We start from the raw sequence: 56,263 nt of genomic DNA on the forward strand, positions 1-56,263 counted from the left end.
GCTCCGGCGAGATGTTCTGCTCGGCCGCGACGAAATCATACCGCTTAGCCTTGAGGCCCGGAATGAGCGTTCCGAACGGCGTCACGGTCCAGTTGACTTCCTCGATCCCCATCGTCTTCAGCACCTGGTTGGCAACGTCCGGACCGATGCCAGCGGACGTTCCGTCAGGCTGCATGTAGGAATAAGGAACTTCATTCGCGGTTGCGGCGCGGATGAAACCCTGCTGCTTAAGCTCTTCGACCGTAAGTGCGGCGGCAGACGTGACGGTGGCGGCGAGTGCAAGGGCGGAAAGCCCGATAATTTTCGAAAACTGCATCTCTCTTCTCCTCTGGTTGACGGTTCTCCGTGGCCCGTTTTCGAGTCTCACGCGGTTTTGTGGCTAAGGTTGCTCCGTAATCGTGGCGATGACGGAAAGGCAGTCGCCCGCCTTGATAAGGCCGGGGACATGGCGGGCGGCCAGCACACCATCCATGGTGGCCGCGTAGGAAATTGGAGCGATGCCGGTCCTGCCGACGGGATAGACGCGGGCTATAGTGTCACCCCTGCGGACCGGGTCGCCGAGATTGCAGGCGAAGGCGACGAGGCCGTCATCTTCTGCAAAGGTGAAACAGTCGGCGGAGGGCATGTCCAGCCAGCGGGTCGGCTGCAACTCCGGTTCGCCTGATAAGATCCCCGCATGCCGCAGCAGGTTGCGCGTTCCGCGTCGGGCGATGTCGATCGAGCGGGCGCTCGCTGTGCCGGCGCCACCGAGTTCCGTGGTTACGAAGACCTTGCCCATGTCCTCGACGGTGGTGTCGAGCATGCCGACGGCGTCGATTTCCAGCATCTTCATGGAATAGGGGGCCGAGAACGCGGCCACCGCCCTGAAGCAGCGTGCTTCGTGATCCTTGTCTGGCAGGTCGTGGGCCGCCGCGTAGGGAAGGAAATCGAGAGTCTTTCCGCCGGAATGAAAGTCGAGCACGATGTCCGCCAGCGGGATCAGGTGGCGCGTCACGTAGTCGGCGATCTTCTCCGTCACCGAACCGTCGGGCCGGCCGGGGAAGCTGCGGTTCAGGTTTCCGCGATCGATCGGCGAGGTACGTGTCCCGGCACGGAAGGCCGGATAGTTCAGCGCCGGCACGATGACGACGCGGCCCTGCACCTGTGACGGGTCGAGCGTCTGTGCCAGTTCGAAAAGCGCTGCCGGACCTTCATATTCGTCGCCATGATTGGCGCCGGTGAGGAGGGCTGTCGGGCCATCGCCGTTGGCAATGACGCAGATCGGGATCATCACCGAACCCCATGCGCTGTCATCGCGGCTGTACGGCAGCCGCAGGTGACCATGCTGCACCCCCTTGGCGTCGAAATCGACGGTCGGAGTGATCGGGGAAGGTCGGGGCGCCGTCGTCAGCATGGCGTCAGGCCTTCACGAACAACTGGCGGGGTACGTTGGACAGGCATTCGACGCCGGTCTCGGTGATCGCGATGCTTTCGGTGATCTCCAGGCCCATGTCTTCGAGCCAGAGGCCCGTCATGAAGTGGAAGGTCATGCCCGGCTGCAGCTCCGTGCGGTCCCCCGGGCGCAGGCTCATCGTCCGCTCGCCCCAATCCGGCGGATAAGAAAGGCCGATGGGGTAGCCGGTGCGGTTGTCCTTGATGATCCCGTATCTCTTCAAGACAGCAAAGAAAGCGTTGGCTATATCTTCGCATGTATTGCCCGGCTTGGCGGCGGCAAGCCCCGCTTCCATGCCTTCAAGGGTCGCCTTCTCCGCATCGAGGAATGCCTGCGTCGGCTTGCCGAGGAAAACCGTGCGCGACAGCGGGCAGTGGTAGCGCTTGTAGGCGCCGGCAATCTCGAAGAACGTGCCTTCGCCGGTACGCATAGGCTTGTCGTCCCAGGTCAAGTGCGGCGCGGAAGCATCGGCGCCCGACGGTAGAAGTGGGACGATCGCTGGATAATCACCACCGAACTCGGCGGTGCCGCGAATGCCGGCGTCATAGATCTCGGCCACCAGATCGCATTTGCGCATGCCTGGCTCAACGACATCAACAATGCGCTTATGCATCAACTCGACGATCTTGCCGGCCTTGCGCATGTAGTCGAGCTCGGTCGGGCTCTTGACGGCGCGCTGCCAGTTCACCAGGCCCGCCGCATCCGTGAAGCGGGCATTCGGCAGATGTTTCTGGAGCGAAGCAAACGCGGCGGCCGAGAAGTAATAGTTGTCCATCTCGACGCCGACCGTGAGGCCGGACCACTTCCGCTCGTCGATGATCTGCGAGAGCAGGTCCATCGGGTGGCGTTCGGTCGACTGAACATAGTGATCGGGATAGCCGATGATATTCTCATGGGCGAGGTAGGCGGTGCGCTTGGCGCCGTTGGCGTCCTGCTTGCGACCGTACCAGATCGGCTCGCCGGTCGGCGGTACCAGTACGCATTGATGGACATAGAAGGACCAGCCGTCATACCCGGTCAGCCAGTGCATGTTGGACGGATCCGTGACGATCAGGAGATCGATCCCGGCCTGCTCCATCGCGCGACGGGTTTTCGACAGGCGCTCGGCATATTCCTCGCGCGTAAAGTTCAGCGTCACGCTCACGCTTCATCTCCCATGTTCAGCTTGTTTTCGATGATCTGGCCGCGTCCCGCGTCTTTCGCGCGGGTGAGGGCGAGATTGGCAATTGCGGTGTCTTGCACGCCGGTTCCGGTGAGGTCGGCAAAGGTGATGTCACTGGCGTCAGTACGTCCAGATGCCTTCCCGGCAATGACGGCTCCAAGCTCCGCAAACAGCTCATCCGCGGATGCTGCGCCTGCCTCGATCGCGTGGTGCAACTCCCCGAGCACCCGCGTCTGCATGATGCGGTCAGCGACATAGGTTGCCCGGGCAAAGACGGCCGGGTCGATCTCGTTCTTGTGCTCGGAGTCAGATCCCATGGCGGTCAGGTGCTGGCCGGGCTCCAGCCAGTCCGCCATCAGGATGGGTGTTTCCGCCGGTGTGGTCGTGACGATGATGTCGGCGCCGCTAACGGCCTGCCGCGGATCGGGTACCGCGGTGACCTCGATGCCGTGGTCGCGCGAAAACTGCGCGGCAAGCTGCTCGGCCTTGGCATAGTCACGAGCCCAAACGCGCGCCGCCTTGATTGGCCGTACCAGCGTCAGGGCCTGAAGCTGCAGCCGTGCCTGCATGCCGGCGCCGAAGATCGTGGCCACCGAAGCATCCTCGCGTGACAGATGCCGCGCGGCGACTGCGCCGGCGGCGGCCGTACGCACGTCGGTCAGGTAACCATTGTCGAGCAACAGTGCCTCAACCAACCCTGTCCTGGCGCTAAGGAGGATCATCAAGCCGTTGAGGCTTGGCAGGCCGAGCTTCGGATTGTCGAAGAAACCAGGGCTGACCTTGATGGCGAAGCTGTCGAAGCCGGGGACGTAAGCAGTCTTGACATCGACCTCGCCGCGGAACTCGGGAATGTCGAGACGCATGATCGGCGGCATCGCGACGGCTTTGGTCGCGAGCGCGGCGAATGCCTGCTCAACGCAATCGACCGCAGAAGCATCGAGCTTCACGATGGCACGCAGATCACCTTCCGTCAGGATGCTGATGCGGCTCATCCGGCTGCCCCCACGATGTCCCGGTGTTTCTTGGGATCGATGTTGGCGCCGGAGACGATGATGGCCGTCGGACCAGTCGGCTGGATTTTACCTGCCAGGATGGCTGCGATGCCGACCGCGCCGGCACCTTCCACGACTTCGCCTTCCTCGCGCGCCGCATGCCGGATGCCGGCTGCAATCTCCTCCTCGCTAAGCAGGACCACGTCATCGAGAAGCTCGCGGCAGAGCGCGAAGGTCACTCGGTTTTGGAGCCCGATGCCGCCACCGAGTGAATCCGCCAGCGTCTCCTCCTCGCGGATCTGGACCGGCTTGCCGGCAGCAATGGCCGCATGCATGGCCGCGCCGCGCTGCATCGAAATCCCGATGATGCACGCCTGTGGTCTCAGCGCCTTCACCGCCACAGCGCTACCGCCCGCCAGGCCGCCGCCGGACAGAGGGATCAGCACGGTCACGAGATCCGGCAGGTCCTCGATGATCTCGAGCCCAATCGTGCCCTGGCCGGCCACGACATCGACGTTGTCGAAGGGCGGGATAGGGGTGAGGCCGGCGCTTTCAACGAGACGCTCGACTTCTTCCTGTGCGTCATCCTGCGATGTGCCGACGATGCGGATATTGGAACCAAGCGCGCGGATCGCCTCAACTTTGTTGGTCGGAACGAGGGAAGACATGCAGATCGTTGCGGAAACACCAAGTTCGCGGGCCGCATAAGCAACGGCGCGGCCGTGATTGCCAGTCGATGCGGTGGCGAGACCACGCTGACGTGGCGCGTCATCGAGTGCGAGAATGGCGTTTGTTGCCCCGCGAAGCTTGAATGCACCGATCGGCTGGCGTGTCTCGAGCTTGAGATGAACCGGATGGCCGCTGCGGTCTGAGAGGGTGCGGGAAAAGACGAGCGGCGTGCGCGCAACGTGGCCTTTGATCCGAGCCGCAGCCTGTTCCACATCTGCCAGCGTCACCGGCAGGGTAGTATCTTCGCTCAACTTGGACAGGCTCGCGCTCTTCATGATTGTCATGTTGCGAGCGATGCAAAATCATGTCAATTATTATATTGTCATGGTTCAATATTCGTGGAGCGCCTTACCCGATTGAACCGATGTCATAGACCGGCGGCAGTTGTTCGAACGTATTGCGCACGGTGGTGAGGGCGCTGGTCAGCGTAGGATGGCTCATGCGACCGCCAAGACAAATGCGGATGCCGCCGCCGTGACCGGGCCCGGCTATGAAAGGTTCCGACGGCGAGACTGCGACATTCTGGTTGGCAAGCGCACGCACCAATCCATCTTCCGTCCAATGCCCCGGCACCTTCAGCCACGCGCAAAGCGAAAGCGGGTGGCTGGAGGCGACGTGTTCGCCAAGGATACTTGTTGCAATCGACTGGCGCGCCGCCGCTTCCAGGCGCTGTACTTCCACCAGCCGCAGTGCCGTACCATTCTCCACCCAGCGGGTGGCAATCTCGCCGGCCAGATAGGTCCCGCTCCAGCTTGAAACGCGCAGGATCGAGGCGGCGCGGATGGAATAGGACGGCGGGACGACGAGATAACCCACGCGTAGGCCCGTCAGCACCGCCTTCGTGAAGCTGGTGACGAAGAAGCCGAGATCCGGCAGCATCTCGCTGATTGACGGCAGATCCTCATCGATCATCGGACGGCATACTTCGTCTTCAACGACAAAAACGCCGTGACGAGCGGCAATGGCCGCGATTACCCTTCGACGCTCGGCGCCGGAGACGTGACCAGTTGGGTTGTTGAGGGTTGGGATCAACACGAGTGCACGTACGCCGCCGGCTGCACACGCCGCTTCCAGCGCATCAGGCAGGATGCCTTCGTCGTCGGTCGGCAGGCCCTTGAGGCTAAAGCCTAGCACGTTGGAAAGGCCTATGATGCCGTGATCCGTCAGGTTTTCGCATAGCACCACATCGCCTGAACGGACGATGCAACTCAGCGCAAGGAAAATGCCGTGCGCCGCGCCATTGGTGACGAGGATGCGGTCAGCACCTGCCGGCACTCCAAATCGCCGCAGCCAGAGGCTTGCCGTGTCGCGATGACGCTGAAGGCCAGCGATCGGACGGCAGGGGCGCATGAAGCTCGCGATGTCGCTTTCCGCCAACTCATGGAAGATCTCGCGCGAAGCCGTCTCGTGCTCTTCCAGATAAACGCCGCGGATGATCGACAGGTCGAGCACTTCGTTGGGGCTGTGGTCGAGCATCATCCGCCCGGCGCGGTCCGTCACCCGCGCCTTGACGAAGGTGCCGCGGCCGATCTCGCCGCTGAGGAAACCGAGCCGTTCTGCCTCCTTGTAGGAGAGGCTGACGGTCTGGACGGAAAGACCAAGCTCGCGCGCCAGGTCCCGGTGCGTCGGCATCCTGTCCATCGGCTTCAACACGCCGGCGTCAATGTCGGCGATGATCTTCTCGGTAAGAGCCGCGTGCTTCGTCACGCCCTTCTGCTTGGCAAGTACGGGCCGCCACGCCACCGGTTTTGTGGCAGGCACGGGATCCCTGGCGAGTGGATTGGCTTGACGAAACATGAAATTGACTCGTTCTCGGCGAAAGCAATTTCATGACATTATGCACGCTCCTGCGGAAAAGCGGAAGTGCGATGAGGAGAGTCGGGCGGCGAACCACCCGACCTTGAGGTGGATCAGACGGTTTCGCCGGCCCGGACAAGATCATCCATGACAGAGCGCACTGCCGCTTCCGCGATGGATACGATCTCATCGACCTCTGCCTTTGTCGTCACCAGCGGCGGTGCAAAGCCAAGGATGTCGCCATGCGGCATGGCACGAGCAATGAGTCCACGCTCGCGCGCGACCTTCGATACCTTGGCGCCGACGGTGAGGTTTGGCTTGAAGCGGATCTTCTTTTCCCGGTCTGCGACGAACTCGATTGCACCCATCAAGCCGACGCCGCGCACCTCGCCCACAATGGGAAGCTGGGCGAACTTCGCCTTCAACTGCTCCTGGAAGTAGGTCCCGACCTCCCGCACATTTCCTGGCAGGTCTTCCTTTTCCACGATGTCGAGGACGGCATTGGCGGCAGCCGCACCGATTGGGTGGCCTGAATAGGTATAACCGTGCGAGAAGGCGCCGACCCGATCCGCCCCGTCTTCAAGCACCTTGTAGACCTTCTCTCCGACGATCGCGCCAGACAGCGGGAAATAGGCCGATGTCAGCCCCTTGGCGACGGTGATCAGGTCCGGTTCGATGCCATAGTGTTGCGAGCCAAACATGGAGCCGGTGCGCCCGAAGCCGGTGATAACCTCGTCAGCGATCATCAGGATGTCGTACTTCCGGAGAACCTTCTGTACGGCTTCCCAATAGCCCTGCGGCGGCGGCGTAATACCGCCGGTGCCGAGAACCGGTTCGGCGATGAAGGCGCCGATCGTGTCCGGATCCTCGCGCAGGATCATTGCCTCAAGCTCGTCCGCCCGGCGCTTTGAAAATTCCTTCTCCGTTTCGCCAGCTTCCGCGCCCCAGTAGTGATGCGGGGCACCAGTATGCAGGATGCCGGCGCGCGGCAGGTCCATGTGGTCATGGTAGAAGCTCATGCCGGTCATCGAACCTGAGACGACGCTGCACCCGTGATAGCCTCGCTCGCGGGAGATGATCTTCTTCTTGTTCGGCTTCCCGCGCAGGTTGCTGTAGTACCAGACGAGCTTCGCCTGCGTCTCGTTCGCGTCGGAACCGGACATTCCGTAGAACACCTTGCTCATCTTGCCCGGCGCCATCTTCACGAGACGGTCGGATAGGATCGCCAACTCGTCCGTCGTGTGGGCGGCATAAGAATGGTAATAGGCCAGCCGATAGGCCTGGCGCGAGATGGCTTCTGCCACTTCGGTGCGGCCGTACCCGACATTGACGCAGTAGAGGCCTGCAAAGCCGTCGATCAGTTCCTTCCCGTGCGCATCCTGAATGCGGATGCCCTTACCCGTCTCGACGATCGTTGGGTCGCCCATCTTGCCCGAGGCGAAGTCCTTCAACTGCGTGAAGGGGTGCAAGACCGAGTTGCGGTCCATCTCAGCGATCTGGTTGAGGTTGATGGTCATCGGTGTAGGTCCTTTCATGCAGCAAGATTGCCGAAGCAGACGTATTTCGCTTCAAGATATTCCAGAAGGCCGTGGCGGGAGCCTTCGCGGCCAAGACCGGACTGCTTCCAGCCCCCGAACGGGATCGGCGCGCCGGTAAATTTCGGCGTGTTGACGGCAACCATGCCGTATTCCAGCCGCTCTGTAAGGCGCATCGCACGGCCCAGGTCGTTGGTGTAGAGGTAGGCGGCAAGGCCCATTTCCGTGGCATTGGCACGCGCCAGCACTTCCGCCTCGTCATCGAATGGCAGGATCGCGGCCACCGGCCCGAAGGTCTCTTCCTGCGCGATCAGCATGTCGTCAGTAACATCCGCCAGTACGGTGGGCGTGACGAAGTTGCCGCCGAGCGGGCTGTCCTGTCCGCCGCAGACAAGACGTGCGCCCGCTGAAACGGCCTGGGCAACCTGCTGCCGGCATTTTTCAGCCACCGAGGCGCGCGTCATCGGGCCGATATCAGTTCCGGGCTCAAGGCCATGGCCGACCCTGAGTTCCGCGGTTGCCCGGGCGAACTGATCGACAAAACGATCGTAGACGCGGCGCTGGACGTAGATCCGGTTGGCAGCAAGACAATCCTGACCGGAGGTCGCGAACTTCGCAGCGATGCAGTCTTTAACAGACTTGGCGAGGTCGACATCATCGAACAGGATGAATGGCGCATGGCCGCCGAGTTCGAGCGAGGCCTTCTTCACGGTTGCCGCGGACTGGGTGAGCAGAATGCGCCCAACCTCGGTGGAACCGGTGAAGGAGAACGCACGCACCTCGGTATTTTCCAAAAGGCGACGAGCAAGCGGAGCGGCTTCGCCGGTGAGGACCTGGAAGACACCCGGCGGCATGCCTGCCTCTTCGGCCAGTTTCGCCAGCGCGAGTGCCGAGAGTGGTGTTTCCGGCGCGGGCTTGACGATCATTGTGCAACCGGCGGCCAAGGCGGCGCCTGCCTTGCGCGTAATCATCGCGGTGGGGAAGTTCCACGGCGTGATGGCAACGGTGACGCCGAGAGGCTGCATCTGTACCGAAAGTCGGCTGCCGGGCAGGTGGCTTGGAATGGTTTCGCCATAGGCGCGCTCGCCCTCGGCCGCAAACCAATCGAGAAAACTGGCGCCGTAGGAGATCTCCCCAAGCGCTTCGGCGAGCGGCTTGCCCTGCTCGGCCGTCATGATGGTGGCGAGATCACGGGCATTCTCGCGCATCAGTTTGGCCCAGTGGCGCAAGATCACGCCGCGCTCGGCGGGGAGCCTGTCGCGCCAATCGACGAACGCTCGCCTCGCGGCGGCGACGGCATCGTCCGCATCGGCGGGAGAGCAGGCCGCAACATCCGCTAGATGTTCACCCGTTGCGGGGTCGGTCACGCCAATGACGTCGCGGCGGGAGGTCCAGACACCATCCAGGAAGGCACGATCTTCAATCAAGTCCGGTCGCGAGAGCTTTTTGAGGGCCGCAACGGCGATGCCTTTCATACGGGAACTCCATGAGTGTTTACATCAGCCTATCCGCGTCGCATGATCATTCGTCTGCGTTGGTGCTGATATCGATGCAGATTTCCGGAGTTTTGGAGCGCTCGGGCGCAGGAATCCTGCAATGGTGACACTAGACAGGGCGGATCGCGCGCTTCTTTCGGCGGTCCAGAAAAACAACCGCCTGACGTCGGAAGAGCTGGCGCAGATCGTTAACCTCTCGCCCACCGCATGCCAGCGGCGCCTGAAGCGCCTGCGCGAGGAAGGGGTGATCGAGGCGGATGTTTCGATTGTCTCGCCGAAGGCGGTCGGGCGCGGCATCACCATGATCGTCCTCGTTTCGCTGGAACGCGAGCGCGCGGATATTGTCGACCGCTTCAAGGCGGCAATCCGCGCCACCAAGGAAGTAATGATTGGTTACTATGTCACGGGTGATGCTGACTTCATCCTGGTGGTGACTGCCAAGGACATGGAGGACTACGAAAGCTTCACCCGCCGCTTCTTCTACGAGAACCACGACATCAAGGGGTTCAAGACCATGGTGGTAATGGATCGCGTCAAGGCAGGGTTTGCCTTCCCGATCGGCGACTGACGCGCAGCGGTCGCGCCGAGCTTCAGGCAGTACCTTTGGAGGCTTCGAACACCGCGCGCTGTGCCTCAAAAGCGCGTTTGTAGGCTGGCCGGGCTTCGCCACGTCCGACGTAAGCGAGGAGGTTCGGGTAATCCTCCAGGATAGTCGACCCGTGCAGCCTGCGTAGGACCGACACCATCAACAGGTCACCGGCGGTAAACGCGCCGTCAAGCCATTCGGCGTCGCCCAGCCGGGTAGAGAGTCCGTCCAGCCGCTTGCGGATGTTGGCTTCGAGCACTTGCAGGCGCTGCTCGAACCAGGGCTCGTCGCGTTCAAGGATCTGGGCGAGCGTGCGCTCGAAGATCGGAGGCTCGACTGTGTCAAGCGCGGCGAACATCCAGTTGATCGCGCGGGCCCGCGCATCGCGCTCGCTGGGAAGCAGGCTGGCGTGACGCTCGGCGATATGGAAGACGATGGCGCCGGATTCAAACAGCACAAGATCCTCTTCCTCGTAGGTCGGGATCTGTCCGAAGGGGCTGCGTGCCAGATGATCGGGCTGCTTCATCGCTTCGAACGAAACAAGCCTGACATCGTAGGGCCGTCCTACTTCCTCCAGTGCCCAGCGGACGCGCATGTCGCGTGCCAAGCCTTTCCCTCTGTCGGGTGATCGTTCAAAGGCCGTTATGGTAATGGTCATCAGTCGTCTCCATGGCTTGCTCACCTTGAAGACGACTGAATGGCGGAGATCCCGACGTGGCTCTCTTGCGAAATTCAGTTCATTGTGCCGAACTTCCGCAGCAGGCCCGCGATCGCTGAGAATGCTGCAATGAATGCACCATAAACCAAGCTCGTATTGGTCAACCCGAAGGTGCCGATGGCAACGCCCGCGACAAGTGCGGGAAGGCCAAAGGCTAGATAGCTCAGGGTGAAAAGTGCGGCGAAGAGCTCACCGCGTTCGCCGGGCCGTACCAAAGGCACGATTGAACGAAGCACGCCGTAGAAGCAGGTACCAAAGCCGGTGCCGGCGATGGCAAGCGCGACGAGGTAAAACGGGAGGGACTGCATAACAACTGCGACCAGCGTCAGGATCGTCCCAATTGACAAAGCGGACGCACCATAAAGCGTGACCGCTCGGGAGGAGTGGCGGCGGGCGACATAACAGGCCAGGGCGCCTGCGCCGCAGAGCAGGGCAATAACAACCGACTGCGTGACGTGATCCTCAGCGTCAAACGTTTGTCTGACGAGTGGCGCGCCGAGCGAGAGGTAAAGCCCGCCTGTCGCCCAACCCGCGACGACCGCAGGCGAACTGCGCCAGAAGGCCGTCTTTGCAGAGGACGGCACGCCGATACGCGGACGAAGCGAGGCAAGGATCCCCGCATGCCGTGGCGCAGTTTCTGCGACAAACCAGATGGTGACGGCGAGCACGGCGCAGATCGTTGCGAGCGTGCCGAACACATCCGCTTTCGCGAACGTCGCGATGTCCATCATGATGCCCGTAACCAGCGCACCTGCGGCCAATCCCATGAGCGGGATGACCGAGTTCCAGATTGATGCGCTGCCGGGTCTTTCCTTCGGCTCGAAATCCACGACCGCCGCGGAAAGGGCCGAAAGAAGCAACCCGGCTGCCACGCCTTGCAGCACTCTTGCTATAAGCAACGTGCCGACACTACCGGCCTGCCAGAACAGCAGAAGGCTCAAGGCCATTAACGCAAAACCGGCGGAGATGACCGGGCGGCGCCCTAGATGGTCGGAAAGGGATCCCGTGATGAGCAGCGATGCCAGCAAGGAGACGGTGTATATGGCGAAGATGCCGGTGAGGGTGGCAGCGGAAAAACCGATTTCAACCTGAAGTACCGGATAGAAGGGCGAAGGCGCACTTGCCGCTGCCATCAAGACTGCCATGCCAGCAAGCGTGAGGCGGAAGCCAGCATTGGCACGCACGGAAACAGGAATGGTCGTGTCAGTCATGACGTTGTCCATGGTTCGAGTATTTTCGAACCATTTTCTACTACCACTTCCGCAATGGTTCAAGTAAATTCGAACAATGCCACAGGATAACGCCGACCTTCCCCATCCAGAGCGCGATGCGCTGCAATTGACTGAGGTGCTGTTTGCGCTGAGTGATCCGGAGCGCCTGGCGATCGTCCGCCAACTTGCCGAAGGGCCGCTTGAGATGGCGCAGTGCCATCTCTCCGATCCCTCGATGCCCAAATCGACGAAGTCGCATCTCATGAAGGTGCTGCGAGAAGCTGGCATCATCAGGAACCAAGCCTTGGGCCGCGGGCGGCTCCTGACACTGCGGCGCGAGGATCTTGATGCGCGTTTTCCGGGCCTGATCGACTCCGTTTTGAAAAGTCCAGCTTAGTTTTCCGATCATAGTATCTTCAAAAAGCCGCCCATACTGCTGATGGAGATCAATGGGAGGAAGGATCATGATCAAGCGGATCTGGAACGGCTACACGACGCCGGAGAATGCTGATGTCTACGAGCAACTGCTGGATACATTCGTCTTCCCCGGCATCGAGGCAAAGCAGATCCCGGGATATCGCTCGATCGAGCTGCTGCGACGCGACCTTGGCGACGAAGTGCAATTCACGACAGTGATGGGGTTCGACTCCCTCGAAAACGTCATCGCATTTCAAGGCCAAGACTACGAAACGGCCTACGTGCCTGCCGAGGCTCGCAAGGTGCTGAAGCGATGGGACGAGCGATCCACCCATCATGACGTGCGGCAGACACGACGCTATTAGCCATCTTTTGCGGCCGCTTCGACGTCGCAGACAGGCATTTCAGAAAGTCTCAACATTGTTATGGCAGCCTGAATATCACGAGCGGGCCGGCAACCGGTGCGCTCGTTGTGGAATAGATGGAATTTCTTTGCTTGTTTACGCAGCAGCAACTCAACTCGATCCTATCATCCCTGCCTGATCCGGCCTTCATCCTGACCCGTAGCGGCCGATACGCGGCAGTTTTCGGTGGAAAGGATGTCCGACATTACCATGATGGACGTGGTCTCGTGGGTCGCAGCATGTTCGACATGGTGAGGGAGGAGAAGGCCTGCTGGTTTCTCGGCGAGATCGAGAAGGCGCTGGAACACGGCGGGCTCCACATCGTCGAATATGAGCTCAGCGGCGCCGACGTTAAGGGTGCAGGCGAAGGGCCCAACTATTCGATCTGGTTTGAAGGCCGGGTACAGGCGCTCGATTTTCCGGTCGATGGCGAGCAGGCCGTTGTCTGGGTAGCGAGCAACATCACGGAAAAACATCAGACCCAGAAGAAGCTGCTGCAGTTGAGTGAGACGGATGCGCTGACGGGCCTCTTTAACCGTCGCAAGCTGATCGAAACGCTCGACCATCGCCTCGGCATCTTCGCACAGGATAGCGACCAAACCTCGGTGCTGGTCTTCGACCTTGATAATTTCAAGCGCCTGAACGACGAGATGGGCCACGACGCAGGCGACGCGGCTCTCGTGGAAATCGCGCGGATCTGCCGCCAGCAATTGCGCAAGAGCGATGTCGTTGCGCGCTTAGGCGGTGATGAGTTCGTGGTGGTAATGCCCGGCACGCAGCGGAGCGATGCCTTGAATATTGCCGAGCGCCTGCGCCAGGATGTCCCGATCATCCTGAAGGAAAACATCCACTACGAGTCGACGATCAGCGGGGGACTCAGCCAGTTCGACCAGCTTGACCGGTTCTCAAGCGACGTCCTGAAACGCGCCGACGAGGGACTATATCGGTCGAAGAGACGTGGCCGCAACATGGTGTCGGCCGTCTAAGCCTTAAACGCCGCGTGTACCTGGGCCGGGTTGCTCGAAGGTGAACGACGTCAGGAGAGTCGTGACAATATTGGTCGCCTTCTCCTTCACCAGCGTCTCGGTCCATTCGCTGGTACCGCGCAGCCTCAAGTCGCTGTAGATGCTGTCGACCGCGCCTTCTTCGATACGCTTGATGTGCGCCTTGAAGACGGCTTCTCCCTGGCTCTGGTAGAGGTCGCGGATCACCATGCGCAGGATTTCCTGCATTGCGATCTGCCACGCGGTGGTGCTGGCCTGAAGTTCATGATTTTCATTGGGCATCGGATCTCCTGAAGCGTGAGGCATCTGAGTTGGCGAGGGCAGGGTGACGCACCTCGTCAATCCTTGGCGCCTGATGCAGCTTTCGTGCTCTCGTCAGCCTCTTTCGCCAGTCGCGCTGCCCTCAGGCGTGCTGTCTTTGCATCACGGGCCTGTGACGCGAAGTCCCGTTCTTCCACTGCCTGGTCCTTTGCGAAAAACTGGCTTTGGATCTTGCTGAACGCGTTTTCCGCCTGCTGACGGGTTTTGCTGAATGTCTGTGTCATGAGGTTCCCTTTCCGGGTTCGGCCAGTCTTTTGGCCAAAAAAAAGCCGGGCGTCGCGCCCGGCTTTGGTTGGTTCAAACTCTCGACAGTGCCAGTACATCCGTGGTCACAGGAGAGCAGATCCTTTGGTGTCAGACGGCCTGGAGATTGCAGGCCGACATCTTGCCCGACTTGTTGTCGCGCTCCAGCTCGTAGCTGAGCTTCTGGCCTTCAACGATTTCGCGCATGCCTGAACGTTCGACAGCCGAGATGTGAACGAAGGCGTCTGCGCCGCCGTTGTCAGGCTCGATGAAACCGAAACCCTTGGTGGAATTAAACCATTTTACTGTGCCAGTGGTCATGATGAACCCTTTCTATAGCAATAGAGATCGACCGCGATGCCGATGGCATCGTGGATGGTGATAGCGATGTTTTAAAAGGAAGGTTCGTTCAGGGCGCGGTGCCAATCGCGCAATAACCAAAGCTCAGCAAGAAAAAGATCGATAAACTTTAAATAGAGATGCTTGGCCTGAATGTCAACTAAAAGTTTTCGGAACTGGTGCTACGATGTTTTTCCCGGCGAGGTTGCCCCCCGCATCAGTCTCAGGAGACGGTGTACCATTTGAGCGTCGTCGCAACTTGCTCCGCAAGCCTGAGTGCAAGAGCGACGGCCGGAAGTGTGGGGTTCGCGTGGCCACCGGTCGGAAAAACGCCGCTGCCTGCGACATAGAGATTGGCAACCCCATGGAGCTTGCAGTTGCGGTCGACTGGCCCGTCGTTCGGATTATCGGCCATCCGTGACAGCCCGATCTGGTGATAACCGTCGAACGCCTGCGCCATCACCGCCTGTCGGCGTTCCGCCAGTGGGTGGATATACTCGAGCTGTCCGATCCGGTTGCGCCGCAGCCAGGCGTCGAGCAGGTCATGGGATGTGAGGACGGAGTCGATATCCTGATCAACGACCCGATAATCGACAGACAAGGCTGCCTGAGAGCTTCCCGGTGACTGGGGTTTAAGCAAGACGCGGCTCTCCGGGTTTGGTACCTGCTCGGCGTGGTAGCGTAGCAGGTACCGGCCCTTTGGGTTGAACAGTGTCTGGTGCGTTTTCGTTCGCCGCTTCAACAAGTCTCGCGTCGCCTGCCACAATTCCACCGGCCAACGCGCGTTCTGGCGGATGTTGCGCCAGTGCTGTTGCTTGTCGACGTTGCCAAGGCCCCTTGCTGTAGGCGCCAGCCCCTTCGACATGCGACGGTAGAGGCCGGACGTCGCCAGGAACAGATAACACAGCGACAGCGCTCCGGAGCCATGGACGGGATCAGCGATTGAAAGCGCGTCGATCCAGAAGACCGTGTTCAGGAGCTTCTTGTCTGCCTGCAGTTCAGGTGCGATCTGCAGCCGCTGCCGGTAGCTATACCCTTCATCATCGCTGCGAAACGAAAGTGATCGCGCCTTCCGAGGGTCGGCGAACTTCAGAATCGCGATATAACCGGTGAGATGGCCTTGGTAGAAGCGTCCGAGCGAGGTGGAAAACCGGGCAGCCACGTCCGGGCGCGCCGTCTGCAGCGAAAGCAGCAGCCGAGCATTTTCGAGGCCGCCGCCGGCGAGGACGAAGACCTTTGCGGACACCTTCGCCGCTCGTCCCGCATTTTTCAGCGCGAGGCTCTGGACGTGGTCCCCCTGGGCGTCGAGATCAATGGATGTGACCGTGGCCGAGGGTACAACCGTCACGTTTCGGGAACGAGCCAGCCGTTGCGAATAATGCGGTCCAAGTGCCGGATGTTTGCTCCAGCGCTCCATGGCATCAACAACGACAGCTGAATCCGACAGCCCGAGGCTCTCTGAGGGCAACTCCCCGGTACTGCAGGTGAGGAACTTGTAGGCTTCTTTGTAATACGGACGAACCTCGTCGTGCGAGATGGGCCAGCCCGAATACGGGACATGCGCCCGTGGTTGGAAATCGAGGTCATCGAGTTCAACACAACGCCCTCCCCACAGCGCAGAGGTGCCGCCAATGCCGGGGCGGGAGACCGCCTCGGAGAGGGCATGATGGCCGTTGCGAAACTCGGTGTTGGCCGGCACATCGGGGGTCGAGGTCTCACCGCTGCCACGTTCCAGCACGATGACGTTTAGCCCAAGCGTCTCAAGCCTTAGTGCCAACGCCAGGCCGACGGGGCCGGCTCCAACGATGCAGACATCATTTTCGGTGGGAAACGTGTCGCCATCCGCGAGTATCATGAGAGCGTGGAGTTACCTGGAACTTGAGTGGCGACGCAACTGCCATGGGACTAGACCGGCTCAGGCGGTGTCCGTCAACTCCCTTTCTCCGGATGCCGGGTCAGGCGTGCCGCCGGTCAAGCTGGCGCAGGTTGGCAATGAGATCCCCGAAACGGTCACCCTGAACGGCGATATGGCTGCGCAGCCTCACGGTTGCCGCATCCGCGTCCCCCGCAAGAATGGCGTCAACAATGCCTTCATGCTCTGAGAGCGAGGCCGACATCCGGTTGCGCACCCTCAATTGCAGCCGGCGATATGGCCGAAGCCGCCGATGCAGCGCGATGCATTGTTCTTGCAGGAAGCCATTGTGGCTCGCGACATAGATGGCGTGATGGAAGGCTTCGTTTTCATAATAATATCGATCGGTGTCGTTGCTTTCTGCCGCGTCTCGACATTTCGCCAAGGCATCGAGAATGGCGATCTGGTCCTGCTCTTGGTGTCGACGGGCAGCCATCGCACCGGCCATGGCCTCCAGTTCAGCCATAACCTCGAACATCTCGAAGATCCTTTCGGGACCCGGATCCACGACCGTAGCGCCGCGTCGGGGTTTGATTTCCACCAGTCCTATGGCGCTGAGTTGCATGAGAGCTTCCCGCACGGGTGTTCGCGATACCTGGAAGCGGGTGGCAAGCTGGACCTCGTCCAGCCGATCCCCCGGATGGAATTCTCCCGTGAGAATGCAGTTCTCGATCTGGTCCCTTAATTTATGGTGGGCACTGGTTGTCATCGACGCTCTCATCCAAGTCTACATTTCTTGTATACAAGAGGGTTGACATTGTCCACAACCTGCACGCATCATTCGCGGGCTTCAACAGGAGGGTTGAGGCCAAGGGAGGAATTTAGTCATGAACCTGACGAAGGCATTGCAGCTTTCGGCCGCGGTCCTGATCACCGGCATGCTTGCCTCTGGTGCATCGGCGCAGACGGTCCTGAAGGCATCCCACCAGTTCCCTGGCGGCAAAGGCGACATCCGCGATGAGATGGTGCAAGTCATCGCGCGTGAAGTTGCCGCGGCAAATGTGGGCCTGGAGATCCAGGTCTATCCAGGCTCTTCGCTCTACAAGCCCAATGACCAGTGGAATGCCGTCACGCGCGGCATCCTCGACATGACGTCGTTCCCGCTCGATTATGCGTCGGGGCGGCATCCGGAGTTTTCTGCCACTCTCATGCCAGGGCTTGTCGGCAACTTTGATCGGGCCAAACGCCTGAACGAGTCGGAGTTCATGACTGACATCAAGAAGGTCATCGAGGACGCCGGGGCAATGGTGATCGCCGATGCCTGGCTTTCGGGCGCGTTTGCCTCAAAGAAGGGCTGCATTACCTCGCCCGACACGATCAAGGGTCAGGTTATCCGCGCCGCCGGCCCGGCCTTCGAGGAGATGCTGGTGGCAGCAGGCGCCTCGATCTCATCCATGCCGTCGTCCGAAATCTACACGGGCATGCAGACGGGCGTGCTCGATGCAGCAAACACTTCGTCCGCAAGCTTCGTATCCTACCGGCTCTTTGAACACGCCAAGTGCCTCACCGCGCCAGGCGAGAATGCGCTCTGGTTCATGTACGAACCGGTTCTGATGTCGAAGAAGGTCTTCGACCGGCTGACGCCGGAGCAGCAGAAGGCGATCCTTGCGGCCGGCGAGAAGTCGGAAGAGTTCTTCGATGCGGAAGTCCGCAAGGGCGATCAGATCATGATCGACGCCTACAAGAAAGCGGGGGTCGAAATCGTCGAGATGAGCAAGGCGGATTATGATGCTTGGCTCGAACTCGCCAAGCAGTCGTCCTACAAGAACTTCGCAGAAAAGGTTCCTGGCGGCGACAAGCTGATCGAGAAGGCCCTGGCCGTCCAGTGAGCGAAGGCGGCGCTTTTGCGCCGCCACTTCCTCGGAGAACCATTCCATGCTGAGTGCCTATGTCCTGTGGGTGGGCAGGCTGTCGCGCCTGTTTGCGATCATCGCGACCGCACTGATCATCATCGCCATGCTCGTCGTCTGCCAGATGATCCTGATGCGCTACGTTTTCCGGCTGCCGACGATCTGGCAAACGGATTTCGTAGTTTTTTCCGCAACTGCGGCAATCTTTCTCGGCGCGCCTTATGTCCTGCTCAAGGGCGGGCATGTCGGCGTTGACGTCATCGAGATGTTGCTCAGCGAGCGGAATCGCTTGCGGTTGAAGGTCGTCGGGTCCTTCCTCGGCCTCATCTTCTGCATCGTGATGCTCGCCGCGACCTGGGTGCAGTTCGAGGAAGCCTGGACAGGCAACTGGAAGCATTCGAGCGTCTGGGCGCCGCGGCTCTGGATTCCCCTGGCGGCCCTGCCACTCGGCTTCCTTCTGCTTTGCCTGCAATATGTCGCGCAGATCATCGTGCTCCTGCGGCTCGGACGTGAGCCGGCTGCTGTCAGTGACTTGCCATCATCGCATCTCCCGCTTCCCGCCACGCCAGCGGCCGAGCATTCCATGGAAGGACGCCGCTCATGAGTGCGACCGGAGCAGGACTTCTGCTCATCTCACTGCTGTTCATTCTGCTCGCCACAGGAATGCCGATCGCATTCGCACTCGGGCTTGCAGCCTTTGCCGCGCTTTTCCTGCAGGACGGGTTCGACATCTTCTACATCCTCGGCGACACGATGTTCTCCGGCATCGCCAACCTTGCCTATGTCTCTATCCCCATGTTCGTATTGATGGGGGCAGCCGTGGCATCGTCACCGGCAGGCTCGGACTTATATACCTCGCTCGACCGATGGCTGAACCGCGTGCCGGGCGGGCTCGTGCTCTCGAACATTGGCTCCTGTGCTATCTTTTCCGGCATGACCGGCTCGTCGCCCGCAACCTGCGCGGCCATCGGCAAGATGGGCATTCCGGAGATGTTGCGACGCGGTTATCCTAACTCGGTCGCCACCGGATCGATCGCGGCAGGTGGCACCCTCGGCATCCTTATCCCGCCGTCGGTGACACTGATTGTCTACGGCATCTCGACGGAGACCTCGATCGGCCGCCTGTTCATGGCCGGCGTCATCCCAGGCATCATGCTGACGATCATGTTCATGGCTTGGGCCATCATTGACTGCCGGCGCAAAGGTTATGAGTTTGCCGCACGCTCCGTCCGCTACACGTTGAAGGAGCGGCTGGCGGCCATGCCGCGCATCCTGCCATTCCTGCTGATCATCGCCGGCACGCTCTATGTGCTCTACGGCGGCATCGCCACACCTTCTGAAGCGGCAGGCGCAGGCGCACTGCTGACGCTTCTGGTGGTCATCATCGCCTATCGCTTGTTCCGCTTCAGCGCCGTGAACGGGATCTTTGCCTCGGCGATGCGCGAAAGTGTGATGATCATGATGATCATGGCGGCAGCAGAACTCTTCGCCTTCGCCCTGTCCTCGCTCTTCATCACCCAGTCCATCGCCGCCGTGATCGCCGACATGGAGGTCAACCGCTGGGTGCTGCTCGCGGTGATCAACGTCTTCCTGCTCGTTTGCGGCATGTTCCTGCCGCCGGTGGCCGTCATCGTTATGACCGCGCCTATGTTATTCCCAATCGTCACACAGGCCGGCTTCGACCCCTATTGGTTCGCGATCGTGCTGACGATCAACATGGAAGTGGGGTTAATCACGCCACCCATCGGCCTCAACCTCTTTGTCATCAACGCGATCGCGCCCACCGTGCCGACAAAGGACATCCTGTGGGGCTCGCTGCCCTACGTCCTGGTCATGTTCCTAGCGATCATCATCCTGTGCATATTCCCTGATATCGCAACGTGGCTTCCAAACCAGATGCTGGGGGTCGTGCAATGAACAGCGCTCCGTTCCTGCTTTCCGACATGCTTCAGGCGATTGCCGACAAGGGCCGGCGTTTCCTTTCGCTGGCGCCGCGGGAGACGGATGATCCGATAGCCACGGTGTCGGCGCTTTGCGACACGCTGTTGTCGAGCAGGGGCGAGGCGTCCGGAATGGCGCTCGCCCAGGATATCCTTAACCGCTGGCAAGGCTTTTCGCGCGAGCAGCAGCGCGATTTCATGGTGATGCTGCTTGAGCGTTTCGGCCCGGACGTACAGCGTCTGGAGCGCGCCATCAGCGCCTATAAGGCGAATCCCAATCCGGAGATCCTGCTGGAACTGCATCTGGCTGCTGAGCCGCGTCGGCAGGAACTGATCCGGCGCCTCAACCTGGCGCCGCAAGGGATCCGGACGCTGGTGCGCATGCGCGAGGTTTTGCTGGGGCTGAGGGAGGAAGATCCGGATCTTGCCGCGGTTGACGCGGACTTTGCCCACCTTTTCGGCTCCTGGTTCAACCGGGGCTTCCTGCTGCTTCGTCCGATCGACTGGTCGACGCCAGCCAACATCCTGGAAAAGATCATCCGCTACGAGGCGGTGCATGACATCGGCGGCTGGGATGAACTGCGTCGCAGACTCGAGCCGGATGACCGACGGTGCTTTGCGTTTTTCCATCCGCAGTTGTCGGACGACCCTCTTATCTTCGTCGAGGTGGCGCTGACGCGCGAGATACCGTCAAACATTGATGAGCTTTTGCGCGAGGACCGGCCGGTTTTGAGCGCCGAGGATGCGACGACCGCGGTCTTCTATTCTATATCGAACTGCCAGAACGGGCTGAGGGGCGTCTCGTTCGGCAACTTCCTCATCAAGCAGGTGGTGGAAGACCTGCGGCGTGATCATCCCAAGCTGCAGACCTTCGTGACGCTGTCGCCCGTACCAGGTTTTGCAAGCTGGCTCGCGCGGGAGCGCCGCAACGAGGCTTCCGAGGTCTTGTCACAGACGACAAGGGAACTGCTGGGCGTTCTGGGCCAGCGCGGCTGGGAGAACGATGGCCAGGCAAGGGAGCAGCTCGAGGCGCCACTTAAAACCGCGGCCGCTTGGTATTTCCTCAGGTCACGCGATTCAAAGGGCCGGGCGATCGACCCGGTCGCCCGCTTCCACCTTGGCAATGGCGCCCGGCTGGAACGGCTCAACGTTCTGGGCGACAGATCTCCGCGTGCGATGCGCCAGGCCCACGGATTGATGGTCAACTACCTCTACAAGCTGGACGAGATCGAGGCCAACCACGAGGCCTTCGTCGGGCGCGGCGAGGTAGTCACCACGCCGGCCATCCGGCGCCTCGTTCCCGCCGAGAAAGGCAGCCGTCCTTTGATTCCAACAATGCTGGCTCCCATCGGAGCCGCTGATGAGACAAAACAAGTCAATGCCGGGGAGCCTAGACCATGACCAACCACCTCTTTGACGCCATCCGTTCGGCAGCCGATCCGGCAGCAACATTCGTCGAGGACAGCAAGGGAAGGGTCTGGACCTACGGCGAAATGCTGGAGGAATCGTCGCGTCTTGCTGCAACGCTTGAAAGCCTCGGCGTTCGTCCCGGTGACCGCGTTGCAGTTCAGGTAGAGAAGAGCGTCCCGGCGCTGATGCTGTACCTTGCATGTGTGCGGGCCGGTGCCGTCTACCTGCCGCTCAACACGGCTTACACCCTGAACGAGATCGAATATTTCGTCGGTGACGCAGAACCAAGTCTGGTCGTCTGCGATCCGCGTAATCGGGCAGGTATTGCCGAGATTGCGGCCGCGAAAGGCGCTTCTGTCGAAACGCTTGATGAGGCTGGCGAAGGGTCACTGATCGAGCAGGCACGCACTGCACCCACCGACTACGAGGATGTAGCGAGGGGGTCGGATGATCTCGCCGCCATACTTTATACCTCGGGCACCACGGGCCGCTCGAAAGGCGCGATGCTCAGCCACGACAACCTGCTGTCCAACGCCCTGACGCTGCGGGAATTCTGGCGCTTCACCTCATCGGACCGACTGATTCACTCCCTACCGATCTTCCACACCCACGGCCTCTTTGTCGCGACCAACGTGATCCTGATGTCGGGCGCGTCGATGCATTTCCTGCCCAAGTTCGACCCGGACGAGGTCATCCGGCTGTTGGGCAGCTCGACCGTGATGATGGGCGTGCCCACCTTCTACGTCAGGTTGCTGCAACATCCCGGTTTGACGCGCGAGGCCGCGGCGAACATGCGACTCTTCATCTCCGGATCTGCACCGCTCTTGGCGGAAACGCACCGTGCCTTCTTCGGGAAAACCGGCCACGCGATCCTTGAGCGTTACGGCATGACCGAAACCAACATGAATACCTCCAACCCTTACGAAGGGGACCGCATCGCAGGGACCGTAGGCTTCCCGCTGCCCGGCGTCGACTTGCGCGTCACTGATCCGGCCTCCGGCAATGCACTGCCCCAAGGCGAAACAGGCATGATCGAGGTGAAGGGTCCCAACGTCTTCAAGGGCTACTGGCGCATGCCGGAAAAGACGCAAGCCGAGTTTCGGCCCGATGGCTTCTTCATCACCGGCGATCTCGGGATCATTGACGACCGTGGCTACGTGCACATCGTGGGGCGGGGCAAGGACCTCGTCATCTCCGGCGGATACAACATCTATCCGAAGGAGGTCGAGACGGAAATCGACCAGTTGGATGGTGTCGTGGAAAGTGCCGTCATCGGCGTCGCGCATCCGGATTTTGGCGAAGGAGTCACCGCGGTTGTTGTTCGCAAACCCGGTGCCACCATCAAGGAACAGGACATCCTTGACGGGCTGAGCGACCGGCTGGCCCGTTACAAACAGCCGAAGCGGGTGATCTTCGTGGATGAGCTACCGCGCAACACGATGGGCAAGGTGCAGAAGAACGTGCTTAGGAACAGCTACGCTGATCTTTACGGCCCGGTCGCGTGATACCGGTCGCAACAGGTTGGTGTGTCCAAAGGTCCTCATCCCTGTGAACAACATGCGGTACGGCGGTATCCGCCGTGCCCTCTGGCGCAAGGTCGGTTGACGACACCGGCCATGCGACGTATCCAGATCTTGAGATGGTTCTGCCTCGGCAGATTAAAACGGGAACGTGGTGATGCTCATCTTGGGCCATTCCACGACTGCCCCCGCAACTGTGACCGCTGAGCCCTCTTCCACAATGCCACTGGAGACATCCGTCTCCGGGAAGGCGGAAGAGGAGCAATGACGCGGAAGTCAGGAGACCTGCCATTTCAGTCACCCATGCAAGAACACGGGGTGTGTTCCTGCGCGGCTACCGTTGCGGTGACGATCGATGAACGTTGCCGTGGCGGGGTAAGTGCAGGCTGTTTCTGCATCTGTCCCCCGACACGACCTTTGATGGACCTGCGCTTTGCGGCGCATGGAGTTGGAGCGGATATGCGCAAACTAATCCCGTTATTGGGACCTGTGATGATAATGACTAGTGGCAATGCCCATGGACAGCAGGTTGAGCAGGAGGCTGTCCTTGAACCCATCGTGATTTCCGCGCCGCTGAGGCGGGAAGCGGACATTGCCACCGCGACAAGTTCTGTCACCGTAATTGACGAAGCCGAGATTCGTGCCAGTGCGGCATCGGATCTTGCCTCATTGCTACGCTCGTATCCCGGCGTGAGCATCGCCACGTTTGGCGGGTTCGGCTCGAATGCCGAGGTAACCCTGCGCGGTGTCTCACCGACCCAGACGCTCGTGCTCATCAACGGGGTGCGCGCCTCATCAGCCACCAGCGGCACCACGTCCATCTTCAACGTGCCGCTCGAGTCCATCTCGCGCATCGAGATCGCCAATGGCGCGCATTCGGCGCAGTACGGATCCGACGCCATCGGCGGCGTCATCAATATCATCACCAAGGATGGTTCCGGTTGCCCCGACGGCAAGGACCACTGCTCGACGGTGACGGTCGGCGTGGAGCACCCGTGGGGTGCGTCTGGCCGCGTCGAAACCCGCGGCAAGACCGAGGGCGGCTTGAACTACGGGTTCGGGATCACCGGCCGGGGAACGCGAGGGTATGACTTCACCGGCCCGACCTCCTGGGGACACGAGCCCGATGATGATGGTTTCCGCCAAGGCAGTTTCGACCTTCGCTTGTCACAGGATTTCGATTGGGGCAGGCTTTATGCCGACGGTTTCTACGCACGCGGCATGTCAGAGTTCGATGCCTTCCCCGATTCCAACGAAGCGCGCACAGTGACATTTGCCGGCAAGGTTGGCGCACAGATCAACCATACGAATGACTGGTTCTCGCGCATCGAAGTGTCGAACGCCATTGACGACGCACGAAATCATCGCGATGGCGTCCCGGGCCACGAAGACTATCGCACCGTGCGCTCTGGCGTCTTGTTGACCACCCAGAAAACGCTCAAGACGGATCTTGCCGAACACGTCTTCAGCGGCGGGGTAGAAGCCTACCGCGAACAGATTGACACCAATGTCGTGAGCTACGCGGTTGAGGACCGCACACTCGCGGGCATCTTCGGGCAGTACGCGCTGTCGATGGGATCGTTCAACGTCGATGCTGGCCTTCGCCATGACTATAATGAACAGTTCGGGGAAGCGACCACCTACAATCTCGGCGCGCGCTACGAACTGATGGAAGGACTAAGCGCGCGCGCCTCCTTTGGCACGGGGTTCCGCGCCCCGACCTTCAATGACCTCTATTACCCCGGTTGGTCGAACCCGAACCTCTTGCCGGAGCGCTCCAAGTCCGTGGAAGCCGGCCTCGCATGGCAGATCGATCCGGACACAAGTCTGGATGTCGCCGTCTACCGGACCTGGATCTCCGAGGCGATCGCTCTTGATGCCTCGTATCTTCCATACAACATCGGAAGTGCGCGCATCTCCGGGATCGAGGCGACCATGTCACACCGGATCAATGAGAGCTGGACGGTGAACGGAAGCCTGGATCTTCGCCAGCCGCGGGACGAAGATACCGGCAATGACATCCCCAACCGGGAGCGGTTCAAGGGTTCGATCGGCGCCGTCTATACGCCTACGGAGAGCCTCACGCTTACCGCCAACCTGCTCTACGTTGCGTCGCGTTATATCGATGCAAGCAACACCAGGAAGTTGCCAGACTTCGTGACCATGGATTTCGCCGCCACCTATGATGTCGATGAGCAGTCACAGTGGAAACTTGCCGTCCTGAACGCGTTCGATGAGGATTATTCAACGCGCGAAGGCTTCCGAGCACCCGGTCGGACCATTAGTCTCAGCGTCTCCCGTCAATTCTGATTGAGACAGGGGTAGGGGGATGAGCAGCTTGGCAAGAATGATGTGCATGCCCCACCTATTTTGGAGTTCGAAGAGCGGACGTTTTGTGCTGGTGGCTGCCGTTCTTGGCCTCATCAGCACACCCGCCTTCAGCCAGCCTCGCCGCGTTGTGTCTTTGAACGTCTGCACGGATCAGTTGGCTATGCTCGTGGCGGAGCCTGGGCAATTGCTGTCAGTCTCGCATCTTGCAGCCGATCCCGCGGTTTCCGCAACGGCTGAGGCTGCCCGGGCGTACCGTCTCAACGATGGCTCGGCGGAAGAGGTCTTCATGATGAAGCCAGACCTCGTGCTCGCCGGTAGCTACACGACCCGCTCCACTGTGGACCTGCTTCGCGGACTGGGCGTAACGGTAGAGGAATTTCCTCCGGCGAGCTCGCTTGATGACATCCCTCGGGACATCAGGCGGATGGGGCAAGTTCTCCAGCGAGAGACGCAGGCTGAAGCCCTCGCAAGCAAGTTCGAAGCGGAACTTGCAGCCCTGGAGGCGCTGCCCCCGACAGGCATGAGCGCCGCCTTCTACTACGCCAACAGCTATACTGCCGGGGGCGGCACGCTTGTTGACGCGATTGTCGCGGCTGCCGGAATGACCAACGCCGCGCAAAGGATCGGCCTGTCCGGCACGGCGTATCTACCCCTGGAGAGCCTGATTTTATCCGGGCCTGATGTCGTGGTGCTGGGTGACCACGCTTATGAAAAGCCGGCACTGGCGCAGGCTAACTTTGCGCATCCGGCTTTCGCGCATTTCATCAATAGCCGGCGCTCTGTGTCCGTGCCGCCGCGGATGACGATCTGCGGTGGTCCCGTCACACTTGAAGCCGCGCGGATCTTGCGAGCGGTAGCCGAGGGGGACAAGGGAACGTGAACCCATGCCTCTCCCATCGGCTGCTGATCACCGGCCTCGTCCTGCTGGTCATATTGACCTTCCTCCTGTCGCTCTTCAGCGGGCCGGCCAGTTTTGGGGTGTGGGAAAGCCTGCGGGCGCTGATGTCTGACGACGCCGGCTCCATCGCGCTCATCATGCACGAGATTCGCCTGCCGCGCGCCCTTCTCGGGCTGATGGTCGGGTTTACGCTCGGCCTCTCGGGTGCAGTGCTCCAAGGTTATCTGCGAAACCCATTGGCCGAACCGGGGCTGATTGGGGTCAGCGCCTCCGCCTCGCTGGGGGCGGTACTGGCGCTCTATACCGGGCTCTCCGTCCTGTTCCCGCTGGCGTTGCCGCTTGCCGCACTGGCCGCTGCCGTGGTGTCGGTCCTCGTCGTCCAGTTTCTCGCCGGTGCCTCGGGCAGTTTCGTCACCATCATCCTTGCCGGCGTCGCCGTCTCGACCTTCGCGACCGCCATGACATCGCTGGTCCTTAATCTGTCTCCCAATCCCTATGCCGCCCTCGAGATCATGTTCTGGATGCTGGGGTCGCTGGAGGATCGGTCTTTTGAACATGTCCTGCTGGCCGCACCTGCCATGATCCTCGGCTGGGCCATGCTTCTCGGCGTCGGCCGGGGCCTCGATGCCCTGGCCCTTGGTCGTGACACGGCTGCCAGCATGGGCGTCAATCTGCGCCAGGTGCAGTTCCTCGCAATCTTCGGCACGGCGGCGTCCGTCGGCGCAGCTACCTCCGTAACCGGTTCGATCGGCTTTGTCGGGCTTGTCGTGCCGCATCTCCTGCGGCCGTTGACCCGGTCGCTGCCCTCTCGACTGTTGCTCGCCAGTGGCCTCGGTGGTGCGGCACTCATTCTGGCAGCCGATGTTCTTGTTCGCCTTGTCGCTCCGGAGCGTGGCCTGAAGCTTGGGGTCGTCACGGCCGTCATCGGTGCGCCCTTCTTCCTAGCTCTCGTCTGGCGCAGCAGGAGGCAGATGATTTGACCGGATTGCCTTTGCTTGAGGTCGCGCTGCAGCGGGTTCTTCGGGGAACCCGCTCTGTTCTGGGGCAGATCGCCTGTCGGATCGAACCCGGCGAGGTCGTCGGCCTGCTTGGCCCCAACGGCGCCGGCAAATCCACCTTTTTGCGATCGCTTTGCGGTCTGCTCCCCTTCGAAGGCAAGGTCCTCGTGCAGGGAAAAACCATCAACAGTCTTCGCGGGCGCGAGCGGGCTGGTCTCATCGCCTATGTTCCGCAAGAGCATGATGTCGCCTGGCCGATCAGTGCCGCCGATCTCGTCGCGTTGGGACGAGACGCACGCAGGACGAGTCGGGGAGCAAAGCTGAGCTCGGAGGACCAACGTGCCGTCGTACAAGCGATGGAGCGCATGGATGTGGCAAGGCTCGCGTCACGGCCGGTCGACACATTGTCAGGCGGCGAAAAGGCCCGCGTGCTGATTGCGAGGGCGCTTGCCCAGGAAACGCCGCTGCTGCTGGCCGATGAGCCTGCCGCAGGACTGGATCCGCTCCACCAGGTCAATCTTATGAAGACATTCCGCAGCCTCGCGGACGATGGGCGTGCGGTGGTGCTTTCGATGCATGACTTGGGTCTTGCGGCGCGCCGGTGCACGCGGCTCATTCTCCTGAACAAGGGTGAGGTCGTCGCAGATGGGTTGCCGGAAGTGGTCCTGCGGCCGGACGTGATAGCCCAGGTTTATGGTGTCTCGGCCCACATCGCCACTGTTGAGGGCGGACTGGTTGTCCAGGTGCTTGAGCCGACCTCCACCCGATAGAGCTTGGTCATGCCCGGAACCGCGTCCGGGCATGACGTGCGTCAGGCACTTGCCCGGGCAGCGGCAAGAGCAGCAGCGACCTGATTGAGCACCGCCAGCCGTTCGTTCGGCTCGGATTTGTCAAAGGCTGCATCGAGCATCGTTGCATACCCTTCAAGCCGTGCCAGTTCCTGGTCGAAGACTGCGGCATGGATAGGCTCGCCATAGTGGAGATCAGCGACTTCCTGGGCGGCGGTCGCGAGCAGGAAATAACCGCTGGCCCGCTCGTTGTCGCGCAGCGCGGCCTCCTGGGCCGCCGTTGCGGCGGCGCGATAAGCCCGCGCTGCATTGCCCTTCTGGCGAATGATGTCGGTGATCGACCTGAACATGGTATCGGGATCCTTCATTGTCTGGCGGAGGGCATTAATCTTCCCCGACCGTTTGGCAGGGTTCATCAGGAACTGGTGCAGGACGGTCGTGGCGATGGCGAAATCGGCGATTTCCATCGCTTCCTGCGGGTTGTGCGAGCCGTTTCGGTTGCGAATGAAGATCATGCCGGCGAGAACGCCGGCCTGCGCAAAGACGGCCGCATCATGGCCGCCTCCGGACGGTAAAAGCGCAGGCTCGACGCCCACCGCTTCCGCGGCCTGCAAGAGTTCATTAATGACTGACGGATCGCAGAGCGCAGGCTCGGTTCTGAGAGGCGTGCCTAGTTCAAAGCGCACCGCACGTTCCTGCTCAATGCGCGCCACATGCTTCAGCATTAGCGCGTGCATGGTCTCCAGCGTCTCGCGATCTTGGCTGCGGACATCAAGGCTGAAGTGGACGCTATCCGGAATGCGGGAGAGCGCATGTTTCTGCTGGTCAGTCGAAACCATGCCGCTGGTGACAACAAGATCGCAGCCTTTCGCCACCAAGTCATTCCATGCGGCATCCAGCACATTCAGCAGTTCCGCCATGGCCAGCACAGGATCGTGCCGATAAGCGAGGGGAACTGCGCCGGAATGACCGGCTTCACCAAGGCAGGAAATGGTCTTGTAGCGGAAATTTCCGCGGATGCCGGAAACGATCGCTGCCGGCAGGTTGCGCTCGATCAGCACCGGGCCTTGCTCGATATGAACTTCGACATAGGTGGTGATCGCCTCCCGGTCGAGGAGCGCCCTGCCGGCCCGGACGGCTGTCATGTCGACGCCGGCTGCTTCCATGTGTTCAAAGAGCGTCCGGCCATCGCCCTTGTGGCGAGAGACTAGCTCCTCCTCTGAGAGGACGCCGAGCAGCGCCTTGGAGCCGATATAGCAGGGGCCGAACCAGGCGCTTTCTTCCCCGCGCATGGCGATGACTTTGACCGGTTCGGGAAAGCTGATGCCTTCGCGCCGAGCACGGACGAGGCAGAGCAGCCCCGAGACAACGCCGGCTAGCCCATCAAAATTGCCGCCGCGGGGCACGCTGTCGACATGCGACCCAACGAGGACATAACGTTTGGACCGGGCATGTTCCGGTAGCGAGAAGGTCACATTGCGACCGGCATCCCATTCGGCTGCAAGCCCTTCCGCCCGCGCGTAATCCATCAGGAACTGCAGCGTTTCCGTTTCGACTGGGGAGAAGGCGGGGCGGCTGACGCCTTCGACATCCGCGGTGCGCGCTGCGATTTCGGCGAAGAGGCGACGAGCCCCATTGGCAAGGTCGAACGCCAAAGGTTTCTGGAAGACAGCGGCACCCATCAGGCATACTCCGCAAGGCTGATGGCCTCGTCGGCGTGTTTGACCGTGCCGACCAGCGCATCAACAGATGCCAGCCCACGCGCTTCAAGCGCGTGGTCGAGTTCGCGAACGAGGCGCGGCATGGTGGTGGGGCTGATGAAGGTGGCCGTGCCGACCTGAACGGCGCGGGCGCCAGCGATCAGGTACTCCAGCACGTCATCAATCGTCGCGATGCCGCCGCAGCCGATCACGGGAATGGCGACGGCGCGGGCGCATTGGTAGGCCATCCGCAAGGTTATGGGCTTCAATGAGGGACCCGAAAACCCGCCCATGATGTTACCGAGTTTCACCCGGCCGGTACGGGCATCGATTGCAATGGCGAGCATGGTGTTGGCGGTAACGAGTGCGTCCGCACCGGCTGCTTCTGCCGCTTGCGCCACCTCCACCACGTCGCCGGTATTGGGTGACAGCTTGGCCCAGAGCGGCAGGTTGGTCGCGGAGCGCATCCTCCGGATCACCTCGCCGGTTGGGCCGGGGCGCATGGCAAATGCCTTCCCATCATCCTCGATGTTCGGGCAGGAAATGTTGACCTCGATCGCCGCGACACCCGGCACGCTGACCTCTTCGGCGAAGCGCGCGAATTCGTCAGCCGTGTTGGCGGAGATGCTGACCACCAGCGGGGCGTTGTACGCCGCGTAAAAGGGCACGGTGTTCTTCAGGAACCAATCCGCCCCCTTACTCGGGATGCCGATCGAGTTCAGCATCGCTCCATCCACTTCGCAGACGCGCGGGATGGGGTTGCCGGCGCGTTTGCCGCGGGTGATGGTTTTCGTCACATGCGCGCCAAGGCAGTCGAGATCGAAGACTTCAGAGAGTTCCTCGGAGAACGTGCCCGACGCAGGCATGATCGGGTTCTTCAAGGTCAGTGAGCCGATCGTGGTCGTAAGGTCAGCCATCAAAGAACCTCCTGCAGATTGAAAACAGGGCCTTCGCGGCAGACGCGCAGGTTGACCGCGCCGCTCTCGCGACGGAAGGGCCGCACGCAGGCCTGGCACATGCCGATGCCGCAGGCCATCTGCTGCTCGAGCGCGACCTGCCCGCCAATCCCGTAGCGAGCACCGATCTGCTGCAACATCCGCATCAGCCGGGCGGAGCCGCAGGTGAAGAAGGCATCGATGCCGCGCTCGCGGACAAGGTTTTCGATCAAGGCAGCAAGGTTACCGGCCCCGGAGTTGCCTTCCGCATCTGTCACAGTGATGACTTTGGCGCCGTAGGAGCGGAAGAGGTCCGCTGACATCAGCAGTTCCCGCGAACGGGCGCTGCAGATGGCTGTGAGAGACAGGCCGCGTTCGGCGCACTGACGTGCGAGTGGTGCCAGTGTCGCAAGCCCGACACCGCGAGCAACAAGCAGCGGTCGTTGCCACTCTGGGCAGAGCTCAAACCCGCGGCCGAGTGGGCCGACGATGTTGAGGAAATTCCCTGGCACGAGTTCAGCCAGGGCTGCGGTGCCGATACCGGCAACCTTATAAAGGAAGCACAGTTCGCCTGCGGCTTTGTCGAAGGAATAAATGCTCATCGGCCGGCGGAAGAACGGTTGGGAAAGCTTGCTGGTCGGGCAAAGGAGATGGAAAAACTGGCCGGGCTGGCAGTCGAGAACGGACGCAGGTGCCGACAACTCAAGCAGGCGATACTCGCCATTCACCCACTGGTGGCTTTTCACCTCTGTCTCCACCTCGTGGATTGAAGGTTGCCGAGGGCTCATCAGGGAAGCGGAATCAGGAATGACGCCAGAACTGGCTTGCATGAGAGGAATCCAGGAAAAAGAGAACGAAGATCCAAGCCGGGCGTCGACCGGCTGTTGGAGGCATGTCTTGTTTCGGAATTGGGGCAATGGGGACGGGCTTTGGTCCCGTCCGCGCGTGCAGCCGCTGCTATCTCAGCGTCGGGCGAAAAGGCGATCGGACGTCATAGGGGGCTCCCTGCGTTCAAAAACAAAGCCTATTTTCCAGATGCAGCATGTGTCAAGACGATTCTCAAAAATGAGAAAAATCGCAACGAAGATACTTTCCTTGCGAAGGATCGCGATTTTGCTTATTGAACCGAAGATTTAACGACCAAGTGACGGAGGAATCGCTTTGGATTTCGCAAGCTCCACAGAGGATGTCGGGCGTCGTCTCCGCGCTTTTCGGATGGGGGCGGGGCTCACCCCGGAGGAACTTGCCGCCAAGGCCGGTATCTCGCGCGCCGCGATCTACCGTTATGAATCCGGCAAGCCGGCGAAGGTGGATACGCTCGGTAAGATTGCGGATCTGCTCGGCGTCTCGCTGCCAACACTGCTTGGCGTCGGGGTTGAGTATATCGCCTCCGCGATCAGCTTTTTCGAACGCATGCGGCAGCTGGAGGAGGATGTCGACCAGATCACCGTCATGTTTGGCCCGATCTCCTATCTGCTCACGACTGAACGATATGACGAGCTTCTGCCGACCGTCTTTGACGAAAGCATCCCGCAAGATGTGGCGGATCGAAAGGCGGCGGTTCGCGAGATCGACGCGCTGATGGAGATCCTCAAGACCCGGAAGGACACATTCCGACGCCGCAGGCCCAATATCGTCAGCCTTGTTTCAGCGGCTGAACTGGAAGATTTCTGTCGCGTCGGCTTCATCGGCGCGCATAATCCGCCAGACGTTAGTCTCGCCGAGCGGCGTGCGGCGGCGCGTGCGGAAATCACCAACATCGTTTGCATGCTGCGCGAGCAGCCGATCGGCATTCAGATCGGCGTGGTGATCGACTCGATGCCGGGCGCAAGTTTCCAGGTGTTCAAGCGTGCGGATAAGGCGCAGGTCGCCGTCAGCCCCTTCCGGCTAGGCTCCTTCGCCAATATCCGAGTCGGCGTCGCAACCATCACGGCGGCCGCTGAGGCGGTGCAGCTGTATGGCAGCATAACTGACCAGTTGTGGCGGCGCAGCCTTAAGGGCGATCAGGCCGCAGACTTTATCGAGAAGACGATTCTTCACCGGCACGCTTCCGCGTAATGGATCTGGAAGTACGATAAGCTGTGATACAAATCTCATCTTTGAGATTTGCGCTTGCGCGTTTGATCAATTTATGGAAGCGTGCGGTCTTTCTCAGGCGGGCTGGCTGCAGGCGAGGGGACGTTGTTCCCGGCGCGTGCTTTTCCCGATCTTGGTACACGGAGTTTGCGGGTGGCGCAGTCGGAGCGGATGATCGATATTGCGGGTGTTCACAAGACATTCGTCGCGGACCACGGGACGGTGACGGCGCTCGAGCCGGTTACCATCACCATCAAGGAAGGCGAGTTCATCTCGATTGTCGGTCCATCCGGCTGCGGCAAATCCACCCTTCTGCGTCTCATCTCAGGCCTCGATCAGGCGACCGGCGGCACCATCACGCTTGATACGGCTGGCCGAAAGCGCCCGGTCGGCTTCGTCTTCCAGGAGCCGGTGCTTCTGCCGTGGAAAACCATCCTCGAAAACGTCCGGTTCCCGCTCGACACCGCCGGTGTCAGCCGCGCCGAAGCTGACAAGATCGCGCTCGACCTCATCAAGATGGTAGGGCTTGAAGGCTTCGAAAAAGCCTTGCCGCGCCAGCTCTCGGGCGGCATGCGCCAGCGCGCGGCCATTGCGCGTTCTCTGTCCGACGATCCGCCGATCCTGCTGATGGATGAACCGTTCTCCGCAGTTGATCTTCTGACCCGTGACACGCTGAATGACGAGTTGCTCCGGATCTGGCAGTCGACCGGCAAGACGATCCTGCTCGTGACCCACAGCGTGGACGAGGCCGCTTATCTTGCCGACCGCGTGATGGTGATGACTGCGCGCCCGGGCAAGCTGAAATGTGTCCACAAGGTCGATCTCGCACGTCCGCGTGGCGAGGACACCAAGCTTGATCCTGCGTACCACGCACTCGTCGCTCAACTTCGCCGCGATCTGCGCGATCCACATTCCGCCACGAGCGGGGAGGCGCACTGATGGCGAGGCGCCTCACTGCGTGGGTGGATTACGCGCTGGCTCTCGCTGTTCTGCTCGGTGCCTGGTGGTTTGCAACGGGACCGATGGCAATGCCCACCTACCTTCTGCCGTCACCTCTGCGGACCTGGAATGCGTTGGCAGGCATAGCCGCCTCCGGCGAGCTCTGGCTGCATCTCGGCTTCACGCTGCAGAACATCGTTCTCGGCCTGGCGCTCGGCTGCGTCGCAGGTGTTGCACTTGCCTTCCTGATGACGCGCTTTCCGAAGCTCGCCGTGTGGCTTGATGGCCCATTGGTGATACTGCAGACCGCGCCGAAGATCGCGCTCGCGCCACTTTTCATCGTCTGGTTCGGCTTCGGCGTCCTTTCAAAGGTCATCCTGATCTTCTCGCTGGTCTTCTTCCCGGTTTTCATCGGAGCGATCGCCGGCTTCCGCGCGCTTGATCCCAAGATGAAGGATCTCGCGAAGCTATTGGGCTTGAGCAACATCCAGCGCTTCCGGCAGATCGAACTGCCGTCTGCCATGCCGGAGATCTTTGTCGGGCTGAAGATTGGCGCCGTGCAGGCGCTTGTGGGTGCCGTGCTTGCCGAGTGGATGTCCGGCAAGTTCGGTCTCGGTTACATGATGACCTTTGCGGGTGCGACCTACAAGACGCCGCTGCTGTTCGCGGCTGTGCTGGTGACCGTCTTGGTTGGGCTGGCCATGCATGTTGTCCTGACGATCCTGGAAAACCGGCTGCTTTCCTGGAAGGGAGCGAAGAAATGACGAGCGCTGCCTTTCCCTGGAAGAACGGTCGTCCGCCGCATCTGCCCTGCGGGCCCGGCGATATTGCCAAGAATGTGCTCACCCCCGGCGATCCGGATCGCGTGCGGCTTCTCGCCGACATGCTGGAGGACGTGACGGATTTCGGCCGAAAGCGCGAGTTCGCCGTCATCACCGGGACCTATGAAGGCGTACGGCTGACGATCTGCTCCACCGGCATCGGCGGCCCGTCCACCGAAATCGCCCTGGTGGAACTCGCCATGCTCGGCGCCAAGCGCGTGGTGCGCATTGGCGGCATGTCGTCGCTCGTGCCGGAATATGCAACCGGCTCTTTTGTGGCGGTAGATCGGGCCATCGGCGACACCGGCACGGCCCGCACCTATCGTGCCGCGGGCGGTGAGGCGACAGCGTCACCCCGCATCGTCAACGGTCTGGTTGGTGCGGCCGCACAACTCGGGCTCACCTGCCGCCCGGGCATGGTTGCCTCGACGGACAGCTACTATTTTGGCCAGGACCGTCGTTACCGCTCCGGTGATGACGGTCAGGATCTCTCCGGCAATTTCATCGATCGCTTCCAGGCTCAAGGCGCCATCGGCGTCGAGATGGAAAGCGAGATCACCATGACCGTTGGCCGGGCGATCGGCCTTGAGACTGGTTGCCTACTTGGTGTCCATGGAAACCGCGCCACCGATGACTGGCTCGATGACTATGAGGCCACCCAGCGAAACCTTCTGCGCATCGCAGGAAGGGCCTTTTCCTCCACAGAATGGGAACTCAGGAGTAAATCATGATCCAGTTTCGCGTGAAGACGGCAGCGAGCCTCGCTGCCCTGCTCACCTCATCGCTGTTCGCCATGGCCGCTGAAGCCGCCGACAAGGTCGTGTTGCAGATCGACGGCGCTGCCGCTCCGTTCTACGCGCCGCTCTACGCTGGCGTTGAAAACGGCATCTTCGAGAAGAACGGGATCGAAGTCGAGTTCATCTATGCGGCTGCGGCCGACATCCTGACCAACATCGCTGCCGGCAACGTCGACTTCGGCTTCCCCAACGGTGATGCAGTTGTGGCCGCCGCTGCAAACGGCCTGCCGGTCAAGGTCGTTCACACCACCTACCAGCGCGGTATTGGCGCACTGCTGGCCAAGGAAGAAAGCGGCATCAAGTCGTACAAGGACCTGAAGGGTAAGAAGGTCGCCGTCACCAGCCTCGCAAGCCCGAACTACCTTCAGTTGCAGGTTGGCCTGCAGCAGGCTGGCCTGACGCTCGATGATGTCACCGTCGAAGTCGTTGCCACCGGTGCAATCGTCCAGTCGCTGCAGGCTGGCCAGGTCGACGCTATCGTCTTCTCGGAACTGCGCAAGTACAACCTCGAAGCTGACGGCACCAAGGTCACGATGATCCTGTCGAACGACTTCCTGCCATCCTTCGGCAACGTCGTCGTCACCAGCGACAAGAAGCTTGCTGAGAACGCTGACGTCGTGAAGCGATTCACCACCGCCGTTACTCAGTCTTACGAATGGGTCATCGACGGCCATATCCCGGAGGCGCTCGACATCGCGCTGACGAAGTACACGCCGACTTGGCCGAAGGACCAGATGCCGATCCTGACGACCGCTTTCGAACAGACCTTCGTATCATCGGTCTGGCAGAGCCCGCTCACCAAGGAAAAGGGTCTCGGTGCTGCTGACTTCGCCGCCTGGCAGAAGAACGCCGACATTCTGGCGCAGTACAAGGTCATCGACAGCGCGCCGAAGGCTGAGGACTTCGTCGTCGATCCGTCGACCATCGGTCAGTAAGCATGATCCTGCGTGGCTTAGCGGGTATGATCGCGACCCTCGTCCTCTGGACGGCGATCGTCTTCATCTTCAATGTTCCGGCCTTTCTCCTGCCGGGACCTGTTGAGGTGTATGATCGCGTCGCGTTTCTGTTTGAAAACGCCAAGCTGACCCGGCACATCTGGGTCACGCTCTCGGAAATCGTCGCTGGTTTCGTGTCCGGAACCGCCGCCGGCATTTTCGCCGGCGTCGTTTTCGCGCGCCTGCCTCGCGTCGAACGCTTAGCCACGCCGCTCATCCTGCTTCTGCAGACCGCTCCGAAAATCGCGATCGCGCCGCTGCTGTTACTCTGGCTCGGCATCGGCCCCACGCCGAAGATCGTACTGATCGGGATTGTCACCTTCTTCCCCGTCATGCAGGGCATGGTCACAGGCCTGCGCTACGGGGAGGGGAGCTTCCGCGACCTTGCCTCTGTTCTGAAGCTCAGTCCCTGGCAGCGTTTCCGGCACATCGAACTGCCGTCTGCCTTGCCGTCAGTGCTGGCCGGCATGGCTGTTGCCACGACGCTTGCCATGACCGCGGCGGTCATTGGCGAACTGATCGGCGCCAACGAGGGCATCGGCTACCTTCTGTCCTCCGGCCAGGAGAACAGCGACACCGCCGTCGTCATCGGCATGGTCATGCTGCTGTCGCTGATCGGCTGGGCCTTCTACGAGATCATCGAGTTCGTGCGCCGGCGCTCGCTTGGCCGGTTCCAGCTCTCCTGAGGTTCGAGCCGATGGCGAGGGTCTTTCTCTGTGTCCTTGATTCCGTCGGTTGCGGTGGTGCACCCGATGCGGCACGCTACGGTGACGAAGGGGCCAACACGCTCTTTCATATAGCCGAAGCCTGCGCTGCAGGCCGCGCGGAAGACGGTCGAAGCGGGCCACTGAGACTCCCGAACCTCGATGCTTTGGGGCTGGGCGCGGCGATCACACTTGCCTCCGGCATGGTCGCGCCCGGTCTCACTGCCGCTCCGTCCGGCCGCTGGGGTGCGGCACAGGAAATATCGGCCGGCAAGGACACGCAGTCCGGACACTGGGAACTTTCCGGCGTCCCGGTGGCGCGTGACTGGCATTATTTTCCGCGGGCCGAACCGACATTCCCTGCCGATCTGATGGCAGAATTGATGTTCCGCGCCGGCCTTCCCGGCACGCTTGCCAACAACCATGCGTCGGGAACTGAAGTCATCGACGCGTTCGGGCTGGAGCACATCGCGACCGGCAAGCCGATTGTTTATACCTCCGCCGACAGCGTCGTGCAGATCGCGGCACACGAGACGCATTTCGGTCTCGACCGGCTGCTGGAAACCTGCCGGATCGCCGCGGACATCTTCCACCAGCTGAACGTCGGCCGCATCATTGCCCGACCGTTCGTGGGGCAGGCGCCTGGTGAATTCGTCCGCACCGCAAACCGCAAGGATGTTGCCATCGCGCCGCCGGATGGAACCATCTGCGACAGGGTCGTTGCCGCCGGTGGCGCTGTGCATGCGGTGGGCAAGATCGGCGACATCTTCGCCATGAAGAGCATCACGGACGTCTCCAAGGGCAAGGACGACATGGCCTTGTTCGACCATCTTCTTGAGTGGACGCAGAAGGCTGCGCCGGGCGACCTCGTCTTCGCCAATTTCATCGAGTTTGACAGCCTGTGGGGCCACCGCCGTAATGTCTCCGGTTATGCCCGCGCCCTTGAGACCTTCGATGCGCGCCTGCCGGAACTGACACGGCGTTTGCGAAAGGGCGATCTCCTCATCATTACCGCCGACCATGGCAACGACCCGACATGGCCAGGCACCGACCATACCCGCGAGAGGGTGCCGGTATTGGTGACGGGGCCGGATATCGGGGAGCAGGCGCTTGGGATTGTTCCATTCACGGCGGTGGCGGATATGGCAGCATCCCATCTGGCGATCGCCTGACGGAACCTCTTTGGTCTAAACATTGCGCTGCAGATTCAGCCAGCGCCCAGGCGGCAAGCCGAACGCGTTGCGGAAGTGCCGGCTAAAATGCGCTTGGTCGGAAAACCCGCTGCCCAGTGCCGCTTCGGCAAGGCTGCTGCCTGAGACCAGCATTTCCTTCCCGTGGTCGAGCCGACGCATCACGAGGTAGCGGTGCGGGCTTGTGCCGAGTAGCCGGCGGAAGTGCCGGGCAAGCTCGTAGCGATCAAGTTGCGTCACCCTTTCCAGGTCTTCCGAGGTCACGTTGCTCGCTACCTGCACGTCTAGGTAATCGCGCGCTGCCAGCACGGCGAGTCGTGCTACCGGCTGCACCTTTTCCCGAACAACGCCTGCCTGCCGCCCAAGTGCTGCTGCGATGCGAGCAAGCGCGTCGTCGATCAGAAGATCGTCCGGCTGCTCATCAAGATCGACGAGCAGATCCGAAAGCGCGTGGCGAAGCGCCGGGTCGCTGACGACGGGGTCCGCAACGAACGGAAGGGCCGTACGATGATCGAAAGCTTCGGCCACCAAGGTCGGCGGCAGGTAGATCATCCGATAGATCAGACCAACATCGGTTCCTGCTGCACCATCGTGAACTTCGTCCGGATGCAGGACGATGACATTGCCGGGCTGGCTGAAGCGCGGTCTGCCGCGGTACCGGAACGTCTGCACTCCATGCATGGTCAGACCGAGGGCATAGGTATCGTGCCGGTGCGGCAGGAAACCGTTGCCATGAAAACGCGCCTCCATCCTCTCCATTGTCCTCCGTTTTGCGCCGACGCGCAGTCCCTGCCGGATGGACATGACGCACGAACGTTCAAGACCGTCGGGTTCGATAGCCGTTAGATCGGTGCTTCGCGGATCATCGAAGAAGGAGCTGCTTTGCATGTTTGACACCAAGATCGCGATTGTGGTGCGTGAGGATCTCGCCATGTGGCAGAAGCTGAACGTCGTCGCCTTCCTGACGAGCGGGATCACTGCCCAGAACCCGACGATCATCGGCGAAGAGTATCGGGACTTGCAAGGGAATGTCTATAACCCGATGACGATCCAGCCCATGGTGGTGCTGGCGGCGGACCAGGAAACCTTGCGTACGATCCAGAAGCGCGCGCTGGAGCGCAATGTCACCACGTCGGCATATATCGAGGAAATGTTCTCGACGGGTCATGATGCCGCGAACCGGGAGGTGTTTTCACGGTTCTCACCCGATGACGCGAAGCTGGTGGGCTTGGCACTCAGGTCAGACCGGAAGATCGTCGATAAGATCACCAAGGGTGCGAAGATGCACCCCTAGCAGCGGCGCCAGTCCTTATTCAGTTGCGGCGTCGGCGTGCCGCTCTGCTATGCCGCGGCGATGTTCGCGCCACACCGTGAACAATCCCGCTCCGACCACGATAACGGCGCCGACGATCATGTTCGTCGTCAGGGTTTCGTTGAAGAAGAGCGATGCCAGCGCGACGCTCAGCACGAGCTGAAGGTAAGTCACCGGCTGCACTTCGACTGTCGTCAGGTGGCCATAGGCCTTGATCAGGAAGTAGTGGCTCGTCGCGCCGCAGATGCAAAGCGCGGCCATCGCCGGCCAATCCTCCATAGCGATCGGCGTCCAGTAGAAAGGCCCGATGAAGGAGGCAGTCAGAGCGCCCACAACGCCTGCGTAGAACACGCTGGTGACCGCTGTGTCGCGGCTGCCGACAGCACGCGTCGCGATGTTGTAGAGCGCGTAAAGAAAGCTTGCCCCGAGCGGGATGAGGAGGCGAAGGTCGAAGTGGACGTTGAGGGGATTGAGGATCACCATCACGCCGAGCAAGCCGACGATGACCGCGAGGCTGCGCCTCCAGCCGACCTGCTCGCCGAGCAGGGGAATGGACAGCACGGTCACCATCAGTGGCGTCACCTGCATGATCGCCTGGCTCATCCCAAGGCCGGCCGTCGTAAAGGAGATGACCACCACAACAACCTCGGTGACCAGCAGTACGCCCCGCAGCACCTGAAGCAACGGGCGCTGCGTCTTCACCGCGGCGCGAAGACCTCCAGGCGCTGCTGCCGCGAGGATGGTCACGAAGAACGCGAAGGCCCAGAACCGGATCATGGTCACCATGATCGGCGGATATTTCTCGCCCAATATTTTCGAGAACGCGTCCTGCCCGGCGAATATGCCGATCGCGATGAGCACGTAGAGGTAGCCGAGGGTCTTGTTGTTCATGACCTGCCAAAAAAAATGGGCTCACGGAAATCCGGAGCCCATGAAGGGTGAAGGTCATGGACCTCCAGAGGGGAACAGCAGATACGCGGAACTGGAAGGGAAGCCGCGTGGTGCATCTGCTGCGGGCCTTATGCTCGCTTTATGGGCGGAAGGAAAACATTTCCTGGGCAGTGCAGCTATGTTGAAGCTGCATTGCTCCGGCGACGGCATGGTTTTACACCGAAGCTAAACTTGATCAAGTGAGTCGCAGGGCAAAATGACGATGGCAACCGCGGACCGGACCTTCCTGGGTATCGGACTTGCATCTGCGGGATATGCCTGCTTCGCACTGCAGGACGCGATCGTGAAACTGCTGGTCGCCTCCTACGAGGTGCCGCAAATCCTGTTCATGCGCAGCATGATCATCGTGATTGTCACGGGCGTCCTGGCCAGGCATTTCCGCCATCCATCGGTCATGAAAAGCCAGCACCGGGGAACGCTTGTCTTCCGTGCGGCGCTGCTGCTCATGGCTTGGCTGCTTTTCTATAACGCGGCCAAATATCTCGGCCTTGCGGAGCTGACGACGCTCTATTTCTCAGCTCCGGTTCTCGTTGTCCTGCTGTCGATCGTCGTTCTCAAGGAAAAGGTCGGGGCCGGTCGGTGGATTGCCTGTGTCGGTGGCTTCATCGGCGTGCTTGTTGCCGCGAACCCGACTCATTCCCCGAACCTGCTGCCGGCGGCGATGTGCGTCGCGGCCGGCTTCTGCTGGGCCTGGAGCACCGTGCTTGTCCGCCTGGTCAGCAAGACGGAAACGACGCTGGTCCAGATGTTCGCCACAAGCCTGCTGTTCGCCATCGCCTGCGCTGCGTCATTCCCGTGGATATGGAAAACACCCGATGCCACAGGCTGGATGCTGATGATCGGGCTCGGCGTGGTCGCGACGATCGGCCAGTACCTTCTCTACGAAGGCTTCCGTCACGCCCCGGCATCAGCCCTCGCACCGGTAGAATATACCGGCCTCATATGGGCGTTCGTCTATGGTTACGCGATCTGGGCCGAAATCCCGGCACCTTACGTCTTTCTTGGGGCGGCGCTAATTGTCGCCTCGAGCATGGTTCTGCTGGTGTTCGAGAAGAGGACGGCCGCCAGCGCGCGCTAGCGGCATCCGAACGTTCGCCGAGGCGGTGGGAAGGGCTCGGCCCGTCACCTTAGGCCTTCATGCTTCCAGTTACCTGCTGCCGGGTGTGCCAGGAGAACGCCTCTTCCAGGATGTGAGGCGTGTGGCCGCCGCGCGCTGCTGCACGCTGGAAGTAATCCATGAGGGCTTCACGGTAGTCCGGATGGGCGCAATGCTGGATGATCTGTTCCGCCCGCTCACGCGGCGCAAGCTGGCGCAGGTCGGCAAGGCCGTTTTCGGTGACGATCACATCGACATCATGTTCGGTATGGTCGACATGCGGCACCATAGGCACCACCGATGAAATGCGGCCTTCCTTGGCGAGCGACTTGGTGACGAAGATCGACAGGTAGGCATTGCGGGCAAAGTCGCCCGAACCGCCGATGCCGTTCATCATATGCGTGCCGTTCACATGCGTGGAATTGATGTTGCCGTAGATGTCGACTTCAAGCGCCGTGTTGATGCCGATCACGCCGAGGCGACGGATGACTTCCGGGTGGTTGCTGATCTCCTGCGGGCGAAGGATGAGCCGGTCCTTGTATTTTTCAAACTGACCGAACACGCGCTCGCTGCACGCCGCGGAGAGCGTGATGGAGGAACCGGAGGCGAAGACGAGCTTGCCGGAGTCCAGCAGGTCGAACGTGCTGTCCTGCAGAACCTCGCTGTACATGCGAAGATCATGGAACGGTCCATCCACCAGGCCGGTCAACACGGAGTTGGCAATCGTCCCGATGCCGGCCTGCAAAGGCTGCAGTGTCAGGTCCAGCCGGCCTGCATCCACTTCGCCCTTGAAGAAGTCGATGAGGTGGCCGGCAATCGCCTGCGTGCCTTCATCGGGTGCTTCCACCGTTGAGAAACTGTCCTTCTTGTCGGTAACAACGATTGCCGCGATCTTCTCAGGGTCGATCGGCACGTAAGGGAGGCCGACGCGGCTTTCGCAGGCAACAACCGGGATCGGCGTACGTGTCGGACGCTTGGTCGGGATATAGATGTCGTGCAGGCCTTCGAGATTGGCCGGCTGGCTGAGGTTGATCTCGACGATGATCTTCTTGGCGAGAATCGCAAAACTCGCGGAGTTGCCGATCGAGGTCGTCGGCACGATGCCGCCTTCTTCGCTGATCGCAGTGGCTTCCACAACCGCATAATCGATAGGCCCGAGCTGGTTCGAGCGCAGGTGCTCAACCGTCTCGGACAGGTGCTGGTCGATGAACATGACGTCGCCGCGATTGATCGCGGCGCGCAGTGTCCGGTCGACCTGGAACGGCATGCGGCGGGCCAGAACACCGGCCTCGGTCAGCATGCGGTCGATGTCATGGCCGAGTGATGCACCGGTAATGAGAGTGATGTTGAACGGCTGCTCTTTTGCTTTCGCCGCCATGGCGATCGGAACGGCCTTTGCATCGCCTGCACGCGTAAACCCGCTCATGCCAACGACCATGCCATCCTTGATGAGATCGGCCGCAGCTTCGGGGGTTGTGACTTTGTCGAGAAGGGATTTCAGGCGAATGCGATCGTTGACCATAATCAACTCCGGATGATCAAAAGCTCGTCGGCGCGAGACCCGGCGCGCCAAGTCTGGTTATGTTCTACTGATAGTCTCCGCCCTTGCTCGCAAAGCGACGTACTTGCAGGGGACGCACAGTTGCGCGTCCTTTACTCCTTACCCATTCTCGAAACCAGCTAATTTAGCTTACGGGTAAGAACTGGTACCGGGTTCTTCAGGAAGGTGATGGTGGCTATCGCCAGAAGATCAGGGCCATACCGGCCACGACAAGCGCAGCGCCAGCCCAGGCGCCGGGTGCCGGCACTTCGCGGGTCTTCAGCCAGAGCATTGGCAGGATGATCACCGGCGTCGTCGCCGAGAGAGTCGAGACAATACCGAGCTTGCCGCCGGAGAGCGCCAAGAGAAGAAGGGTCATGCCGAAGGCAAGCGCGATGATGCCGGTCATGGCCGTCTGGAGAAACACGCCGCGGGTCAATGCACCTTTGGGCCTGACCGCTTCGAAGGGCATCTGGGTCAGGATCGTTAAGCCAACGGCGGCGATCGACACCCGAACCATGGAGGCGGCGAGCGGATCAATGCCGGTCGCCATGACGGGCCTAGCAATCAGTGAGCCGACCGCCTGGGCGAGTGCGGCCAGCAGGCCAACCAGGACGCCGAGCCAGAGCGGCCCCTTGACGGCCTCCCATTGGTGCAGTTGCGCCTTTCGCGTGCCAAACAGGACTGCGAGCAAGACGCCGCAGAGTGTCAGGCCGATGCCGGCCAGAGCCGTCAGGGATAGCTGTTCGTCGAGAACCGCCCAGCCGAGCAGCGCGGCGATCGGGGCGTTGAGGGCGAACAGGATCCCGGCGCGCCTCGGCCCTAGCCGGTTAAGGCAGGTGAAGAGCAACGTGTCACCAAGAAAGATGCCGATGAAGCCGGACAGGAGGAGTGGCCAGAGGATGTCGGGCTGCAGGTCCTGCCAGGATCCCGACGCCAGCACGTAAAGGCCAAGCAGGACGGCGATGAAGAGCTGCCGCGTCCGGTTGAAGGCAAGTGCGCCGAGATGGGCTGCCGGACCTGCGGACAGCAGCCCCGTCAGTGCCCAGCAGGTTGCGGCTCCCAAGGCCGCCAGTTCATAGATCGGCATCCCGTCCTCCTCCGGCGCGCCTAGTGCTACACCGCTGCCGCCCCACTATGCGTGCTTCTGCGCCCATCTCAGGTTCTGCGTGAGCCCGCCGTAGCCATAAGTGTCACCATCCACGGCGTGAACGAGCACATAACTCGCTTCATGCACCGGGCCGAGAAGCTTACGCATCTCGTCATATACGACACGAACCCATTTCGTCGTCTCGTCCTTGATGTTCGTGTGCTCAGTGATCGAAACCTCGACATAGAAGGTCGCGAGCTTCTGGTCGGACGCGGTGGCTCCGGCAAGGAACCAGGCCTCGGGATCGGCAGTCTCGACCAAGACTGCCGTGACGGACGGATCCTTGTGCAGTATTTCTGCCGTGAGGCGAGACAGCAGGGCGGCCATCTCCGGTCGCAGGTCGCCTCCGTCACGGGACTTCGTATAGCGGGCTTTGATCATCGGCATGGTGTTGTCTCCTTGTTTGCAGGAGCACCTTGCACCACGACATTCATAGTGAGAAGATGGTGGTGCGTATCTCATTCATAGCGATTTCATATGATTGATCTGGAAAGTGTTCGCCTGTTTGTTCTTACCGTCGAGCTTGGTAGCCTCACCAAGGCGGCCGAGGCGGCAGGAACCGTGCAGCCGGTCGTGAGTCAAAAGCTGAAACTGCTGGAAAAACGGCTCGGCCGGCGCCTGGTCGACCGCACGCCACGCCACCTGCGGCTGACGGAGGACGGGCAGGTCTTCCTGCCAAAGGCACGGGAGTTGCTGGCCAAGCACGAGGAGGCGCTCACTTTCGGCAACGAAGCGCCGCTGCATTTCATGCTGGCGGCCAGCGACCACGCCATCGGCAGCCGATTGTCGCCAGCGATCCGGGCCATGCGGCTGGCATTCCCGGTCAATGCAGTGATCGAGGTCAGCTTAGGTTTTTCCCGCAATGTCAGGGAGGCCTTCGCGTCGGGCCAGGCGGATGCGGCCATCATCCGGCGAAACGGGGGAGGCTCAGCCGGCGAGGTGCTCCGCACGGACCGGCTGGGTTGGCGCACTGCACCGAACTGGCGACCACCTTCTAACAGAGCCATCCCGCTGGTGTCGCTCGGATCCGCCTGCGGCGTCCGCGATGTTGCGATTGCGGAGCTTCGACGCGCGGGCGTGGAGTGGCGAGACGCCTTTACCGCGGGAAGCTGCGCGGCACTTCATGATGGCATCCTTGCAGAAGCCGGGGTGGCGCCGATGGGGGATATCAGCGCGCGCGGCCTGCCCGACCGCGGTGCCGAGCTCGGCCTTCCGCCGTTGCCTCCGTCGGAAATTGTGCTTCTTTCCAGAGCACGCTCGCCCGCACATGCCGCGGCCATCAAGGCGCTTGCCGCAGCCGTGTCGGGTGCTGCCGGCTGACGGAAGTCACCCCTTGCCTCCGGCAGTCGCGCGGCAATATCTGGAGCGACGAGCAGGTCCTTCGGCCGCGCGTCGAACAAATAAAACAAGGAACAAGCCATGGGCAAGCGGATCGTTTTCACCGGAGGCAGCGGCAAGGCGGGTCGTCATGTCCTGCCATACCTGAAGGCACAGGGGCATGAGGTCCTGAATATCGATCTCGTGCCGTCTCAGGTGCCGGGCATCAATACGATCCACGCAGACCTGACAGACAGTGGCGAGACCTTCAACGCTCTGTCGATGCATTTCGACTTTGCCGGCCTCGAAACTGGCAAGGGACCGGCTCCGGTGGATGCCGTCGTGCATTTTGCAGCTGTGCCGAGGATCCTGATCCGTCCGGACAACGCGACATTCACTGCGAACACGGTGTCGACCTACAACGTGATCGAGGCGGCGGTGAAACTCGGGATCCGCAAGATCATCATCGCCTCTAGCGAGACCACCTATGGTGTCTGCTTCGCCGAGGGGGACAAGGACTATCACTCGTTCCCCCTGACTGAAGACTATGATGTCGATCCGATGGATAGCTATGGGCTGTCGAAGGTGGTCAACGAGAAGACGGCGCGCGCCTTCGCCATGCGGTCCGGCGCCGACATCTATGCGCTGAGGATCGGCAATGTCATCGAGCCGCACGAATACGACAAGTTCCCGACATTTCTGGCTGACCCGCCATCGCGCAAGCGCAATGCCTGGAGCTACATCGATGCCCGCGATCTTGGCCAGATCGTCCACCTCTGCGTCGAGAAGAGCGGGCTTGGCTTTCAGGTCTTCAACGCGGTGAACGACACGATCACGGCCTGGGAGCCGACACGCGACTTCCTGAAACGGTGGGCGCCTGAGACGCCAATCGATGGAGAACTCGACGAGTTCGGCGCACCGATCTCCAACCGCAAGGCGCGCGAGGTTCTGGGATTCCGCGAGGAGCATGATTGGCGGAAATACGTTCCGCGGTCGTAGTGGCAACGTATTACAGCACTCGTGCGGCAACATGGCCGATGTCAAGAGGCGCCGCTTTGCAGTAGCAGTTCCTCATCAACATTCGTCTCAATCAACCGCCTGGATATACAAAATGTGGGATTGGTTCCCTCTCGTCGTGCTGCCGTTCAAGCTCATCGTGCTGGGCACAGGCATGTTTTTCGCCATCAAGTGGCACCACGACCAAGCGAAGAAAAAGTAGCGCAGCAGTGCCTACTTTGTGGGGCGCACCAGCGATATGACACGCGGTTTCGACGGCGTGTCCAACCATTCCGTCCACTTGTCGCGCTCTTCCAGAGTGTCGAAGAACCGCCAGAGTTTGTAGTCGTCCTCGGTCGTCTGCAGCATTTCGCCGATCGTGACGATCTCCAGCGGAAGCGTCACTTCGTTGCCCTCGAAGCGGACGAGATAGGCACCATCGATGGCCGGGCGGATGACCTGGCCGACGGAGTATCCGCCGTCCTCGTCGTCGACAGTGAAATACATTCCGCTCAGTGTCTCGAAGAGTTTGTCATTCATTCTCGGTGTCAGTCCTGGGATTGGTTCGGAACATGCGGAAAGGCCCTCCGATAGAAGGGCGGTTTGGGAGCTTCAGGGTACAGCTTTTGCGAACCGACGCAACGCCTCAACCGATCTGCAGTCCCGGCGGATCCACACTGCTAGATACTGTAGTCCAACGGCTCGGTAATGGCTGACAGCATGCGCGGGACGTCTGTCGCGGGGACCGGCCGGCTGTAGAGATAACCTTGGCCCAGTGTGCAGCCCCGGCCGCGCAGGTAACGTGCTTGCTCATCCGTCTCGATACCTTCGGCAACAGTTGCCATGCCAAGCCGGTTGGCCATCTGGAGGATAGCGTCGATCACTGCGGTCGCCTTCGGCTCGTTGTCGTCGATGCGCTCGACGAAGGACCTGTCGATCTTGATTACATCGACCGGAAAATCCTGAAGATGGGTGAGCGACGCGTAACCGGTGCCGAAGTCATCGAGCGCCACCGCCATGCCAAGCTGGCGCAGTTCCTGCAACATACGCGCGACATCGGGACCGAGCTCGCCGATGAGTACCGTCTCGGTTACCTCGATATCGACTGACGCAAGATCCTGGTCGGACGCACTGGCGTGGCGCCGAAGCCGGTCCAGCAGGTCGTTCTGGCGGAAGTCTGCCGCGGACACATTGACGGCGATACGTCCCGGCGACACACCTTCCGCCTTCCAGCGTTTGAGATCGGCAAACACGAGCGCGAGCATCCGGTCGGTCAACTGAACCGCAAGTTCTGCATCGGAAAAGGCTGCGGAGATCTCGGATGGCGGCAGGATGCGGTCGCCTTCACCACGGATGCGTAGAAGCGCCTCACAGCCTGTCACGCGATTGCTCTTCAGGTCAACCTTCGGCTGGTAGAAGGGGACAATGCTATCTTCCTTGAGCGCCTGCCGTGCCCGGGCAAGCATGCCGGAGCGCCGCTCGGCGGCTCCCTTTAATGCGGGCGTAAACTCCAGCACCGTCCCCGGCATTTCCGCCTTGGACGCATACAGTGCGAGATCTGCGGCGATCAGCAAGGACTCCGGCTCACCTCCGTCCCTTGGCCATATTGCCACGCCGGCCGAAACGCTGGCGGGAATACTCTGGTCGCCGAAGGTAAAGGGTTCCCCAAGTGCCTGCAGGGCATTGTCGATCGTTTCCTTGTACGCGTCAGGCGTCGGAAGCCCTGGCAGGATGATCGCGAACTCGTCGCCGCCGAGACGGGCAACCGTCGCGGAAGCGGGAAGACTGTTCCTCAGGCGCTCGGCAGTCTGCCACAATACGCTGTCACCTGCGGCATGGCCCAAGCTGTCGTTGAGTTCTTTGAACCCATTCAAGTCCAGCAGGACCAAGCCAACAAAGGTGCCGCTGCGCGCGGCGGAATCGATCGCCGCGAGCTTCTGTTTTCGATAAAGCGTTCGGTTGGGCAGCTTGGTCAGCGGGTCATGGTGGGCAGCCCAGTTGAGCTCCGCTTCCGCCTTCTTCTGCTGCGTTACATCCAGCATCGAGCCTACAAGGCGCACAGCCTCACCGGCGTTGTTGCGCACAATGACACATCTGGTGCGGACGTCTATCCAATCTCCCGAGGCGTTCAGGAATCGATATTCCTCATTCCAGTAATCGGCCCCCTGCTCCAGGGCCAACGCCTGGCTCGCGAGCACCCGCGGCCGGTCCTCTGGATAGATGCGATCGAGCCACCAGTTCAAGTCCGTTTCGTGTTGCAGTTCCGGATAACCCAGAACCTCCTGGTGAGCGCCTGCCCATCTCGCCCGTTCGCGCTCGATGGACCAGTCCCAGATGATATCGTTGGTTGCGCGGCTGGCGAGTTGGTAGCGTTCTTCGCTCTCGCGAAGCGCAGTCTCGGACAGCACCTGTTCGTGGATATCTTCAAGGGTGCCGTACCAGGCAACAATCGTTCCTTCGGCATTGCGGCGCGGCCGGGCCCGCGCCCTGAACCATCGGTATTCGCCATCGACCAGTCGCACACGGTAGCGAACGTCCGCAAGCTTGCCTTCACCTGCCTCGATCGCATTTCGCCAAAGTTCGATGACACCTGGGATATCATCTGGATGAACCACATCAGCCCAGCCTTTGCCGACACTGGCTTCACGCGGCAGCCCGACAAGTTGGCTCCACAGCGGCGCGATCTCGGTCACCCGGCCTTGCGGGTCAGCCACCCAGGCAATCTGCGGGTTCAACTCAATGTAGGCGCGGTGATGGTCTTCCGTTTCGCGAAGGACCTCAAGGGTTCGGATATAGCGGCTTTGCTCCCGAGCCGTTGCCTGGGCCAAACGCTCCGAATGCCATGTATAGAAGATCGCCCCGAACAGGATAATGAGGAATGCGGCGACAACGACGATCGAGAGTTGATCGACCGAGGCGATCCAGGCACCCGGCTCCACAGGGTTTGAGGCCGGTCCGACCGTAACACCGGACATCGCGATGATGTGAAGCGCGAAGATGGCAGCGGAGAGCGATACAGCCGCCGGCCAGGCAAAGACATGGTTCCGGGAGCGGACGAGGCAGTGACCAGCGAGGCCTGCAAGAAACATCCCGCAGGCAACTGCTACTACGTTGACTTTCGGATCCTGGACGATCCCGCCTGGCGGCAGCATCGCCTGCAGATCCAGAAGATGGGAGATCGCGATGCCAACGCCGATGATGGTGCCAGCGAGGATGCCGCGTGGGCGTCCCAACAAGCCGACGCACCCGGCGACGACGGTCAATGCAACGGATAAGAAAAGCGAAAGGGCAACGGTCTTCAGCTTGAAATGAATATCAAGATCGCCTCGATATCCGAGCAGCAGCGTAAAATGGGTCGTCCATATGCCAAGGCCCGTCACCACCGAACCGAGAAGCAGCCAGCGCCGGCGCGAGGATGCTTGTTCCGTCAGGCTGTACTGTGCGATGCCAGCACTGGTCAGGCTTGCCAACGCGCAGATGCCCACGGCCAAAGCGACAAAGCGCAGGTTATGCTCATAGATCAGTGTATGGAGTACTTCGCCCATCCAGAACTCTCAGCCGATGAGTTCCAACCTGCCCTTGATACTTTAATAAACGTTCAAGAAGGAAGCGCTAAAGCATGCGTTCTGGACGTCTTTTCAAGTTCCTTTCGTTCGCATTAGCTAGCATGTTTCTTGTCCGGTGAAGCGATGCACTGCTCAATGCAGGTGCTTCAACTTGTCCGGATTGCGCATCACATAGATCGCGGTGACCTTGCCGTCCTCTATATCGAGGGCAGTCGTTTGCAACTCCCCATCTGCTTCGCGGGTGATAAAGCCGGGTAAGCCGTTCACCACTGTGATCCGCACGAGTTCCCAGCCACCTCTTTCGAAGAAGCGCACCAGCGAGCGCTGTACCTTCATCACGTCTTCGATCCCGAACAGCAGCCTGAGCGCTGCCGGGCGTTTGCCACCGCCATCGGAATGCAGGCTGACATCGGCGGACAGCATGGCGGAGAGTGCGGTCATGTCGCCGCTACGCGATGCGGTGAAGAAGGCTTCGGCGATTTCCAGTCCGCGCTTCTTGTCGACCTGGAACGGGTACGGGTGTCGCGCACATGAGCGCGTGCGCGGGCCGCCAGTTGCCGGCAGGCCGCTGGTTCGCGGTTGATCGAGGCGGCCACCTCTTCGAACTCCAGGCCGAACACGTCGTGCAGCAGGAAGGCCGCGCGCTCAAGTGGCGAAAGGCGTTCCAGCGCCAGCATCAACGGCAGCGTTACATCCTCTTCTTCCTCCTCCTCGACCACGGGATCGGGAAGCCAGGGGCCGATATAGGTTTCACGCGTCTTACGCGCTGACTTCAACTGGTCGAGGCAGAGCCGGGTGACGGTGCGGCGCAGGAAGGCTTCCGGCTCACGCACTTGAGCCCGGTCGGCCCTCATCCAGCGGATGAAGGCCTCCTGTACCACGTCCTCGGCATCGGCCACGGAACCGAGCATACGGTAAGCGACGCGCATGAGACGGGGGCGCAAGGGCGCAAAGCTTGCAGCAGCATCCTCGTGGCCGACGACCTCCATCAGGCGACCGCCTTTTCCGCCTGGGGACGGGCCGGTGTTTCGAGCCACAGGCCGAAGCCGACGGCTAGCCGGTTCCAGCCGTTGATGACATTGATCATCAGGGTAAGCTTCACCTGCTCCTCCTGCGTGAACTCCGCCTCCAATGCCTGGCGAGCCGCATCGAGTTCATGGCCTTCCGAAAGCCGCGTCAAAGCGTCCGTCCAGCCGAGTGCCGCCCGCTCCCGATCAGTATAGCACGGCGCCTCGCGCCAAGCCGAGAGCAGGTAAATGCGCTGCTCCGTCTCGCCCTTGGCCCGCGCTTCCACCGTGTGCATGTTGATGCAGTTGGCGCAGCCGTTGATCTGCGATGACCGGATCTTCACCAGTTCGATCAGGCTCGGTTCAAGGCTGGCAGCCGCATCAAGCGACATGCTCATCCACTTCTTCATCAGAACGGGCGAAGCGGCGAAGGGATCAAGTCTCGGTGTCATTACCATATCCTCTGTTGGGGTTACGACATCATGACGAGCGAGCTTTGGCTGGTGTGACATGAGCGCGGAATTTTCCAGAAGCCGCTCCGCTCGCCAAGCGCCATCCGCCAAGCACCGCGCATCTCCTGGTCCCATTGACACCAATGCGGCAGTCTGTATTCTGTTATAAAAGTTTACATAACATAATTGTGGAACATAATGGGGAGACTGCCATGAAATTGAAACTCGCATTTCTTGTCGCCACGGCGCTTGTTGCCGCGCCTTCGCTGCTGATGGCCCAGGAGAAGGGCGGCGTGATCAACGTCGCGACGATCGGCGAACCGCCGACGCTCGACCCGATGACCTCGACCGCCGACCTCGTCGGCATCGTCACGCAGCACATTTTCGAGACGCTCTACACTTTCGACAAGACGTGGAATGTCACGCCTCTCCTGGCAGAAAGCCTTCCGGAGGTCAGCGATGACGGCAAGACCTATACGATCAAGCTGCGCTCCGACATCAAGTTCCACGACGGTAGCGACATGGCGTCCGATGACGTGGCTGCCTCGCTCAATCGCTGGACGAAGCTCGCCTCGCGCGGCAAGCAGGCCGCCGGTTTCATCGAATCCATCTCCGCGGCAGATCCGTCGACCGTCGTGATCAAGCTGAAGCAGCCCTACGCGCCACTCGCTTCGCTGCTCGCCTTCAACAACTCTGCCGCCATCATCATCCCGGCTGAAAAGCAGGCCGACACGATGACAGATTTCATCGGCACCGGTCCCTACATGCTGAAGGAACGGAAGGCAGACCAGTACATCCAGTTGGCTCGCTTCGACGGATATAAGGCTCGCTCCGGCGAGAGCGACGGATACGGCGGCGCTCGCAAGCAGTACCTTGACGAAATTCGCTTCGTGCCGGTGCCGGATGCCAATACCCGCGTCGAGGCTGCCGTTTCCGGCCAGTATGACTACATCGATTCGCTGCCAGTTGAATCCTTCGACAAGCTGAAGGCCTCGACGGCGACGCAGCCGCTAATGCTGAAGCCCTTCGGTTACCCGGTCTTTGTCTTCAATACGGCGGAAGGCGTTGCCAAGGATGTCGAGGTCCGCAAGGCAATTCGCCAGGCGCTCAACATGGAAGACATGCTGGCCGCTGCATTCGGCAGCACGGATTTTTACGCGCTGGACGGCAATATCTACCCGGAACCCTATGCGTGGGCGACGGATATCGGTGCCGAGGGCAACTACAATGTCGCCGATCCTGAAGGTGCCGCGGAGGCTGCCAAGGCCGCCGGTTATGACGGCAAGCCTGTCCGCATCCTGACCAGCCGCCAATATGAATTCCACTACAAGATGGCGCAGGTCGCCGCAGAATATCTCAAGCTTGCCGGCTTCCAGGTCGACATGCAGGTCGTGGACTGGGCGACGCTAACCCAGCGCCGCGCCGACAAGGCCCTGTGGGACATCTATATCACCCACAGCCCGTTCCTGCCGGAGCCGGCGCTGATCGGCTCGCTGTCGCCGAGTTCGCCGGGCTGGTGGGATACGCCGGTGCGCAAGGAGGCCGTTGATGCCTTCTCGGCGGAGTCTGACCCGAAGAAGCGCGTCGAACTGTGGGCGAAGGTCCAGAAGGCGGTCTATGACGAGGTGCCCTTCATGAAGATCGGTGACTTCAACGCCGTTTCTGCGATGTCGACCAAACTTCAGGGCGTTGATCCGGCTCCGTGGCCCTACTTCTGGAACGCCTCGATCAAGAAGTAGCATCTCGTAGGAGTTGCACTGATGCTCACTCTCTCCCCGTACGCGGGGAGAGATACGTGCCCGGCCGCCCGGCGCTTCTTCTGTGGAAGAGGAGGAGCAACAGCGGACGAGGTGCAAACCGGCAGAATAAGCGGACACAGGAACCGCCCATGATACGTTACATCCTCCAGCGCCTCCTTGGCATGATCGTCGTGATGTTCCTTGTCGTCACGATCGTATTCGTGATCGTGCGTGTCACGCCGGGCGATCCGGCTGCGGTGATGCTGGGGCCTGATGCGACGCCGCAGGATATCGCAGAGCTACGCAGCCGGCTCGGCCTCGATCAGTCGATTGTCCTGCAATACATCTATCACATCGGGCAACTGCTGAAGGGCGACCTTGGTCGGTCGATCTTCCTCAACATGCCGGTCACCTCGGCACTTCTTGACCGCGCCGAGCCCACCTTCTTCCTGACGATCTTTTCACTGGCCATTGCCAGCGTCATCGCCCTGCCAATCGGCATCTATGCCGCCTACCGGCGCGGTTCGTTCGTTGATCAGGCCTCGACCACGATCGCCATGCTGGCGGCTTCGACCCCGAGCTTCTGGCTCGGCCTCATCCTGATGCAGTTTTTTGCCGTGCGTTTCGGTATGTTTCCCGTCTCAGGGTATGGCGGGCCGGGAGCGAGCTTTGCGACGCGCATGTATCACTTGACGCTTCCGGCGTTTGCGCTCGGTCTCGTGTCCTCCGCGCTCATCCTGCGGTTCACCCGGGCTTCCATGCTTGACGTGTTGGGCGACGATTATATCCGAACAGCTCGCGCCAAAGGGCTGATCGAGCGGAAAGTCATTCTCAAGCACGCGCTGAAGAACGCGTTGATCCCGATCCTGACGGTGATCGGGCTCACCGCCGCCGTTCTCATCTCCGGCGCAGTGGTGACGGAAACCGTCTTCGGCCTGCCGGGCGTTGGCAATCTCGTTGTGTCCGCCGTGCTGCGCCGTGACTATCCGGTGATCCAGGGCGCTTTGCTCGTGATCGCTGGGCTCTATGTCTTCATCAACTTCGCGATCGACATGCTTTATCTGCTCGTTGATCCTCGTGTCCGTTACTAGGGGGTGCGCGACGATGGCTAATATCGCAACCACCGCCGAGAAGCCGGAAGTGAGCGAACGGAGCCGTTTCGTGCGGCGCCTGCTGAAGCGCAAGACGGTCGCCGCCGGCTTGATCGTCCTGACGATCTTCGTGTTGCTGGCTGTTCTGGCCCCGTGGATCGCACCCTATTCGCCAACGAAGCTTTCGATCGTCAATCGACTGAAGCCGCCGAGCGAACTGTTCTGGTTCGGGACCGACGAGTTTGGCCGCGATGTATTTAGCCGCACCATTTACGCTGGGCGACTGTCGCTGCTGGTCGGCGCCGCAGTTGTCGCTCTTTCGGCCATCATCGGGGTAACGATGGGACTGCTCGCTGGTTTCTTCCAGCGGCTCGACACGCCGATCGCGCGCTTGATCGATGCGATGATGGCTTTCCCGGATATCCTGCTTGCGATCGCGCTGGTCGCTGCGCTCGGTCCGTCGCTGACGACCGTCATCGTGGCCCTGTCGATCGTCTATTCGCCACGCCTCGCGCGGATCGTCCGTGCCTCTACGCTCGTCATTCGCGAACTGCCCTATGTGGAAGCGGCAAAGGCGCTCGGGATTTCGACCTTCCACATTATGACGCGACACGTGCTGCGCAACCTCGTCTCGCCGATCCTGGTGCAGGGCACGTTCCTGTTCGCCAGTGCGATGCTCGCCGAAGCCGGCCTTTCCTTCCTTGGCCTCGGCGTGAGCCCCGAAATCCCGACCTGGGGCACAATGATCTCCGCCGGCCGCCAATATATCGGCCAGGCCGACTGGATGACCTACTTCCCGGGCTTCGCCATCATCTTATCCGTGCTGTCGCTGCAAATGGTCGGCGATGGTTTGAGAGATATGCTCGATCCCAGACTGCGAAAGGATCTGTAAATGAACGGTGAAAAAGCGGCTAAGCCGCTCCTCATCACCAATGTGAAACCGATGGCGTTCCGGCAGAGTGTGCCGGATGCAGCGACGGACATTCTCGTCGGCTCCGACGGTAAGATCGCCGCGATCGGCTCTCAGCTTGCCGCTCCCGCTGATGCGGAACGCATCGACGGCAAGGGCGCCTGGATCTCGCCCGGTTGGGTCGACCTGCATGTCCACATCTGGCATGGCGGCACCGACATCTCCATCCGCCCGTCCGAATGTGGCGCAGAGCGTGGCGTCACCACGCTGGTCGACGCCGGTTCCGCGGGTGAGGCGAACTTCCACGGTTTTCGCGAGTACATCATCGAGCCGTCGAAGGAGCGCATCAAGGCCTTCCTCAATCTCGGTTCGATTGGTCTCGTCGCCTGCAATCGCGTCGCCGAACTCCGTGACATCCGCGACATCGATCTAGACCGTATCTTGGAGTGCTATGCCGAGAACAAGGAGCATATCGTCGGCATCAAGGTCCGCGCGAGCCATGTCATCACGGGCTCTTGGGGTGTGACGCCGGTTAAGCTCGGCAAGAAGATTGCGAAGATCCTCAAGGTTCCGATGATGGTGCATGTCGGCGAACCGCCGGCGCTGTATGATGAAGTTCTGGAAATTCTCGGCCCCGGCGACGTCGTCACGCACTGCTTCAACGGCAAGGCTGGCTCCTCCATCATGGAAGACGAGGACCTGTTCAACCTCGCCGAACGTTGTGCTGCCGAAGGCGTGCGGCTCGACATCGGCCACGGCGGAGCGTCCTTCTCCTTCAAGGTGGCGGAAGCCGCGATCTCGCGCGGGCTGTTGCCGCATTCGATCTCGACGGACCTTCACGGTCACTCGATGAATTTCCCGGTCTGGGATCTGGCGACCACGATGTCAAAGCTGATGTCGGTCGGCATGCCCTTCGACAAGGTGGTTGAGGCTGTCACGCATAATC

At 61.0% G+C, this 56,263-nt stretch carries 55 protein-coding genes, 1 pseudogene and 1 riboswitch (2 of these 57 only partly in view); of the genes and pseudogenes, 28 read left to right on the forward strand and 28 right to left on the reverse strand.

Annotated features, from left to right (window positions below):
* The 8 genes from ehuB to M0654_RS06200 all read right to left on the reverse strand — a co-directional run.
* Nucleotides 1-316, reverse strand: partial view of an ectoine/hydroxyectoine ABC transporter substrate-binding protein EhuB gene (gene ehuB / locus M0654_RS06165; protein WP_248682283.1) — the 5' end (the start) only. 536 nt of this gene lie to the left of the window's left edge; 316 of the gene's 852 nt are visible here — the first part of the coding sequence; it begins with the start codon at nt 314-316; its stop codon lies beyond the left edge, outside the window.
* Between the two features lie 63 nt (nt 317-379).
* A complete protein-coding gene (gene doeB / locus M0654_RS06170; RefSeq protein WP_248682284.1) occupies nt 380-1,393 on the reverse strand; it encodes a N(2)-acetyl-L-2,4-diaminobutanoate deacetylase DoeB in 1,014 nt (337 codons plus the stop codon).
* 4 nt (nt 1,394-1,397) lie between these two features.
* Nucleotides 1,398-2,576, reverse strand: a complete 1,179-nt coding sequence (gene doeA, locus M0654_RS06175) for an ectoine hydrolase DoeA (protein ID WP_248682285.1) — start codon at nt 2,574-2,576, stop codon at nt 1,398-1,400.
* On the reverse strand, nt 2,573-3,586 hold the full coding sequence (gene eutC / locus M0654_RS06180; RefSeq protein WP_248682286.1) for an ectoine utilization protein EutC: 1,014 nt from the start codon (nt 3,584-3,586) through the stop codon (nt 2,573-2,575). Before eutC ends, doeA begins: the two co-directional genes overlap by 4 nt.
* A complete protein-coding gene (gene eutB, locus M0654_RS06185; RefSeq protein ID WP_248682287.1) occupies nt 3,583-4,599 on the reverse strand; it encodes a hydroxyectoine utilization dehydratase EutB in 1,017 nt (338 codons plus the stop codon). Before eutB ends, eutC begins: the two co-directional genes overlap by 4 nt.
* A gap of 64 nt (nt 4,600-4,663) precedes the next feature.
* Nucleotides 4,664-6,112, reverse strand: a complete 1,449-nt coding sequence (gene ehuR, locus M0654_RS06190) for a MocR-like ectoine utilization transcription factor EhuR (RefSeq protein ID WP_248682288.1) — start codon at nt 6,110-6,112, stop codon at nt 4,664-4,666.
* 113 nt (nt 6,113-6,225) lie between these two features.
* Nucleotides 6,226-7,629 carry an aspartate aminotransferase family protein gene (locus M0654_RS06195; protein WP_248682289.1) on the reverse strand — a complete coding sequence of 468 codons (1,404 nt, stop codon included), beginning with the start codon at nt 7,627-7,629 and terminating at the stop codon, nt 6,226-6,228.
* A gap of 14 nt (nt 7,630-7,643) precedes the next feature.
* The gene (locus M0654_RS06200; protein ID WP_248682290.1) at nt 7,644-9,122 is read right to left on the reverse strand and encodes an NAD-dependent succinate-semialdehyde dehydrogenase; all 1,479 of its coding nucleotides are present in this window, start codon (nt 9,120-9,122) and stop codon (nt 7,644-7,646) included.
* Nucleotides 9,123-9,243: 121 nt separating this feature from the next.
* On the opposite strand from M0654_RS06200, the gene M0654_RS06205 reads away from it, so the two are divergent.
* The gene (locus M0654_RS06205) at nt 9,244-9,711 is read left to right on the forward strand and encodes an Lrp/AsnC family transcriptional regulator (RefSeq protein ID WP_248682291.1); all 468 of its coding nucleotides are present in this window, start codon (nt 9,244-9,246) and stop codon (nt 9,709-9,711) included.
* A gap of 22 nt (nt 9,712-9,733) precedes the next feature.
* Here the strand turns inward: M0654_RS06205 and M0654_RS06210 are convergent, their stop codons facing one another.
* The 3 genes from M0654_RS06210 to M0654_RS22855 all read right to left on the reverse strand — a co-directional run bounded on the left by M0654_RS06210 (nt 9,734) and on the right by M0654_RS22855 (nt 12,130).
* Nucleotides 9,734-10,387, reverse strand: a complete 654-nt coding sequence (locus M0654_RS06210) for a glutathione S-transferase family protein (protein WP_248682292.1) — start codon at nt 10,385-10,387, stop codon at nt 9,734-9,736.
* A gap of 74 nt (nt 10,388-10,461) precedes the next feature.
* Nucleotides 10,462-11,658: an MFS transporter gene (locus tag M0654_RS06215; RefSeq protein WP_248682293.1), complete on the reverse strand. Its 1,197-nt coding sequence runs from the start codon at nt 11,656-11,658 to the stop codon at nt 10,462-10,464.
* Nucleotides 11,659-11,698: 40 nt separating this feature from the next.
* On the reverse strand, nt 11,699-12,130 hold the full coding sequence (locus M0654_RS22855) for a hypothetical protein (protein ID WP_313791070.1): 432 nt from the start codon (nt 12,128-12,130) through the stop codon (nt 11,699-11,701).
* On the opposite strand from M0654_RS22855, the gene M0654_RS06225 reads away from it, so the two are divergent.
* Nucleotides 12,123-12,440 carry an antibiotic biosynthesis monooxygenase gene (locus M0654_RS06225; RefSeq protein ID WP_248682294.1) on the forward strand — a complete coding sequence of 106 codons (318 nt, stop codon included), beginning with the start codon at nt 12,123-12,125 and terminating at the stop codon, nt 12,438-12,440. The genes M0654_RS22855 and M0654_RS06225 overlap by 8 nt on opposite strands.
* Nucleotides 12,441-12,706: 266 nt before the next feature.
* Nucleotides 12,707-13,465, forward strand: coding sequence for a GGDEF domain-containing protein (locus M0654_RS06230; protein ID WP_248682295.1), 759 nt, complete (start codon nt 12,707-12,709; stop codon nt 13,463-13,465).
* A 3-nt stretch (nt 13,466-13,468) separates the two neighbouring features.
* Here M0654_RS06230 and M0654_RS06235 read toward each other — a convergent pair whose 3' ends face one another.
* The 5 genes from M0654_RS06235 to M0654_RS06255 all read right to left on the reverse strand — a co-directional run bounded on the left by M0654_RS06235 (nt 13,469) and on the right by M0654_RS06255 (nt 17,007).
* Nucleotides 13,469-13,765 carry a hypothetical protein gene (locus tag M0654_RS06235; RefSeq protein ID WP_248682296.1) on the reverse strand — a complete coding sequence of 99 codons (297 nt, stop codon included), beginning with the start codon at nt 13,763-13,765 and terminating at the stop codon, nt 13,469-13,471.
* A 56-nt stretch (nt 13,766-13,821) separates the two neighbouring features.
* Entirely contained in the window at nt 13,822-14,028 is a 207-nt protein-coding gene (locus tag M0654_RS06240) for a hypothetical protein (protein WP_248682297.1), read from the reverse strand.
* 130 nt (nt 14,029-14,158) lie between these two features.
* Entirely contained in the window at nt 14,159-14,368 is a 210-nt protein-coding gene (locus M0654_RS06245) for a cold-shock protein (RefSeq protein ID WP_118852599.1), read from the reverse strand.
* Nucleotides 14,369-14,609: 241 nt separating this feature from the next.
* A complete protein-coding gene (locus tag M0654_RS06250) occupies nt 14,610-16,241 on the reverse strand; it encodes an FAD-dependent oxidoreductase (protein ID WP_248682298.1) in 1,632 nt (543 codons plus the stop codon).
* Between the two features lie 100 nt (nt 16,242-16,341).
* A complete protein-coding gene (locus M0654_RS06255; RefSeq protein WP_248682299.1) occupies nt 16,342-17,007 on the reverse strand; it encodes a GntR family transcriptional regulator in 666 nt (221 codons plus the stop codon).
* A gap of 118 nt (nt 17,008-17,125) precedes the next feature.
* On the opposite strand from M0654_RS06255, the gene M0654_RS06260 reads away from it, so the two are divergent.
* The 9 genes from M0654_RS06260 (at nt 17,126) to M0654_RS06300 (ending at nt 28,015) form a co-directional block, all read left to right on the forward strand.
* On the forward strand, nt 17,126-18,127 hold the full coding sequence (locus M0654_RS06260) for a TRAP transporter substrate-binding protein (RefSeq protein WP_248682300.1): 1,002 nt from the start codon (nt 17,126-17,128) through the stop codon (nt 18,125-18,127).
* Between the two features lie 46 nt (nt 18,128-18,173).
* A complete protein-coding gene (locus M0654_RS06265) occupies nt 18,174-18,752 on the forward strand; it encodes a TRAP transporter small permease subunit (RefSeq protein ID WP_248682301.1) in 579 nt (192 codons plus the stop codon).
* Nucleotides 18,749-20,065: a TRAP transporter large permease gene (locus M0654_RS06270; RefSeq protein WP_118852605.1), complete on the forward strand. Its 1,317-nt coding sequence runs from the start codon at nt 18,749-18,751 to the stop codon at nt 20,063-20,065. The genes M0654_RS06265 and M0654_RS06270 overlap by 4 nt, the downstream gene beginning before the upstream one ends.
* On the forward strand, nt 20,062-21,489 hold the full coding sequence (locus M0654_RS06275) for a malonyl-CoA decarboxylase (protein WP_248682302.1): 1,428 nt from the start codon (nt 20,062-20,064) through the stop codon (nt 21,487-21,489). Before M0654_RS06270 ends, M0654_RS06275 begins: the two co-directional genes overlap by 4 nt.
* On the forward strand, nt 21,486-23,003 hold the full coding sequence (locus M0654_RS06280; protein ID WP_248682303.1) for a malonate--CoA ligase: 1,518 nt from the start codon (nt 21,486-21,488) through the stop codon (nt 23,001-23,003). The genes M0654_RS06275 and M0654_RS06280 overlap by 4 nt, the downstream gene beginning before the upstream one ends.
* Nucleotides 23,004-23,121: 118 nt before the next feature.
* Nucleotides 23,122-23,325, forward strand: a riboswitch (cobalamin riboswitch).
* A gap of 185 nt (nt 23,326-23,510) precedes the next feature.
* Nucleotides 23,511-25,328, forward strand: a complete 1,818-nt coding sequence (locus tag M0654_RS06285; protein WP_248682304.1) for a TonB-dependent receptor domain-containing protein — start codon at nt 23,511-23,513, stop codon at nt 25,326-25,328.
* A gap of 46 nt (nt 25,329-25,374) precedes the next feature.
* The gene (locus M0654_RS06290; RefSeq protein WP_248682305.1) at nt 25,375-26,229 is read left to right on the forward strand and encodes an ABC transporter substrate-binding protein; all 855 of its coding nucleotides are present in this window, start codon (nt 25,375-25,377) and stop codon (nt 26,227-26,229) included.
* Complete coding sequence (locus tag M0654_RS06295; protein WP_248682306.1) at nt 26,226-27,227, forward strand: FecCD family ABC transporter permease; 1,002 nt, start codon at nt 26,226-26,228, stop codon at nt 27,225-27,227. Before M0654_RS06290 ends, M0654_RS06295 begins: the two co-directional genes overlap by 4 nt.
* A complete protein-coding gene (locus M0654_RS06300; RefSeq protein ID WP_248682307.1) occupies nt 27,224-28,015 on the forward strand; it encodes an ABC transporter ATP-binding protein in 792 nt (263 codons plus the stop codon). The genes M0654_RS06295 and M0654_RS06300 overlap by 4 nt, the downstream gene beginning before the upstream one ends.
* Nucleotides 28,016-28,056: 41 nt before the next feature.
* On the opposite strand, the gene M0654_RS06305 is transcribed toward M0654_RS06300, so the two are convergent.
* The 3 genes from M0654_RS06305 to M0654_RS06315 are packed head-to-tail and all read right to left on the reverse strand — an operon-like array spanning nt 28,057 to nt 31,414.
* Nucleotides 28,057-29,715, reverse strand: coding sequence for a hydantoinase/carbamoylase family amidase (locus tag M0654_RS06305; RefSeq protein ID WP_248682308.1), 1,659 nt, complete (start codon nt 29,713-29,715; stop codon nt 28,057-28,059).
* Nucleotides 29,715-30,650, reverse strand: coding sequence for a dihydroorotate dehydrogenase (locus M0654_RS06310; protein ID WP_248682309.1), 936 nt, complete (start codon nt 30,648-30,650; stop codon nt 29,715-29,717). Before M0654_RS06310 ends, M0654_RS06305 begins: the two co-directional genes overlap by 1 nt.
* Complete coding sequence (locus M0654_RS06315; protein ID WP_248682310.1) at nt 30,650-31,414, reverse strand: dihydroorotate dehydrogenase electron transfer subunit; 765 nt, start codon at nt 31,412-31,414, stop codon at nt 30,650-30,652. Before M0654_RS06315 ends, M0654_RS06310 begins: the two co-directional genes overlap by 1 nt.
* Before the next feature lie 415 nt (nt 31,415-31,829).
* Between M0654_RS06315 and M0654_RS06320 the strand changes: the two genes are divergently transcribed.
* The 7 genes from M0654_RS06320 to M0654_RS06350 all read left to right on the forward strand — a co-directional run bounded on the left by M0654_RS06320 (nt 31,830) and on the right by M0654_RS06350 (nt 38,172).
* On the forward strand, nt 31,830-32,726 hold the full coding sequence (locus tag M0654_RS06320) for a helix-turn-helix domain-containing protein (RefSeq protein ID WP_248682311.1): 897 nt from the start codon (nt 31,830-31,832) through the stop codon (nt 32,724-32,726).
* A gap of 171 nt (nt 32,727-32,897) precedes the next feature.
* Nucleotides 32,898-33,683, forward strand: coding sequence for an ABC transporter ATP-binding protein (locus tag M0654_RS06325; protein WP_248682312.1), 786 nt, complete (start codon nt 32,898-32,900; stop codon nt 33,681-33,683).
* On the forward strand, nt 33,683-34,447 hold the full coding sequence (locus tag M0654_RS06330) for an ABC transporter permease (RefSeq protein ID WP_248682313.1): 765 nt from the start codon (nt 33,683-33,685) through the stop codon (nt 34,445-34,447). Before M0654_RS06325 ends, M0654_RS06330 begins: the two co-directional genes overlap by 1 nt.
* A complete protein-coding gene (locus tag M0654_RS06335) occupies nt 34,444-35,235 on the forward strand; it encodes a nucleoside phosphorylase (RefSeq protein ID WP_248682314.1) in 792 nt (263 codons plus the stop codon). Before M0654_RS06330 ends, M0654_RS06335 begins: the two co-directional genes overlap by 4 nt.
* Nucleotides 35,232-36,236 (forward strand): ABC transporter substrate-binding protein, encoded by a 1,005-nt coding sequence (locus tag M0654_RS06340; protein ID WP_248682315.1) that lies wholly within the window; start codon nt 35,232-35,234, stop codon nt 36,234-36,236. The genes M0654_RS06335 and M0654_RS06340 overlap by 4 nt, the downstream gene beginning before the upstream one ends.
* Before the next feature lie 26 nt (nt 36,237-36,262).
* On the forward strand, nt 36,263-36,982 hold the full coding sequence (locus M0654_RS06345) for an ABC transporter permease (RefSeq protein ID WP_248682316.1): 720 nt from the start codon (nt 36,263-36,265) through the stop codon (nt 36,980-36,982).
* A gap of 11 nt (nt 36,983-36,993) precedes the next feature.
* Nucleotides 36,994-38,172, forward strand: coding sequence for a phosphopentomutase (locus M0654_RS06350; protein ID WP_248682317.1), 1,179 nt, complete (start codon nt 36,994-36,996; stop codon nt 38,170-38,172).
* A gap of 15 nt (nt 38,173-38,187) precedes the next feature.
* Here the strand turns inward: M0654_RS06350 and M0654_RS06355 are convergent, their stop codons facing one another.
* On the reverse strand, nt 38,188-38,949 hold the full coding sequence (locus tag M0654_RS06355; protein ID WP_390919685.1) for an AraC family transcriptional regulator: 762 nt from the start codon (nt 38,947-38,949) through the stop codon (nt 38,188-38,190).
* A gap of 127 nt (nt 38,950-39,076) precedes the next feature.
* Between M0654_RS06355 and M0654_RS06360 the strand changes: the two genes are divergently transcribed.
* Nucleotides 39,077-39,484: a DUF2000 family protein gene (locus tag M0654_RS06360; RefSeq protein WP_248682319.1), complete on the forward strand. Its 408-nt coding sequence runs from the start codon at nt 39,077-39,079 to the stop codon at nt 39,482-39,484.
* A 15-nt stretch (nt 39,485-39,499) separates the two neighbouring features.
* Here the strand turns inward: M0654_RS06360 and M0654_RS06365 are convergent, their stop codons facing one another.
* Complete coding sequence (locus tag M0654_RS06365; RefSeq protein ID WP_248682320.1) at nt 39,500-40,393, reverse strand: DMT family transporter; 894 nt, start codon at nt 40,391-40,393, stop codon at nt 39,500-39,502.
* 256 nt (nt 40,394-40,649) lie between these two features.
* Here M0654_RS06365 and M0654_RS06370 point away from each other — a divergent pair, with 256 nt between their 5' ends.
* The gene (locus tag M0654_RS06370; protein ID WP_248682321.1) at nt 40,650-41,531 is read left to right on the forward strand and encodes a DMT family transporter; all 882 of its coding nucleotides are present in this window, start codon (nt 40,650-40,652) and stop codon (nt 41,529-41,531) included.
* A 49-nt stretch (nt 41,532-41,580) separates the two neighbouring features.
* On the opposite strand, the gene M0654_RS06375 is transcribed toward M0654_RS06370, so the two are convergent.
* The 3 genes from M0654_RS06375 to M0654_RS06385 form a co-directional block, all read right to left on the reverse strand.
* On the reverse strand, nt 41,581-43,071 hold the full coding sequence (locus M0654_RS06375) for an acetyl-CoA hydrolase/transferase family protein (RefSeq protein ID WP_248682322.1): 1,491 nt from the start codon (nt 43,069-43,071) through the stop codon (nt 41,581-41,583).
* A 214-nt stretch (nt 43,072-43,285) separates the two neighbouring features.
* A complete protein-coding gene (locus M0654_RS06380) occupies nt 43,286-44,179 on the reverse strand; it encodes a DMT family transporter (protein ID WP_248682323.1) in 894 nt (297 codons plus the stop codon).
* 45 nt (nt 44,180-44,224) lie between these two features.
* Complete coding sequence (locus M0654_RS06385) at nt 44,225-44,626, reverse strand: tautomerase family protein (protein WP_248682324.1); 402 nt, start codon at nt 44,624-44,626, stop codon at nt 44,225-44,227.
* A 90-nt stretch (nt 44,627-44,716) separates the two neighbouring features.
* Between M0654_RS06385 and M0654_RS06390 the strand changes: the two genes are divergently transcribed.
* The 3 genes from M0654_RS06390 to M0654_RS06400 all read left to right on the forward strand — a co-directional run bounded on the left by M0654_RS06390 (nt 44,717) and on the right by M0654_RS06400 (nt 46,775).
* Nucleotides 44,717-45,559 (forward strand): LysR family transcriptional regulator, encoded by an 843-nt coding sequence (locus tag M0654_RS06390; RefSeq protein ID WP_248682325.1) that lies wholly within the window; start codon nt 44,717-44,719, stop codon nt 45,557-45,559.
* Nucleotides 45,560-45,658: 99 nt separating this feature from the next.
* Nucleotides 45,659-46,555: an NAD-dependent epimerase/dehydratase family protein gene (locus M0654_RS06395; protein WP_248682326.1), complete on the forward strand. Its 897-nt coding sequence runs from the start codon at nt 45,659-45,661 to the stop codon at nt 46,553-46,555.
* A 31-nt stretch (nt 46,556-46,586) separates the two neighbouring features.
* Nucleotides 46,587-46,775: a hypothetical protein gene (locus M0654_RS06400; protein WP_248682382.1), complete on the forward strand. Its 189-nt coding sequence runs from the start codon at nt 46,587-46,589 to the stop codon at nt 46,773-46,775.
* An 11-nt stretch (nt 46,776-46,786) separates the two neighbouring features.
* On the opposite strand, the gene M0654_RS06405 is transcribed toward M0654_RS06400, so the two are convergent.
* From M0654_RS06405 to M0654_RS06420, 4 genes and pseudogenes are all read right to left on the reverse strand, one after another.
* Nucleotides 46,787-47,092, reverse strand: coding sequence for a hypothetical protein (locus M0654_RS06405; protein ID WP_118852621.1), 306 nt, complete (start codon nt 47,090-47,092; stop codon nt 46,787-46,789).
* A gap of 140 nt (nt 47,093-47,232) precedes the next feature.
* Nucleotides 47,233-50,097, reverse strand: a complete 2,865-nt coding sequence (locus M0654_RS06410; protein WP_248682327.1) for a bifunctional diguanylate cyclase/phosphodiesterase — start codon at nt 50,095-50,097, stop codon at nt 47,233-47,235.
* Nucleotides 50,098-50,250: 153 nt separating this feature from the next.
* Nucleotides 50,251-51,107: pseudogene (locus M0654_RS06415) on the reverse strand (sigma-70 family RNA polymerase sigma factor).
* Nucleotides 51,107-51,577 (reverse strand): carboxymuconolactone decarboxylase family protein, encoded by a 471-nt coding sequence (locus tag M0654_RS06420; protein WP_248682328.1) that lies wholly within the window; start codon nt 51,575-51,577, stop codon nt 51,107-51,109. The pseudogene M0654_RS06415 and the gene M0654_RS06420 overlap by 1 nt, the downstream one beginning before the upstream one ends.
* A 212-nt stretch (nt 51,578-51,789) precedes the next feature.
* On the opposite strand from M0654_RS06420, the gene M0654_RS06425 reads away from it, so the two are divergent.
* The 4 genes from M0654_RS06425 to M0654_RS06440 all read left to right on the forward strand — a co-directional run.
* A complete protein-coding gene (locus M0654_RS06425) occupies nt 51,790-53,316 on the forward strand; it encodes an ABC transporter substrate-binding protein (protein WP_248682329.1) in 1,527 nt (508 codons plus the stop codon).
* 149 nt (nt 53,317-53,465) lie between these two features.
* A complete protein-coding gene (locus M0654_RS06430) occupies nt 53,466-54,407 on the forward strand; it encodes an ABC transporter permease (RefSeq protein ID WP_248682330.1) in 942 nt (313 codons plus the stop codon).
* 13 nt (nt 54,408-54,420) lie between these two features.
* Entirely contained in the window at nt 54,421-55,299 is an 879-nt protein-coding gene (locus M0654_RS06435) for an ABC transporter permease (RefSeq protein ID WP_248682331.1), read from the forward strand.
* Nucleotides 55,300-56,263, forward strand: the 5' portion of a protein-coding gene (locus M0654_RS06440; protein WP_248682332.1) for an amidohydrolase/deacetylase family metallohydrolase. The gene runs 245 nt beyond the window's last position; 964 of the gene's 1,209 nt are visible here — the first part of the coding sequence; its start codon is at nt 55,300-55,302; its stop codon lies beyond the right edge, outside the window.

Source organism: Neorhizobium turbinariae, from assembly GCF_023223505.1.
In the GTDB taxonomy this organism is placed as follows: Bacteria; Pseudomonadota; Alphaproteobacteria; order Rhizobiales; family Rhizobiaceae; genus Neorhizobium; species Neorhizobium turbinariae.

Bases quoted from the DNA above. Each gene is read 5' to 3' on its own strand.
- doeB (WP_248682284.1), bottom strand. From the start codon at position 1,393: ATGCTGACGACGGCGCCCCGACCTTCCCCGATCACTCCGACCGTCGAT.
- eutC (WP_248682286.1), bottom strand. From the start codon at position 3,586: ATGAGCCGCATCAGCATCCTGACGGAAGGTGATCTGCGTGCCATCGTG.
- eutB (WP_248682287.1), bottom strand. From the start codon at position 4,599: ATGACAATCATGAAGAGCGCGAGCCTGTCCAAGTTGAGCGAAGATACT.
- ehuR (WP_248682288.1), bottom strand. From the start codon at position 6,112: ATGTTTCGTCAAGCCAATCCACTCGCCAGGGATCCCGTGCCTGCCACA.
- M0654_RS06195 (WP_248682289.1), bottom strand. From the start codon at position 7,629: ATGACCATCAACCTCAACCAGATCGCTGAGATGGACCGCAACTCGGTC.
- M0654_RS06200 (WP_248682290.1), bottom strand. From the start codon at position 9,122: ATGAAAGGCATCGCCGTTGCGGCCCTCAAAAAGCTCTCGCGACCGGAC.
- M0654_RS06205 (WP_248682291.1), top strand. From the start codon at position 9,244: ATGGTGACACTAGACAGGGCGGATCGCGCGCTTCTTTCGGCGGTCCAG.
- M0654_RS06210 (WP_248682292.1), bottom strand. From the start codon at position 10,387: ATGACCATTACCATAACGGCCTTTGAACGATCACCCGACAGAGGGAAA.
- M0654_RS06215 (WP_248682293.1), bottom strand. From the start codon at position 11,658: ATGACTGACACGACCATTCCTGTTTCCGTGCGTGCCAATGCTGGCTTC.
- M0654_RS06225 (WP_248682294.1), top strand. From the start codon at position 12,123: ATGATCAAGCGGATCTGGAACGGCTACACGACGCCGGAGAATGCTGAT.
- M0654_RS06235 (WP_248682296.1), bottom strand. From the start codon at position 13,765: ATGCCCAATGAAAATCATGAACTTCAGGCCAGCACCACCGCGTGGCAG.
- M0654_RS06240 (WP_248682297.1), bottom strand. From the start codon at position 14,028: ATGACACAGACATTCAGCAAAACCCGTCAGCAGGCGGAAAACGCGTTC.
- M0654_RS06245 (WP_118852599.1), bottom strand. From the start codon at position 14,368: ATGACCACTGGCACAGTAAAATGGTTTAATTCCACCAAGGGTTTCGGT.
- M0654_RS06250 (WP_248682298.1), bottom strand. From the start codon at position 16,241: ATGATACTCGCGGATGGCGACACGTTTCCCACCGAAAATGATGTCTGC.
- M0654_RS06255 (WP_248682299.1), bottom strand. From the start codon at position 17,007: ATGACAACCAGTGCCCACCATAAATTAAGGGACCAGATCGAGAACTGC.
- M0654_RS06260 (WP_248682300.1), top strand. From the start codon at position 17,126: ATGAACCTGACGAAGGCATTGCAGCTTTCGGCCGCGGTCCTGATCACC.
- M0654_RS06265 (WP_248682301.1), top strand. From the start codon at position 18,174: ATGCTGAGTGCCTATGTCCTGTGGGTGGGCAGGCTGTCGCGCCTGTTT.
- M0654_RS06270 (WP_118852605.1), top strand. From the start codon at position 18,749: ATGAGTGCGACCGGAGCAGGACTTCTGCTCATCTCACTGCTGTTCATT.
- M0654_RS06275 (WP_248682302.1), top strand. From the start codon at position 20,062: ATGAACAGCGCTCCGTTCCTGCTTTCCGACATGCTTCAGGCGATTGCC.
- M0654_RS06280 (WP_248682303.1), top strand. From the start codon at position 21,486: ATGACCAACCACCTCTTTGACGCCATCCGTTCGGCAGCCGATCCGGCA.
- M0654_RS06285 (WP_248682304.1), top strand. From the start codon at position 23,511: ATGATAATGACTAGTGGCAATGCCCATGGACAGCAGGTTGAGCAGGAG.
- M0654_RS06290 (WP_248682305.1), top strand. From the start codon at position 25,375: ATGCCCCACCTATTTTGGAGTTCGAAGAGCGGACGTTTTGTGCTGGTG.
- M0654_RS06305 (WP_248682308.1), bottom strand. From the start codon at position 29,715: ATGGGTGCCGCTGTCTTCCAGAAACCTTTGGCGTTCGACCTTGCCAAT.
- M0654_RS06310 (WP_248682309.1), bottom strand. From the start codon at position 30,650: ATGGCTGACCTTACGACCACGATCGGCTCACTGACCTTGAAGAACCCG.
- M0654_RS06330 (WP_248682313.1), top strand. From the start codon at position 33,683: ATGGCGAGGCGCCTCACTGCGTGGGTGGATTACGCGCTGGCTCTCGCT.
- M0654_RS06335 (WP_248682314.1), top strand. From the start codon at position 34,444: ATGACGAGCGCTGCCTTTCCCTGGAAGAACGGTCGTCCGCCGCATCTG.
- M0654_RS06340 (WP_248682315.1), top strand. From the start codon at position 35,232: ATGATCCAGTTTCGCGTGAAGACGGCAGCGAGCCTCGCTGCCCTGCTC.
- M0654_RS06345 (WP_248682316.1), top strand. From the start codon at position 36,263: ATGATCGCGACCCTCGTCCTCTGGACGGCGATCGTCTTCATCTTCAAT.
- M0654_RS06350 (WP_248682317.1), top strand. From the start codon at position 36,994: ATGGCGAGGGTCTTTCTCTGTGTCCTTGATTCCGTCGGTTGCGGTGGT.
- M0654_RS06355 (WP_390919685.1), bottom strand. From the start codon at position 38,949: ATGGAGAGGATGGAGGCGCGTTTTCATGGCAACGGTTTCCTGCCGCAC.
- M0654_RS06360 (WP_248682319.1), top strand. From the start codon at position 39,077: ATGTTTGACACCAAGATCGCGATTGTGGTGCGTGAGGATCTCGCCATG.
- M0654_RS06365 (WP_248682320.1), bottom strand. From the start codon at position 40,393: ATGAACAACAAGACCCTCGGCTACCTCTACGTGCTCATCGCGATCGGC.
- M0654_RS06370 (WP_248682321.1), top strand. From the start codon at position 40,650: ATGACGATGGCAACCGCGGACCGGACCTTCCTGGGTATCGGACTTGCA.
- M0654_RS06375 (WP_248682322.1), bottom strand. From the start codon at position 43,071: ATGGTCAACGATCGCATTCGCCTGAAATCCCTTCTCGACAAAGTCACA.
- M0654_RS06380 (WP_248682323.1), bottom strand. From the start codon at position 44,179: ATGCCGATCTATGAACTGGCGGCCTTGGGAGCCGCAACCTGCTGGGCA.
- M0654_RS06385 (WP_248682324.1), bottom strand. From the start codon at position 44,626: ATGCCGATGATCAAAGCCCGCTATACGAAGTCCCGTGACGGAGGCGAC.
- M0654_RS06390 (WP_248682325.1), top strand. From the start codon at position 44,717: ATGATTGATCTGGAAAGTGTTCGCCTGTTTGTTCTTACCGTCGAGCTT.
- M0654_RS06395 (WP_248682326.1), top strand. From the start codon at position 45,659: ATGGGCAAGCGGATCGTTTTCACCGGAGGCAGCGGCAAGGCGGGTCGT.
- M0654_RS06400 (WP_248682382.1), top strand. From the start codon at position 46,587: ATGGCCGATGTCAAGAGGCGCCGCTTTGCAGTAGCAGTTCCTCATCAA.
- M0654_RS06405 (WP_118852621.1), bottom strand. From the start codon at position 47,092: ATGAATGACAAACTCTTCGAGACACTGAGCGGAATGTATTTCACTGTC.
- M0654_RS06410 (WP_248682327.1), bottom strand. From the start codon at position 50,097: ATGGGCGAAGTACTCCATACACTGATCTATGAGCATAACCTGCGCTTT.
- M0654_RS06420 (WP_248682328.1), bottom strand. From the start codon at position 51,577: ATGACACCGAGACTTGATCCCTTCGCCGCTTCGCCCGTTCTGATGAAG.
- M0654_RS06425 (WP_248682329.1), top strand. From the start codon at position 51,790: ATGAAATTGAAACTCGCATTTCTTGTCGCCACGGCGCTTGTTGCCGCG.
- M0654_RS06430 (WP_248682330.1), top strand. From the start codon at position 53,466: ATGATACGTTACATCCTCCAGCGCCTCCTTGGCATGATCGTCGTGATG.
- M0654_RS06435 (WP_248682331.1), top strand. From the start codon at position 54,421: ATGGCTAATATCGCAACCACCGCCGAGAAGCCGGAAGTGAGCGAACGG.